This window comes from Coprococcus sp. AM11-30B (assembly GCF_027674365.1).
GTDB lineage: Bacteria > Bacillota > Clostridia > Lachnospirales > Lachnospiraceae > Allocoprococcus > Allocoprococcus comes.
Map to the genome: position 1 here is coordinate 1 of NZ_JAQDVB010000026.1, position 50,140 is coordinate 50,140.

General features: G+C 43.8%; 43 protein-coding genes and 1 tRNA gene. 38 read left to right on the forward strand and 6 right to left on the reverse strand.

Translation table 11 applies throughout. The annotated features are described in order from the left end of the window. Nucleotides 1–510, forward strand: a 510-nt coding sequence (locus PGU50_RS15095) for a hypothetical protein (protein ID WP_442872534.1), incomplete at its 5' end; no start/stop codon positions are given. Between the two features lie 163 nt (nt 511–673). After that, on the forward strand, nt 674–1,138 hold the full coding sequence (locus PGU50_RS15100; protein ID WP_270247324.1) for an SPFH domain-containing protein: 465 nt from the start codon (nt 674–676) through the stop codon (nt 1,136–1,138). 111 nt (nt 1,139–1,249) lie between these two features. Here the strand turns inward: PGU50_RS15100 and PGU50_RS15105 are convergent, their stop codons facing one another. The 3 genes from PGU50_RS15105 to PGU50_RS15115 form a co-directional block, all read right to left on the reverse strand. Then, nucleotides 1,250–1,867, reverse strand: coding sequence for a hypothetical protein (locus PGU50_RS15105; protein ID WP_270247325.1), 618 nt, complete (start codon nt 1,865–1,867; stop codon nt 1,250–1,252). Between the two features lie 300 nt (nt 1,868–2,167). Next, nucleotides 2,168–2,950, reverse strand: a complete 783-nt coding sequence (locus tag PGU50_RS15110; protein WP_270247326.1) for a hypothetical protein — start codon at nt 2,948–2,950, stop codon at nt 2,168–2,170. A gap of 47 nt (nt 2,951–2,997) precedes the next feature. Next, complete coding sequence (locus PGU50_RS15115) at nt 2,998–3,201, reverse strand: hypothetical protein (RefSeq protein ID WP_270247327.1); 204 nt, start codon at nt 3,199–3,201, stop codon at nt 2,998–3,000. 348 nt (nt 3,202–3,549) lie between these two features. On the opposite strand from PGU50_RS15115, the gene PGU50_RS15120 reads away from it, so the two are divergent. Further along, nucleotides 3,550–4,806: a tyrosine-type recombinase/integrase gene (locus PGU50_RS15120; protein WP_270247328.1), complete on the forward strand. Its 1,257-nt coding sequence runs from the start codon at nt 3,550–3,552 to the stop codon at nt 4,804–4,806. 91 nt (nt 4,807–4,897) lie between these two features. On the opposite strand, the gene PGU50_RS15125 is transcribed toward PGU50_RS15120, so the two are convergent. After that, nucleotides 4,898–4,980: transfer RNA gene (locus tag PGU50_RS15125), tRNA-Leu, on the reverse strand. A 231-nt stretch (nt 4,981–5,211) separates the two neighbouring features. On the opposite strand from PGU50_RS15125, the gene polA reads away from it, so the two are divergent. From polA to PGU50_RS15155, 6 genes are read left to right on the forward strand one after another with little or no spacing between them, the layout of a single operon-like run. Then, nucleotides 5,212–7,836, forward strand: a complete 2,625-nt coding sequence (gene polA / locus PGU50_RS15130) for a DNA polymerase I (protein ID WP_270247342.1) — start codon at nt 5,212–5,214, stop codon at nt 7,834–7,836. A 12-nt stretch (nt 7,837–7,848) separates the two neighbouring features. Beyond that, complete coding sequence (gene coaE, locus PGU50_RS15135) at nt 7,849–8,439, forward strand: dephospho-CoA kinase (RefSeq protein ID WP_270247329.1); 591 nt, start codon at nt 7,849–7,851, stop codon at nt 8,437–8,439. A gap of 20 nt (nt 8,440–8,459) precedes the next feature. After that, nucleotides 8,460–9,257: an MBL fold metallo-hydrolase gene (locus PGU50_RS15140; protein WP_117823896.1), complete on the forward strand. Its 798-nt coding sequence runs from the start codon at nt 8,460–8,462 to the stop codon at nt 9,255–9,257. A 42-nt stretch (nt 9,258–9,299) separates the two neighbouring features. Beyond that, complete coding sequence (locus tag PGU50_RS15145; protein ID WP_117556694.1) at nt 9,300–9,572, forward strand: ACT domain-containing protein; 273 nt, start codon at nt 9,300–9,302, stop codon at nt 9,570–9,572. 11 nt (nt 9,573–9,583) lie between these two features. Continuing rightward, nucleotides 9,584–10,948 (forward strand): PFL family protein, encoded by a 1,365-nt coding sequence (locus PGU50_RS15150; RefSeq protein WP_117556696.1) that lies wholly within the window; start codon nt 9,584–9,586, stop codon nt 10,946–10,948. A gap of 17 nt (nt 10,949–10,965) precedes the next feature. Then, nucleotides 10,966–11,838 carry a DegV family protein gene (locus PGU50_RS15155; RefSeq protein ID WP_117556699.1) on the forward strand — a complete coding sequence of 291 codons (873 nt, stop codon included), beginning with the start codon at nt 10,966–10,968 and terminating at the stop codon, nt 11,836–11,838. A gap of 76 nt (nt 11,839–11,914) precedes the next feature. Here PGU50_RS15155 and PGU50_RS15160 read toward each other — a convergent pair whose 3' ends face one another. Continuing rightward, nucleotides 11,915–13,213 (reverse strand): nucleotidyltransferase, encoded by a 1,299-nt coding sequence (locus PGU50_RS15160; protein ID WP_270247330.1) that lies wholly within the window; start codon nt 13,211–13,213, stop codon nt 11,915–11,917. Nucleotides 13,214–13,413: 200 nt separating this feature from the next. On the opposite strand from PGU50_RS15160, the gene PGU50_RS15165 reads away from it, so the two are divergent. The 12 genes from PGU50_RS15165 to PGU50_RS15220 all read left to right on the forward strand — a co-directional run bounded on the left by PGU50_RS15165 (nt 13,414) and on the right by PGU50_RS15220 (nt 27,093). After that, nucleotides 13,414–14,601: an acetate/propionate family kinase gene (locus PGU50_RS15165; RefSeq protein WP_117823893.1), complete on the forward strand. Its 1,188-nt coding sequence runs from the start codon at nt 13,414–13,416 to the stop codon at nt 14,599–14,601. Nucleotides 14,602–14,698: 97 nt separating this feature from the next. Next, complete coding sequence (locus PGU50_RS15170) at nt 14,699–15,226, forward strand: YceD family protein (protein ID WP_055156626.1); 528 nt, start codon at nt 14,699–14,701, stop codon at nt 15,224–15,226. Between the two features lie 3 nt (nt 15,227–15,229). Then, nucleotides 15,230–15,412 carry a 50S ribosomal protein L32 gene (gene rpmF / locus PGU50_RS15175; RefSeq protein WP_008372209.1) on the forward strand — a complete coding sequence of 61 codons (183 nt, stop codon included), beginning with the start codon at nt 15,230–15,232 and terminating at the stop codon, nt 15,410–15,412. 142 nt (nt 15,413–15,554) lie between these two features. Continuing rightward, the gene (gene plsX, locus PGU50_RS15180; RefSeq protein ID WP_022219879.1) at nt 15,555–16,580 is read left to right on the forward strand and encodes a phosphate acyltransferase PlsX; all 1,026 of its coding nucleotides are present in this window, start codon (nt 15,555–15,557) and stop codon (nt 16,578–16,580) included. Between the two features lie 21 nt (nt 16,581–16,601). Beyond that, on the forward strand, nt 16,602–16,832 hold the full coding sequence (acpP, locus tag PGU50_RS15185; protein ID WP_008372189.1) for an acyl carrier protein: 231 nt from the start codon (nt 16,602–16,604) through the stop codon (nt 16,830–16,832). Between the two features lie 67 nt (nt 16,833–16,899). Next, a complete protein-coding gene (gene rnc, locus PGU50_RS15190; RefSeq protein WP_022219880.1) occupies nt 16,900–17,595 on the forward strand; it encodes a ribonuclease III in 696 nt (231 codons plus the stop codon). Nucleotides 17,596–17,601: 6 nt separating this feature from the next. Then, on the forward strand, nt 17,602–21,162 hold the full coding sequence (gene smc / locus PGU50_RS15195) for a chromosome segregation protein SMC (RefSeq protein ID WP_270247331.1): 3,561 nt from the start codon (nt 17,602–17,604) through the stop codon (nt 21,160–21,162). 16 nt (nt 21,163–21,178) lie between these two features. Then, nucleotides 21,179–22,132 (forward strand): signal recognition particle-docking protein FtsY, encoded by a 954-nt coding sequence (gene ftsY / locus PGU50_RS15200; protein WP_118217799.1) that lies wholly within the window; start codon nt 21,179–21,181, stop codon nt 22,130–22,132. Nucleotides 22,133–22,136: 4 nt separating this feature from the next. Continuing rightward, nucleotides 22,137–23,351, forward strand: a complete 1,215-nt coding sequence (gene ilvA / locus PGU50_RS15205) for a threonine ammonia-lyase (RefSeq protein ID WP_270247332.1) — start codon at nt 22,137–22,139, stop codon at nt 23,349–23,351. Nucleotides 23,352–23,827: 476 nt separating this feature from the next. Then, nucleotides 23,828–25,216: a 2-isopropylmalate synthase gene (locus tag PGU50_RS15210; protein WP_055248879.1), complete on the forward strand. Its 1,389-nt coding sequence runs from the start codon at nt 23,828–23,830 to the stop codon at nt 25,214–25,216. 22 nt (nt 25,217–25,238) lie between these two features. Beyond that, nucleotides 25,239–25,877, forward strand: coding sequence for a GntR family transcriptional regulator (locus PGU50_RS15215; RefSeq protein ID WP_118199452.1), 639 nt, complete (start codon nt 25,239–25,241; stop codon nt 25,875–25,877). A 19-nt stretch (nt 25,878–25,896) separates the two neighbouring features. Next, on the forward strand, nt 25,897–27,093 hold the full coding sequence (locus PGU50_RS15220) for an NADP-dependent isocitrate dehydrogenase (RefSeq protein ID WP_022219885.1): 1,197 nt from the start codon (nt 25,897–25,899) through the stop codon (nt 27,091–27,093). Between the two features lie 57 nt (nt 27,094–27,150). Here PGU50_RS15220 and abc-f read toward each other — a convergent pair whose 3' ends face one another. Continuing rightward, nucleotides 27,151–29,058, reverse strand: coding sequence for a ribosomal protection-like ABC-F family protein (gene abc-f / locus PGU50_RS15225; RefSeq protein ID WP_270247333.1), 1,908 nt, complete (start codon nt 29,056–29,058; stop codon nt 27,151–27,153). A gap of 158 nt (nt 29,059–29,216) precedes the next feature. Here abc-f and PGU50_RS15230 point away from each other — a divergent pair, with 158 nt between their 5' ends. The 17 genes from PGU50_RS15230 (at nt 29,217) to rlmH (ending at nt 50,077) form a co-directional block, all read left to right on the forward strand. Continuing rightward, complete coding sequence (locus tag PGU50_RS15230; protein WP_022219887.1) at nt 29,217–29,864, forward strand: redox-sensing transcriptional repressor Rex; 648 nt, start codon at nt 29,217–29,219, stop codon at nt 29,862–29,864. An 80-nt stretch (nt 29,865–29,944) separates the two neighbouring features. Then, a complete protein-coding gene (locus tag PGU50_RS15235; RefSeq protein WP_270247334.1) occupies nt 29,945–31,468 on the forward strand; it encodes an NAD(P)H-hydrate dehydratase in 1,524 nt (507 codons plus the stop codon). Next, entirely contained in the window at nt 31,465–32,628 is a 1,164-nt protein-coding gene (alr, locus tag PGU50_RS15240; RefSeq protein ID WP_270247335.1) for an alanine racemase, read from the forward strand. Before PGU50_RS15235 ends, alr begins: the two co-directional genes overlap by 4 nt. A gap of 90 nt (nt 32,629–32,718) precedes the next feature. Then, the gene (locus PGU50_RS15245; RefSeq protein WP_022219890.1) at nt 32,719–33,066 is read left to right on the forward strand and encodes a type II toxin-antitoxin system PemK/MazF family toxin; all 348 of its coding nucleotides are present in this window, start codon (nt 32,719–32,721) and stop codon (nt 33,064–33,066) included. Nucleotides 33,067–33,088: 22 nt separating this feature from the next. Beyond that, nucleotides 33,089–33,931, forward strand: a complete 843-nt coding sequence (locus PGU50_RS15250; RefSeq protein WP_022219891.1) for a hemolysin family protein — start codon at nt 33,089–33,091, stop codon at nt 33,929–33,931. 51 nt (nt 33,932–33,982) lie between these two features. Further along, nucleotides 33,983–34,717, forward strand: coding sequence for a YebC/PmpR family DNA-binding transcriptional regulator (locus PGU50_RS15255; RefSeq protein ID WP_270247336.1), 735 nt, complete (start codon nt 33,983–33,985; stop codon nt 34,715–34,717). 23 nt (nt 34,718–34,740) lie between these two features. After that, the gene (locus PGU50_RS15260) at nt 34,741–35,502 is read left to right on the forward strand and encodes a CFI-box-CTERM domain-containing protein (protein WP_117556718.1); all 762 of its coding nucleotides are present in this window, start codon (nt 34,741–34,743) and stop codon (nt 35,500–35,502) included. Between the two features lie 248 nt (nt 35,503–35,750). Further along, complete coding sequence (locus tag PGU50_RS15265) at nt 35,751–36,482, forward strand: ClpP family protease (protein WP_055156738.1); 732 nt, start codon at nt 35,751–35,753, stop codon at nt 36,480–36,482. 143 nt (nt 36,483–36,625) lie between these two features. Continuing rightward, the gene (locus PGU50_RS15270; RefSeq protein WP_270247337.1) at nt 36,626–39,280 is read left to right on the forward strand and encodes an FtsK/SpoIIIE family DNA translocase; all 2,655 of its coding nucleotides are present in this window, start codon (nt 36,626–36,628) and stop codon (nt 39,278–39,280) included. A gap of 32 nt (nt 39,281–39,312) precedes the next feature. Next, a complete protein-coding gene (locus PGU50_RS15275; RefSeq protein ID WP_270247338.1) occupies nt 39,313–40,980 on the forward strand; it encodes a formate--tetrahydrofolate ligase in 1,668 nt (555 codons plus the stop codon). A 33-nt stretch (nt 40,981–41,013) separates the two neighbouring features. Next, nucleotides 41,014–42,387 (forward strand): chitobiase/beta-hexosaminidase C-terminal domain-containing protein, encoded by a 1,374-nt coding sequence (locus tag PGU50_RS15280; RefSeq protein ID WP_270247339.1) that lies wholly within the window; start codon nt 41,014–41,016, stop codon nt 42,385–42,387. A gap of 293 nt (nt 42,388–42,680) precedes the next feature. Beyond that, nucleotides 42,681–43,862 (forward strand): iron-containing alcohol dehydrogenase, encoded by a 1,182-nt coding sequence (locus tag PGU50_RS15285; RefSeq protein ID WP_022219898.1) that lies wholly within the window; start codon nt 42,681–42,683, stop codon nt 43,860–43,862. Between the two features lie 294 nt (nt 43,863–44,156). Next, a complete protein-coding gene (locus PGU50_RS15290; RefSeq protein WP_055156711.1) occupies nt 44,157–45,044 on the forward strand; it encodes a sulfide/dihydroorotate dehydrogenase-like FAD/NAD-binding protein in 888 nt (295 codons plus the stop codon). Continuing rightward, a complete protein-coding gene (gene gltA / locus PGU50_RS15295; RefSeq protein ID WP_117556726.1) occupies nt 45,044–46,429 on the forward strand; it encodes an NADPH-dependent glutamate synthase in 1,386 nt (461 codons plus the stop codon). Before PGU50_RS15290 ends, gltA begins: the two co-directional genes overlap by 1 nt. Before the next feature lie 409 nt (nt 46,430–46,838). Then, nucleotides 46,839–47,513 carry an HAD family hydrolase gene (locus PGU50_RS15300; RefSeq protein WP_117556730.1) on the forward strand — a complete coding sequence of 225 codons (675 nt, stop codon included), beginning with the start codon at nt 46,839–46,841 and terminating at the stop codon, nt 47,511–47,513. A 20-nt stretch (nt 47,514–47,533) separates the two neighbouring features. After that, entirely contained in the window at nt 47,534–49,558 is a 2,025-nt protein-coding gene (locus PGU50_RS15305) for a HelD family protein (RefSeq protein WP_442872535.1), read from the forward strand. A gap of 39 nt (nt 49,559–49,597) precedes the next feature. Then, on the forward strand, nt 49,598–50,077 hold the full coding sequence (rlmH, locus tag PGU50_RS15310) for a 23S rRNA (pseudouridine(1915)-N(3))-methyltransferase RlmH (protein ID WP_117556734.1): 480 nt from the start codon (nt 49,598–49,600) through the stop codon (nt 50,075–50,077). The last annotated feature ends 63 nt before the right edge of the window (nt 50,078–50,140 follow it).

Sequence of the window (50,140 nt, forward strand, 5' to 3'; positions counted from 1 at the left end):
CGGCTGTTGGGATTAGCCCCGTTGTTTGACCACAATCTGTCCTTGTTTGCGCAAGATGACGAGACAGACTATGCGAATTTCCTTGATCGTTCAAATCGATATTACCTACCTGCAACAGCGAATATCGCCTTTGATGATATGGCTGGAATTGTTATGGGAGCGGAGCAGCATGAGCTTTTGCGCAGGATGATCGGTTTTGAGTTCCAGAATCATCCAACATATCCGCTTCCACAGGATCGGCTTGAAGCGCTGAACCACTATATTACAGAGAAAGTAAGGGAATTGCTACGGATTCCTATTGTGGATGAGCATGCGCTTTGCAAAGCGATGGAAGAGAAATTCAACGAGATCCAAGCAACAACCAAAATACCGATGCTTCTTGATTCCGTTAAGATGATTCACAAGAAAGGTCTTCCACTTAGCGAGAAGGCAGAAGCAGTAAAAAGAGGATCCAAAGTATTTGAAAATACGCTGAACAAGATTATTCCGGAAGAAGACCGTTGTAGGTAAAAGGAAAGGAACGATAGCGGAAGAAAAGGAACACGCCATCAAGTCGTAATGCAGAAAGAACAACGAAAAGGTCATCCGTTTGGGCGACCTTTTTTCGGCGCCATATTCCGGTATTATGGTATAATGGCCCCGTTCACCAAAGCATCAACAGAAAGGGAAAAAGATGCTTTTTGACTTGTTTGGCCCTCTGCTCGGACCGCTTTTAATCGTGATCATGGTGATCGTCGTGTTCGAGTCCTGTTGGAGGAAGTGCCCACCGGACAAATTGATGATCGTATCTGGATTCGGGCAGACGCGTAGCGTGTCAGGAAAGGGCACGTTCGTTATCCCCGGTCTGCAGTGTGTGGACACGTTGGCTCTCGGTGCTGTGCAGGTTCAGTTGTCGACGGAGAATGAAATCCCGACACAAGATGCGATTCTTATCCATGCTTGCGCTGTCGCAAATTTCCAGATTGGACAGACTCCCGAATTGATCGAGATAGCATCGAAGAATTATCTCAATATGGATAAGACCGAGATGACCCGTCAGGTCACCGAGGTGATGCTCGGAAAGATGCGCGAGGTTATCGGTCAGATGGATCTGAAGGAACTCATGTGTGACCGTGAGTCCTTTAACCATAAACGGTAATCGATACTTGGGAAGCCGAACGCAAGCAGCCTCTTTTAAAGCAGTTTCTTTAACAAGAGTAAGCGATGCAAATAAAGGCATAGGGACTCCAAGAAAATAGGAAGATATACTTTAAAGTATATCTTCCTCCAAATTATCTAAGAAATCCCATGTGTCATCATCTTCGCATGGATAATATTGAATATTACCGTCGCGACAGCCATGGTCTTTGTCGTATTGTTCTCTTAAAAGATCAAGGGAACGTTTGGTTTTTTGTAAGTCTCGATATGTTTGAAGTTTATCAGCAAGTGGGACTCTTCCCATGGACGATCTATCGATGGTTCTTGGTTCCTCATCTGTTTTGTTGTAATGAACGAAATCGATGTTTCCGTAAGCTGTTTTATACCATTTGGACTTTCCTGTGGTCATATAGGTCACGACGGTAGGAATCTGCGAAATGAGGCTCCATGCTGAAGCAGAGGATTCAAGGCTTTCATAGAAAGAGTCATTTGGTCGGATCTTCTTACCGATCAAATCCATCGTACCAAGTCCCCAATATTGCGAAAAATAATAAACGTATATATTATGGTATGCACGATTCAAAATGTCTTCTTTTATAAGAGACTTCAATGTTCCATTCAGTTTGCTGCCGGTTTCGTTGAAAAGCTCAGACAGCTCTTTTTTAGTGTAAACATGAGTAAATCGCTCATCATTGCGGGCAAGTTTTTTCATAGCGTCGATAGTACGCATCTTATCACCTGCTTTCAAAGTATATTATATCATATACTTTGATTAAGTAAAACTCGTCTAATCGTAAAAGAAAGCAGGAAGCCGACTGAAATCAGTTTCCTGCTTCTCTTAATTGTAGATTGATGTTTCAATTAAAAATTTCTGTAATTCAGAATCATCCGCTGTCTCATAGAAGCGCTTGAGCTTTTCACTGAACAGCAAGAGGCAAAATCAGAAGCAAAAGAATAAAACCTCTATTACCGGACTGTCGGTATTGATATTGCTGAACGTTCTCAATGCTTTCCATGCTTTACCTCCTTGTTATTTTAACGAGCATTCATGTGTATCGAAATTGTATGCCATGGTAATAGTTGTTATCTGATCATCATTTGAGTCTTTTAAATCGAATGACAAGATATAAACCATGTCATTAAAGTCAGTTTGGATAGTATTATTCGATACAGCTTTCACTGTATTTGGATAGAAAAGAGCGCACTGCTCTCGAATATAATCTTCGATGTCATTCCAAGAGTCTTTAAGCATCGAAGACATTTCATCACTGACGCCGGTAATTTCAAAAGTTGTTGCAGCCTGTGTGCGAGAAAATTCCTCTGGTGATCCGCTTCCCGTCAAATCGATTGACATTTTGAAATAAGATCCGTCCTCGTTTTTATCTACAGTTAAAACATGGCTTTTTTCACCCGTTGTTTCATAAGCGCATGTATACCTAGTTAAATTGGTCATTTCGCCAACATTAACTGTATCTGTTGACAGGGCTTTAATTACAAATGGCTTTTCTGTTTTCTGTGGCTCAGCGCTTGGGTCTGTAATAATAATTGAAGAATCAGTGAAATAAATGTTACGCCCTGAACCGCTATAAGTAACCCAAACGTTTGCAGATAGTAGTGCTTCAAATTGAGCCGTTTTTTTGTCATAGCTCTGAATAGTTTTCTTTTGTTTTTTTGTAAGCGACACTTTGCTTTCCTTGACTGGTTTTGACTTCTTCTTTTTCTCTTCGATTTTGATGTCTTCTTGTGGGAGCAAAGAGACATATGTAGAAATTCCAACAGAACAAAGAACAAAAATTACGGCAAGAATTGCCACAATTTTTAAAATTCCTTTATGTTCTGTTAGGTAGAACACAATATCTTTTATTTTGAGAGATCGATTCCGCCGATCCAGCCCCACTTGACGCCAGAACCGGTGCCGTAGAAGTTGATGAAATCTTGGAGCGACTTCGTAGTGATAGAGCCTTCATTACTCATTACTTTGTTGTTGCCGACATAGATACCAACATGCCCATATTGCAAACCGGGTGTGCCTGTACCAGAGTGGGAGCTGTCTGCGACGATCATTCCTACCTTGAGTGTGTTACGATCGGACGAATGGCAGTACGCGTTGAACATGTCGCACGCGTTGCCGCCAAAGTAGTCTACGCCAGCGTTTTTGAAGACGTTCGTGACCCATGCGGCGCACCAGTTGAGGCCGGGCGAGGGAGTGGAGTAGCATGCGTTGACAACAGCTTGTTCTGTTATTGGATTTCGCAAGCGCTTGCGAAAATTAAACCTGATGATCACTGAGACAGGGAGTAAAGTTATGCTGAGGTAACACTGATACCATAGTACTAAGACAGTGATTTGCATTTTTCGAATACGCCACGTAAATGTTTGCGTTAAGAGAAAATTGCAAAAGGGGAATATACTATGAACGACGTCAATGGATATGATAGTACTATCAAATATGCTATTATGGATATCGTAGGTGCGATCAACAAAATAGAATCAATGAAACAAGATAGATACTTAGCGATGCATCCATATTCCATTACGCATAGCGCAGATGGCTATTACCGAACATATCTTCCAGCCGATGATGGCAAACGTAAACAAATAAAAAAGAAATCGAAAAGCGATCTTGAAAAGGTTGTCATCGATTATTGGACGAAGCGATCGCCTACATCTTTTAAGGAGAGATATGCCGTATGGGTAGACCGTCAAAAGCTAAAAGGCGTTTCTGATAACACGATATACAGATATCAGACCGACTACGCACGTTTTTTGAAAGGTAAAAAAATCGAAAAGAGAGATGTCCGAACGATCGATGAAGAATATTTAGAACTATTTTTTAACGAACTGCTTTCAGAAAAGGAAGTGCCCTATCGGGCATTGAAAGCACTGTTCGGTTATCTTAAGGGCGTATTTGATAAGTCGATTAGGGATGGATTGATTGAAAGCAATCCGTGCCTAAAAATTGATTTGCCGCTTTACAAAAGGAGATGCAAGCAAGCGATTGTTAAGATGCCGGAAGAACGGACGTTTTCACAAAGCGAAAAAAATAGACTAGTAAATTCTCTTAACAAAAAACGAAAAGAGCGTCCTGATGATGTTCTTCCATATGCCGTTGAACTTGCCCTTTATACCGGAATGCGTGTAGGCGAACTTTCAGGATTGATGTGGAACGACATCGACGAAGTCAACAAGCGCATCCTTATCCGGCACAGTGAAAAATTAAATCGACTGACAAACACTTTTTACATCTCGACGCCTAAAAACGGAAAGACGCGGATCTTCCCATTGACGATCGAAATCGCCGAGCTTCTTAAAAAGATTAAAAATGTCGAGGAAAAATACGGCTATTTGACTGAGCTCGTTTTCTCTAATGCGGATGGACGTATTCATGCAAGAGTCATCTCGGGATATATGAAACGGCGGACATCGAATGAGGGGTTCACTAATCCCAAAAGCATACATACTGCAAGAAGGACTTTGAATTCAGAGCTGCTTGCTTCTGGTGCACCAAGAACCATGTGCTGCGCAATGATAGGTAATACTGAGCGTGTAAATGAGGAATACTATACGTACGATGTTTCCTCCACGAGTGAAAAGATGGAAATAGTCACAAGGATAAACAGTCGGGTTACTTCAAATGTTAACGGTAACCGCAACGATGGTAGTCCTTAAGCTATCGAGTAATCAAAGGTAATCAAACATTTTTGAATGTAAAAATCCCTGAAACCCTTGATTTATAAGGGTTTCAGGGACATTAGGTGAGTGCCGGCAGCGGGACTTGAACCCGCACGCGGTCACCCGCAACAGATTTTGAGTCTGCCTCGTCTGCCATTCCGACATGCCGGCTTAACTAAAGATTCAATAAGAACCGAAAATAATGATAGCATATTTGCTATTGGTTCGCAAGTATTTTTTGAAAATATATTTCTTAAGATTCTGTTCATATAATATTTGTAAATGGATTTATTTAGGAATATTGAAAATATATCAAAAAAATGTCATAATGAGATGTTGTATATTTGAACGAATAGATAGAAAAGATAGAAGTAAGTGATGAGACTTACAGAGAGGCAGTTGATTATGAGCAAAATCGTATTGATAGACGGACACAGTATTCTGAACAGGGCGTTTTTCGGACTTCCGGATCTGACAAATGCGGAAGGACTCCATACGAATGCAATATATGGATTCTTAAATATTATGTTCAAGATCCTGGAGGAGGAAAAGCCGGAGTATCTGACCGTTGCATTTGATGTGCATGCGCCGACTTTCCGTCATAAGATGTTTGAGGCGTATAAGGGGACGAGAAAGCCGATGGCAGAAGAACTCAGACAGCAGGTACCGTTGATGAAGGAAGTTCTGCATGCTATGGGAATCCGGACGATCGAGCAGGAAGGGCTGGAGGCAGATGACCTTCTTGGAACGCTGTCCAAAAGATGCGAGCGAATGGGGATGGAAGTGGTCATTATTTCCGGAGACAGAGATCTTCTCCAGCTTGCTACAGACCATGTTGAGATCCGGATTCCGAAGACAAAACGGACCGGAACTGAGATCGAGAATTATTATGCAGTGGACGTAAAAGAAAAATACCAGGTGACACCGACAGAATTTATCGATGTGAAAGCATTGATGGGAGATACTTCAGATAATATCCCAGGGGTGCCGGGAGTCGGAGAAAAGACGGCGACCAAGATTATTGTAGAATACGGATCTATTGAAAATGCCTACAAGCATGCATCCGAACTGAAGCCGCCGAGAGCATCGAAAAATCTGGTGGAATACTGGGATCAGGCACAAATGAGTAAGGTGCTGGCGACAATTGATGTAGACGCGGATTTTGCTTATGAACTGGAAGAGGCGAAGCTTGGAAATCTTTATACAGAGGAAGCTTATGTCTATTTCCAGAGACTGCAGTTCAAGAATCTGCTGAATCGTTTTGATGTGCAGAGTGAGAATTCGATTGAAGATGCATTTGTGATCGCTGTGGGAAAAGAAGAAATTCAGAAAATCTTTGAGGAGGCAGAAAAAGCGCAGACAGTGGGAGCCGTTCTTTACAAAGACACCAGAAATGTACTTCCGCTGTTTGCAGGAAATGCTGAGATAGGTGGAATTGGAATTTCGTTTGGAAAAGAGAAGATCTACTGTATTCCGGCAGGAAATGGATACAGCATGGAGGAACTTCTGGAGGCACTTGTACATGTGGCAAAGCATGCCGGACGGTTTGTGGTGTTTGATCTGAAGTCATCCCTGCCTTATCTGAAAGGATTAGAAGGAGCAGCAGAGGAGAAGTGCTTTGACAGTATTGTAGCAGCTTACCTCCTGAATCCGTTGAAAAATGATTATGGATTTGAAGATGTGGCACAGGAGCATCTTGGATTGATGATCGATCCGAAGACAGAACTGGAAAAAATGGTCTGTTATGAAGCCTATGCTGCATTTGCGTCATCGGAAGTTTTGGAAGAAAAGCTGAAAAAAGAGGAAATGTGGAAGCTTTTTACAGAAATAGAGATGCCGCTTGTATTTACTCTGTTCCACATGGAGCAGAATGGGGTGCGTGTAGAAGCAGAAGAACTGAAAAGCTATGGAGAACAGCTTGGCGGAAAAATCGTACAGCTGGAAAAGGAAATTTATGAGCTTGCCGGGGAAGAATTTAATATCAATTCACCAAAGCAGCTGGGCGTGGTCCTTTTTGAACATCTGTCCCTTCCAAATGGAAAGAAGACGAAAACAGGATATTCGACGGCAGCAGACGTACTGGATAAGCTGGCACCGGATTATCCAATCGTGGCAAAAATCCTGGAATATCGTCAGCTTGCCAAGCTGAAATCGACTTATGCAGATGGGCTTGCCGTATTTATTCATGAAGATGATCACCGGATCCATGGAAAATTCAACCAGACAGTCACAGCGACCGGACGTATCAGCAGTACAGAGCCAAACCTGCAGAATATCCCGGCGAGGGTAGAACTTGGTCGGCTGATCCGTAAAGTATTTGTGCCGGAAGCGGGATATGTGTTTGTAGATGCTGATTATTCGCAGATAGAACTGCGTGTGCTGGCACATTGCTCCGGAGATGCAGCACTGATCGAAGCATACCGGGAGGCAAAGGACATTCACCGGATCACAGCTTCTCAGGTGTTTCATACTCCGTTTGATGAAGTGACCGATCTGCAGAGGCGAAATGCAAAAGCAGTCAACTTTGGTATTGTCTATGGGATCAGTTCTTTTGGACTGAGCCAGGATTTAAGTATTACGAGAAAAGAAGCGACCGAATATATTGACCGTTATTTTGAAACCTATCCGGGCATCAAGAAATTTCTGGATGATGCAGTTGCTCATGCAAAAGAACAGGGATATGTTGTGACCTTATTTGGCAGAAGAAGACCGGTTCCGGAGCTGTCTTCCAGCAATTTTATGCAGAGACAATTCGGGGAACGTGTAGCAATGAATTCTCCGATCCAGGGAACGGCTGCAGATATCATGAAAATCGCAATGATCGCTGTGGACAAAGAGCTTCGCATGAGAAACATGAAATCCAGGCTGGTTCTGCAGGTGCACGATGAACTTCTGATCGAGACATGGAAGGAAGAGGAAGAAGAAGTGCGGGAGATCCTGAAAGAAGGCATGATGCATGCGGCAGATCTTTCTGTTCCGCTTGAGATTGACATGCATAGTGGAAAAAACTGGTATGAGGCAAAATAGAAGGAAACAGATATGAAAAAAATAGGAATAACAGGAGGCATCGGTTCCGGGAAGAGCAAAGTACTTGGCTTTTTAAGTGAAGTGTGCGGTGCGGTGATCTGCCAGTCAGATCTGGTGGCACATCAGGTACAGCTTCCGGGAGAAAAATGTTATCAGAAGGTCGTGGAGACGTTTGGGAAAGAAATTTTAAATCCGGACGGAACGATTGACCGGAAAATTCTTGGCAGAATTGTGTTTGACCAGACGGAGAAACTGAAAAAGCTGAATGCGATCGTGCATCCGGCGGTCAATGAAAAGATCCGGGAGGAAATGCAGAAGGCGCAGGAAGAGGAGAAAGAGCTTTTTGTTTTAGAAGCCGCACTCCTTACGGAACCGGTATATCGTGAGATGCTGGATGAAATCTGGTATATTCATGTGCCACAGGAGATCCGGATGGAGAGACTGAGAAGCTCACGCGGATATTCAGATGAAAAAATGTATGCGGTGTTTGCAAATCAGCCGTCGGAAGAGACATTTACAGCGGTTTCGGATCTTGTGATCGAAAATGGTGGAACCTTTGAAGAGACGGAAAAACAGATAGATTTGGCGCTGGGAAGAGGCTAAGAACAGGGAGAAGAAACAAGATGAGATTATGCAGTATTGCCAGTGGCAGCAGCGGAAACTGTATTTATGTGGGGAGCGATCACACGCATCTGCTTGTAGATACAGGAATCAGCAAAAAACGAATTGAGGAAGGCTTAAAGGAACTTGAAATAAAAGGGGAAGAGCTGGATGGAATCCTGATCACCCATGAACATGCAGATCATATTCAGGGACTTGGTGTATTCAGCAGAAAATATGAGATCCCGATCTATGGAACACCGGGAACGATTCGGGGAATCCGTGATTATAAAAATCTCGGGAAAATGCCGGAAGGACTTTACCATGAAATCCAGGTAGATAAAGAATTTAAGCTGGGAGATATTGATGTGCATCCATTTGCTATTTCCCATGATGCAAATGAACCGAGCGGCTACCGCTTTGAGCAGGATGGAAAGAAGATCGCGGTAGCAACGGATCTTGGAAAATATGATGAATATACGGTAGAGAACCTGAAGGATTTAAACGCGGTCCTGTTGGAATCTAACCATGATATACATATGCTGGAAGTCGGTCCTTATCCGTACTACCTGAAGCAGAGAGTTCTTGGGGACAGAGGACATTTATCAAATGAATTGTCAGGACGGCTTCTTTGTGATATACTACACAATAACTTGCAGAGTGTATTGCTGGGGCATTTGAGCAAGGAGAATAATTACGAAGAACTTGCGTATGAGACTGTCAGGCTGGAGGTCACTTTGGGGCAGAACCCGTATAAGGGGGATGAGATACCAATCGCAGTTGCAAAAAGGGATCAGGTGTCTGCAGTGATCGAGGTTTAGAAAAAGAAAGTATGCAGGATTGGATTCAGGAGGACAGGCAGAATGAAGAAATGCATTATTACAGTAGTCGGTAAAGATTCGGTAGGAATTATTGCAAAAGTATGTACATACCTGGCAGAGACCAATATCAATATTTTAAATATTTCCCAGGCGATCGTGGATGGATATTTTAATATGATGGCGGTTGCAGATGTGGAAAATTCAAAAAAAGAACTGGATATCGTAGCGGTAGAACTTCGTGATATCGGCTTACAGATCGGTGTCAATATTCATTGCCAGAGAGAAGAGATTTTTGAAAAAATGCACAGAGTGTAAGGAGAACCGCTATGATTAATTTTTACGAAGTAGTAGAAACAAACCAGATGATCGAAGAAGAAAATCTGGATGTAAGAACAATCACATTGGGTATCAGTCTGATGGACTGTATTGACTCAGATCTGGACAGACTGAATGAAAAGATATATAAAAAAATCACAACACTTGCAAAGGATCTTGTATCGACAGGAGAGAAGATCGAAAGTGAATTTGGAATTCCGATCGTTAATAAGCGGATTTCCATTACACCGGTTGCACTTGTTGGCGGTTCAGCCTGCAAAAAAACAGAGGATTTTGTGACGATCGCAGAGACACTGGATAAAGCAGCAAAGGAAGTCGGTGTAAACTTTATCGGAGGATACTCTGCAATCGTATCCAAGGGAATGACAAAGAGCGATGAACTCCTGATCCGTTCCATTCCGATGGCAATGGCAAAGACAGAGCGTGTGTGCAGTTCGGTCAATGTAGGTTCGACAAAGACTGGTATTGATATGGATGCAGTCCGTCTTTGCGGCGAGATTGTAAAAGAGACAGCAGAGGCGACAAAGGACAAGGATTCGATTGGCTGTGCAAAATTTGTAGTTTTATGTAATGCACCGGATGATAACCCGTTTATGGCAGGGGCTTTTTTAGGTGTTACCGAAGGAGATGCCGTGATCAATGTCGGTGTCAGCGGACCTGGTGTTGTAAAAAGAGCGATTGAAAAATGTCGTGGCGAGGGCTTTCAGGAACTTTGTGATACGATCAAGAAGACCGCATTTAAGGTGACAAGGGTTGGTCAGCTTGTAGCCGGAGAAGCTTCCAAAAGGCTTGGTATTCCGTTCGGAATCATTGACCTGTCACTTGCACCGACACCGGCTGTTGGCGATTCAGTAGCGGAGATTCTGGAAGAAATCGGACTTGAGAGAGTTGGCGCACCAGGAACAACAGCGGCACTTGCTATGCTGAACGATCAGGTGAAAAAAGGTGGCGTTATGGCGTCTTCCTATGTAGGAGGTTTAAGCGGAGCTTTTATTCCGGTCAGTGAGGATAAAGGAATGATCGATGCAGTCAATGCCGGATCTCTTTGTATAGAAAAGCTGGAGGCGATGACTTGTGTCTGCTCGGTAGGACTTGATATGATCGCTATTCCGGGTAAGACGAAAGCTACTACGATTTCCGGGATCATTGCGGATGAGATGGCGATCGGAATGGTCAATCAGAAGACAACGGCGGTTCGTGTGATACCTGTAGTTGGAAAGGATGTTGGAGATATGGCAGAGTTTGGTGGCCTTTTGGGATATGCGCCGATCATGCCGGTCAATGAATTTGACTGCAGTGCATTTGTGAATCGAAAGGGAAGAATTCCTGCACCGATACATAGTTTTAAAAATTAGAAAGAGGTAAAGAGAGCATGGGGAAAGTTGCGATTGTAACAGATAGTAACAGTGGAATTACACAGGCAGAAGGAAAGAAGATGGGAATTTACGTACTTCCGATGCCATTCTATATCAATGAGGAGTTGTTTTACGAGGATATCACACTCACGCAGGAGGAGTTTTATGAAAAACTGGCAGGAGATGCAGATATTAAGACTTCCCAACCGGCTCCCGGAGATGTAATGGATATGTGGGACAAGGCGCTGGAGGAATATGATGAGGTTGTGCATATTCCGATGTCAGCCGGTCTTAGCAGTTCATGTGAGACTGCAATCATGCTTTCCCAGGACTATGATGGAAAAGTACAGGTCGTAAATAATCACCGGATTTCTGTTACGCAGCGAAGATCGGTGGAAGAGGCGAAAAAGCTTGCAGATGCTGGAAAGAGCGCGGCAGAAATTAAAGAACTGTTAGAAGCGATCCAGTGGGACAGTGATATCTATATTACAGTAGATACTTTAAAATACCTGAAGAAAGGCGGCAGACTTACACCGGCAGCTGCAGCGATTGGAACGGTTCTGAACCTGAAGCCAGTTCTCCGTGTTAAAGGAGAAAAGCTGGATGCGTTTGCGAAGTCAAGAGGATGGAAGAGTGCAAAGAAGACGATGATCAAGACAATTAATGAGATTCGTACTTCAGAATTCGGAGATTGTGATGGAAAAAAAGATCTGTATCTGGATGCAGCTTACACAGGAGACCGCAAGGAGGCACAGGAATGGCTGGATGAGCTTCATGAAGCATTTCCGGAGTTTGAAATCCGGATGGATCCACTGTCGTTGAGTGTGGCATGCCATATCGGACCTGGAGCCAGGGCGGTGACTCTTACCAAAATTCTTCATGTGAACTAAATGAGAAAGAGACTTTTTGCACAAACATGCGTAGTAGTGGTGTGCAAAAAGTCTCTTTTTTGACAAAGGGGAAGGGTTAAATAATTTGCAACTGCTTCTGGTATTCATTTGTAAAAGGTGTGTTAAATTTCTCGGTAATTATGGATTCATACAGGTCTGATGCGAAAATGTCCAGGTTCAGGAGAACCTGGGTGGCGGATGTGAGATCTCTGGCATCTGCGAGCTTTGTGATCAGAGGGATGGTGGCATACTCTTTGATCTCTTTAAGAATTTGAGTATCTTTTTTTTGAAAACCGAGTACGCGGGCATAAAGGGCGGATGTGGATGATCGCTCTTTTTTTGCTTTGCCGGAAATGTTGCCGGAATCTTCTACAAAACAGAAAGGAGGCTCATGTCGGAAGGTGTCCTTTTCTATGCCGAGCAGGATGTGCAGCAGGGCGCGGCTGATCCGGGTGTAGGTAAGCTCTCTGGTTTTCAGAAGATCGCAGAAGGAACTCCAGGTAGCAAAATTATTTCTCTGATTGATGATCCGGTTGGCGAGGTCTTTGCTGACATCAAGGTAATCGGTCAGAGAGGAAGCACTCTCACAGAGCAGTCGATACTTTAGCAGGAGCGAAAAATCATCCTGGGTAACCGGAAGTGAGGACTGGTAATTCTTTCGCAGCAGATCTGAAGAAGCGGGCGGAAGTTGTCCTGCGACGGATGAAAAAGCATCTTCTGGTAAAGATGGATTCAGAATTCGGTTGCGGATCGCAGTTGCGGAACTGAAGGTTTCGCAGAGGTCAGTATCGTTGTAGCCGGATCCCTCACGGGGAATCGCGAAAGGCTGGATCGGACTTTTGAAATACCGGAGCGCTTTTAAGTATTCAATCCCAAGAGTATTGTTTGGTGAGGACAGGATTTCGGCAAGGGACGGATCCTTTGTATAGACACTTAGGGCAGTCTGGCGTGCCTGCGGAAACGGTCGGCCTTTTCGCAGCTCATCCTGCAGGAGCTGCCGGTAGACTTCTGGCTCTTCGGAAAGAATCCGGGCAAGCCGATTGAGTTTTTTGATATCGCCACACTCACTGCCAAAGCAGAGATAGGAAATACAGCCAAGACTGTTAAAAATAGAAACAGCACCTCTTGCAAACAACTCTGCACTGCCACAGGAAAAAAGGACCGGGAGCTCCAGAATGAGTGATGCACCGCCAAGAAGGGCAGCTTTTGCCCGCAAATGCTTTGGTGCGATAGCAGGGGCGCCACGCTGGACGAAGTCACCACTCATAAGGACAACTGCCGCATCTGCCCCCGTTTTTTGAAGTGCCTGGTCTATATGATACTGATGCCCGTTGTGGAACGGATTATATTCTGCGATGATACCGACGATTTTCATACTTTTAACTAAAATCTCCTTTGTGTTGTTTGTGAAAAGATTATACTATAAAAAGAGTTTTTGTGCAAAAAACATTGTAATGGAAAATATTACGTGAAAAAAATAACATTGCTTGTATACAATGTGTGCAAGGAGTATAATTAAGAATAGAGTGTGAGTTCTAATAAAGAAAATTCTAGTACCAGAAGGGAGAAACATCAATGAATGTATTAGTAATCAATTGCGGAAGTTCATCACTGAAGTTCCAGCTCATCAACTCAGAATCGGAGGCGGTTCTCGCAAAAGGTCTTTGCGAAAGAATCGGTATTGACGGAAGACTTACCTATCAGCCGGCAGGTGGAGAGAAGAATGTATCTGAAAAGGCTATGCCTACACATACAGAAGCAATCCAGTTCGTAATTGACGCGCTGACAGATGCAGATACAGGTGTTGTTAAGAGCCTTGACGAAATCGGAGCAGTCGGACATCGTGTTGTTCACGGCGGAGAAAAGTTTGCAAAATCTGTAGTTGTAACACCGGAAGTAAAAGCTGCGATTGCAGAGTGCAATGACCTTGCACCACTTCACAACCCGGCAAACTTAATCGGAATCGAAGCTTGTGAAAGTCTGATGCCGAGCACACCACAGGTTGTTGTATTTGATACTGCTTTTCATCAGACAATGCCTGAGAAAGCTTATATGTATGGACTTCCATACGAATATTATGAAAAATACAAAGTAAGACGTTACGGATTCCACGGAACAAGCCACAGCTTCGTATCTAAGAGAGTAGCTGAGATTGTTGGAAAACCATACAACGCAACAAAGACGATCGTATGCCATCTTGGTAATGGAGCATCTATTTCCGCAGTTCTCAACGGAGAATCTGTAGATACCTCTATGGGACTTACTCCACTGGAAGGTCTTGTAATGGGAACACGTTCAGGAGATATCGACCCGGCTATCATGGAATTCGTTGCTAAGAAAGAAAACCTTGATATCGCAGGTATCATGAACGTTCTGAACAAGAAATCTGGTGTAGAAGGTATTTCCGGAGTATCAAGTGACTTCCGTGACCTTGAAGAAGCAGCAGATAACGGAAATGCACGTGCAGCACTTGCAATTGATGTGTTTGCTTACAGAGTAGCAAAATATGTTGGTGCATACACAGCAGCTATGAACGGTGTAGACAATATCGTATTCACAGCCGGTATCGGTGAAAATGCCGGACTTGTAAGAACAAAAGTCTGCAGCTATCTTGGATATCTTGGAATTACAATCGATGAAGAAGCAAATGGAAAACGTGGAGAAGAGATCGTAATCTCTACACCAGATTCCAAAGTGAAAGTTCTTGTAGTTCCGACAAACGAAGAACTTGCAATTGCAAGAGAGACAGTTGCACTTGTATAACAGAAGAAATTAGAAAAAACCTTAAAATCTGTAAATCATCCTTGACAAAAAGAATTTACATGGTATAATAGTTTAGGTGTGAACAGGAGAAAGAATTATGTTAATTGACCTGTCCGAAGTCTTATCTGAACCGCATAAGTCCATTGACGAAGTGGTCGGCACTGAGATGAAAGAAGTGAAGGTGAACGGAAGTAGATTTCCGGTAAGCCGGACACAGCCTGTGCATATTCATGTCGAGTATGCCGGCGAAAAAAAACTTCATATCAGTTGTGAGACAAGTCTTACGGTAATCATTCCGTGTGACAGATGTCTTACAGATGTACCGACAGATTTCACGCTTTCCTTTGAAAAGCAGGTGAATACAGCTCTGGCAGACGGAGAAGATGATGGCGAATCCGATGAAGCGAATTACATTGACGGATATCATCTTGATGTGGAGCAGCTGCTCTATAACGAGATTTTAGTAGGGTGGCCGATGAAAGTTCTATGTAGCGAAGACTGTAAAGGGATTTGCAGTGTATGTGGTCAGAACTTGAATGAGGGAAGCTGCGACTGCGAAGACACCAGTCTTGACCCTAGAATGTCAGTTATCCGCGATCTTTACAAGAATTTTAAGGAGGTGTAACCTATGTCAATTTGTCCAAAGAATAAATCTTCTAAAGCAAGAAGAGACAAGAGAAGAGCAAACTGGAAAATGAGCGCACCGAATCTGGTGAAATGCAGCAAATGTGGAGAACTTATGATGCCACACAGAGTTTGCAAAGCTTGTGGATCTTACAACAAGAGAGAAATCGTTACTGTAGAAAACTAATTAAAAAAGGCTATAGTACAGGAGTTAGGCGTATTGCTTAACTCCTTTTCTTTTTGCCTAATTTTCCTAAATCTGCTAAATATTATTGATTTTTACGGTCATGTCTAGTAGAATTGGTTTAGTAATGCTGGGAGGTAACAGTATGAAAGAAATAACAAAAGTTGTTGTCGATGCAATGGGCGGAGACAACGCACCGCATGAGATTATCAAAGGTGCGGTCGAGGCGGTCGGGAAGTCAGATGCGATCCATGTGATCCTGGTCGGAAAAGAAGATGTCATCAATCAGGAACTTTCCGGGTACACATATAATAAAGAACAGATTTCGGTTGTTCATACATCGGAAGTAATTGAGACAGCAGAACCGCCGGTTATGGCGATCCGCAGAAAGAAAGACTCATCCATTGTGGTAGGTCTTAAGATGGTGAAGGATAAAGAAGCTGACGCTTTTGTTTCAGCAGGAAGTTCCGGTGCGGTTCTTGCCGGGGGACAGCTTCTGGTTGGACGTATCAAAGGGGTGGAAAGACCACCGCTTGCACCGCTGATCCCGACAGAAAAAGGATTCTCCATTTTGATCGACTGTGGGGCGAATGTAGATGCAAGACCTTCACATCTGGTGCAGTTTGCCAAGATGGGTTCGATCTATATGGAACATATTATGGGAGTCAAGAATCCGAAGGTTGCGATCGTCAATATCGGAGCTGAGGAAGAAAAGGGTAATGCCCTGGTCAAGGAGACTTTTCCTATGCTGAAAGAATGTAAGGATATTAACTTTATCGGAAGCATCGAAGCGAGAGAAATCCCTCACGGACAGGCAGATGTTATCGTCTGTGAAGCATTTACCGGCAACGTGATCCTGAAACTCTATGAAGGAGTAGCATCGGTTCTTGTAAGCAAGATCAAAGGCGGTATGAAGCAGAATCTCCGCGGCATGATCGGTGGACTTCTGGTTAAGCCGGTGCTGAAAAAGACTATGAAGGATTTTGACGCAAGTGAGTACGGTGGAGCACCACTGCTTGGACTCACCGGTCTGGTAGTAAAGACACACGGCAGTTCTAAGGCAAAAGAAGTCTGCAATTCAATTTTGCAGTGCGTAACCTTCAAAGAAGAAGGAATCAATGAAAAGATCAAAGAATGTATTCAGGCGGAAGAAAAATCCGCACAGGAATAAGCTCAGAAAGGATTAAGAATTATGGAATTTGAAAAACTGAAAGACATTATTGTTGATGTGATGGGATGTAACCCGGATGAAATTACGATGGACACTACATTTGTAGATGATCTGGGAGCTGATTCGCTTGATATTTTCCAGATTATTATGGGAATTGAAGATGCATTTGATATCGAAATTGAAAATGAAGATGCAGAAAAGATCGCAACAGTAGGTGATGCTGTAGAACAGATCAAGAACGCTGTTAACTAGGGAAAATGATTACAGGGGACATCCCCATTTTTGGGGAGTGTCCTTTTTTAAAATTGGAGGAGCAATCATGAGCAGAAATGTAAAGGAACTGGAAGAAAAAATCGGCTACAATTTCAAGGACAGCCATTTGCTCAGACATGCTGTGACGCACAGCTCTTATGTGAATGAAAAGCATATGAAGAAGGCAGACTGTAATGAACGTCTGGAATTCCTTGGAGATGCTGTTCTGGAACTGATTTCAAGCGAATATCTTTTTTTCGAGAACCAGACAATGCCGGAAGGAGAACTGACTAAGTTAAGAGCAAGCATGGTATGCGAGAAGGCACTTGCATTTTGTGCGCGGGATCTGGAACTTGGAAGTTATCTGCTGCTTGGGAAAGGTGAGGACGCGACCGGTGGAAGATTCAGAGAGTCTATTACCTCGGATGCATTGGAAGCACTGATTGGTGCGATTTATCTGGATGGTGGTTTTGCTAATGCGAAAGAGTTTATTTTAAAATATATTTTAAACGACCTGGAAGGGAAACGGCTCTTTTATGATAGCAAGACTATCCTGCAGGAAATGGTACAGGGCGGTCAGGAAAAAGGAATTGTCTACCAGCTGGTAGGAGAAGAGGGACCGGACCACAATAAATCCTTCCGTGTAGAGGTTGTGATCGGCGGAGAAGCCTTTGGATGTGGTATCGGAAGGACCAAAAAGGCTGCCGAACAGGAAGCGGCTTATCAGGCAATCCTGAAGCTGAAAGAAGGAAAGGTACAGTAGTGAGGCATGTATTTAAAAAGTATTGAAGTACAGGGATTCAAGTCTTTTGCAAATAAGATTGTCTTTGAATTTCATAACGGGATCACCGGAATCGTCGGACCGAACGGAAGTGGGAAAAGTAACGTGGCGGATGCCGTCCGCTGGGTACTCGGAGAGCAGAAGGTGAAGCAGCTCCGTGGAGGTACGATGCAGGATGTTATTTTTTCCGGTACGGAAAACCGGAAACCCCTCAGCTACGCATCGGTTGCGATTACACTGGATAATTCAGATCACAAACTCCCGGTGGAGTTTGAAGAGGTTAAAGTCACAAGAAAGTTGTACCGTTCGGGGGAAAGTGAATACCTGATCAACGGCAGTGTCTGCAGGCTCAAAGATATCAATGAGATGTTTTATGATACAGGTATCGGAAAAGAAGGATATTCGATCATCGGACAGGGACAGATTGACAAGATCCTGAGCGGTAAGCCGGAAGAGAGACGAGAGCTTTTTGATGAGGCGGCCGGGATTGTCAAATTTAAGCGCCGCAAGGCGTTATCTCTTCGCAAACTGGAAGAAGAGCAGAGCAATCTGGTCCGTGTTAATGATATTTTGGGAGAGTTGGAAAAGCAGTTTGGTCCGCTTCAGAAACAGTCGGAGACAGCGAAGGAATATCTGAAAAAGAGAGAAGAACTGAAGCATTATGACATCAATATGTTCCTGGTGGAGATGAAACGTCTGAAGGGGCAGATCCGGGAAAACGATGAGAAGCTGAAGATTGCGCAGGATGAACTCACTGAAGCCGGCAAAAAGCATGAAGATATGAAGGCGCAGTATGAGAAGATCGAGCAGGAAGTAGATGAGATCGACGCCGGAATCGAGCATGCAAAAAGCCAGAGAAATGAGACAACACTTCTGAAGCAGCAGTTGGAAAACCAGATCGAGCTTTTAAAAGAGCAGATCAACAGTGTCCGTATGAATGATGAACACTATGAAAAACGCGCAAACGATATTCAGGCAGAGCTTGCAAACCGTGAAAGGCAGAAATCCGAACTGGAAGAAGAAAAAGCAGAGATCGACAGACATCTTGCAGCAGCATCTGAGAGACAAAAGCAGGCAGGAGAGGAGCTGACTGCCCTGCAGAGCCGGATTGCAGAGATGACAGTGGAGATTGAAAAGAATCAGAACGATATCCGTGAGCTTCTGAATAACCGTGCATCCACGAAGGCAAAGCTGCAGCATTATGAAACGACGCTTGAACAGATCAAGGTACGCCGGGCACTGCTTTACAAACGTCTGGTAGAAGCGGAGAGTGATGTACAGAGGCAACAGGAACTTGCCGCGCAGTATACGGAAGAACTGAAGGCAGTATCAGGGAAGATCACGGATTCTGTAGAACAGATCAAAAACTATGAAACAGAGATTACCGGACTGCAAAAAGAGATCGGACAGGCAAATGAAAACCTGCGAAACAGGCAGAATGCTTATCACAGGGAGTACTCTCGTCTGGAGTCTCTGAGGAACCTTACGGAGCGTTACGATGGTTATGGGAACAGTATCCGTCGTGTGATGGAGCAGAAAAGCCGTGAGCCGAAAATCCTGGGGGTTGTGGCTGATCTGATCAAAGTAGATAAAAAATATGAGACTGCGGTGGAGATCGCACTTGGAGGCAGTATCCAGAATATTGTTACTGCAGACGAAGAGACTGCAAAAAAAATGATTGGTTATCTGAAGCAGAACCGGTATGGCCGTGCAACTTTCCTTCCATTGACAGCGATTCATGGGGGACAGGGATTTGCCAGGGCAGAAGCCCTTCGCGAGCCGGGTGTGATCGGCACGGCGGACAAGCTGGTAACGGTAGAAGATAAATTTACATCTCTTGCAGAGCATCTTCTTGGAAGAACTCTTGTGGCAGACAACATTGATACTGGGATCCGTCTGGCAAGAAAGTATCGTCAGTCTCTGCGTATCGTTACGCTGGAAGGAGATCTGATCAATCCTGGCGGAGCAATGAGTGGTGGAGCATTTAAGAATTCCAGTAATCTGCTCAGCAGAAGACGTGAGATTGAAGAACTGGAAAAGACGGTTGCGCGTCTGAAAACAGAACTCCAGAAATCGGAAGCAGAAGTTGCGGCCGCAAAGGAGAAGCGGACGGCGCTGTATGCAAAGGTGGAAGAGATCCAGCAGGAATTGCAGAATGACTATGTGGTTCAAAATACTGCGAAGATGAATCTGGATCAGGTAAAAAGCCGTCAAAATGCGACCAGAGAAAATTCAGAAGGAATTTATGCGGAGCGCAAGAAACTGGAAGAACAGGTTCATGAGATCGAGGAAAACGAAGAATCAATCAAAATGGAACTGGAGACCAGCCAGCAACTGGAGGACGAGCTGACACGCCAGATGGAAAGTTCACAGAAGTGGCTGGAAAAAGAGCGTGAGACAGAAGCTGCAGAAGTGCGCAAAAATGAAAATATTCACCTCAGTTTTGCTGCATTGGAGCAGAAAAAAGATTTTATTGAGGAGAATTTTGTCCGTATCCGGGAAGAGATGGGAAAATTCCAGGAAGAGCTTGCCACTTTAAATGCAAGCAAAGGAGAGAATCACGGTGAAATAGAGCAAAAGGAAGCACAGATTACCGAGATCCGGCAGACAATAGAGAATTCAAAGGAATTATTTGAGGAAATTAACAAAGAGATCGAAGAATCGCAGAAAAAGCGGGAAGAACTGAATCAGAAGCATAAGGCATTCCTGAAAAAGCGAGAAGATCTGGCAGCTCATATGGCAGAGCTTGATAAAGAATCCTTCCGGCTTACCAGCAAGAAAGAAGGCTACGAGGAAGCTTTGGAAAAGCAGATCAATTATATGTGGGAAGAGTACGAACTGACGTATAATCATGCACTGGAAATCCGGGATGAGAGTCTGACAGATCCTGCCGAGATGCGAAGGCGGATCCAGGAATTAAAGACGGAGATCCGGAAACTCGGATCGGTGAACGTCAATGCGATCGAAGATTTTAAAAATCTTTCCGAGCGGTATGAATTTATGAAAACGCAGCATGATGATCTGGTAGAGGCAGAAGCAACGCTCAAGAAGATCATTGAAGAGCTGGACGAGGCGATGCGCAAGCAGTTTACTGAGCAGTTTGCGAAGATCAGCCAGGAGTTTAATCAGGTGTTTAAACAACTGTTCGGTGGTGGAAAAGGAACTCTGGAACTGATGGATGATGAGGATGTGCTGGAAGCCGGAATCCGGATCATTGCGCAGCCGCCGGGTAAAAAACTTCAGAATATGATGCAGCTTTCCGGTGGAGAAAAGGCGTTGACGGCGATTTCGCTGCTGTTTGCAATCCAGAATCTGAAACCTTCCCCGTTTTGTCTGCTGGATGAAATCGAGGCGGCACTGGATGATTCTAATGTCACGCGATTTGCACAGTATTTGCACAAGCTGACGAAAAATACACAGTTTATCGTCATTACACACCGTCGCGGTACGATGACAGCGGCAGACCGGCTGTATGGGATCACTATGCAGGAAAAAGGGGTATCAACGCTGGTATCTGTGGATCTTTTGGAAGATGAGCTTACAAAGTAGTGGATAGGAGGATATGATGGCAGAAGAAAAATTGGGATTTTTTAAACGTCTGGTAGCAGGACTTAACAAGACGCGCGATAATATCGTGTCTGGAATGGACAGTATTTTTCATGGATTTTCAAAGATAGATGAGGACTTTTATGAGGAACTGGAAGAGGTTCTGATCATGGGAGATCTGGGGGTAAAAGCAACTTACGCGATTCTTGATGATCTTCGTAAAAAAGTAAAAGAACAGCATATCAAAGAGCCGATTGAGTGCAGACAGCTCCTGATCGACAGTATCAAAGAGCAGATGGATGTAGGCGAGACAGCTTATGAATTTGAAAACCAGACTTCTGTTGTTCTGGTGATCGGAGTAAATGGAGTCGGAAAGACGACTACTATCGGAAAACTTGCCGGTAAGATGAGAGGTCAGGGCAAGAAAGTTGTGCTTGCTGCAGCAGATACTTTCCGTGCAGCTGCGGGCGATCAATTAAAGGAATGGGCACATCGTTCGGATGCAGATCTGATCGGCGGACAGGAAGGTGCAGATCCGGCAGCCATCGTTTATGATGCGGTAGCGGCTGCAAAAGCGAGAAAGGCAGATATCCTTCTGGTGGATACAGCCGGAAGACTTCACAATAAAAAGAACCTGATGGAGGAACTGAAGAAGATTAACCGTGTGCTGGAAAGAGAATATCCGGAAGCATACAGGGAAACTTTGGTCGTTCTGGATGCAACGACCGGACAGAATGCACTTTCACAGGCAAAGGAATTCAGTGATGTTGCGGATATTACAGGAATTATCCTGACTAAGATGGATGGAACGGCCAAAGGTGGAATTGCAGTTGCAATTCAGGCAGAGCTTGGAATTCCTGTTAAATATATAGGTGTCGGTGAGACAATCGATGATCTGCAGAAATTCGATTCCGACGAATTTGTACAGGCATTATTTACAACAGAAGAAAAGAAGGAAGAAGGAGAAGAATAATAATATGCTGACATTGGAAAAATTTGAAGAAGCAAGCGAGATCGTAAAACGTGTGACACGTCCGACAAAGCTTATCTACAGTGAGTATCTCAGTAGCCAGACCGGGGGAAAGGTCTATTTGAAACCGGAAAATATGCAGTACACAGGTGCATACAAATTAAGAGGAGCTTATTACAAGATCAGCACACTTTCTGAAGAAGATCGTGCAAAAGGTCTGATCACAGCTTCAGCAGGAAACCATGCGCAGGGTGTGGCATATGCGGCAAAAGCGTTTGGATGTAAGGCGACGATTGTTATGCCAACTGTCACTCCGCTGATCAAGGTAAACCGTACCAAGAGCTATGGCGCCGAGGTTGTTTTACACGGAGATGTCTATGACGATGCCTGTGCAAAGGCCTATGAGCTTGCAGAAGAGTACGGATATACTTTTGTACATCCGTTTGATGATCTGGATGTAGCTACCGGACAGGGAACGATTGCAATGGAAATTGTCCAGGAACTCCCAACCGTTGATTATATCCTTACACCGATCGGGGGCGGCGGACTGATCACAGGTGTATCTACACTTGCGAAAATGCTGAATCCAAAGATCAAAGTGATCGGTGTGGAACCGGCAGAAGCAGCAAGTATGACTGCTGCAATCGAAGCAGGACATACCGTAACACTTCCAAGTGCCAACACGATCGCAGATGGTACAGCAGTAAAAAAAGTCGGGGAACAGAATCTCCCATACGTCATGGAAAATGTAGACCAGATCGTAACTGTAGAAGACGATGAACTGGTCGGAGCATTCCTTGATATGGTGGAAAACCATAAAATGGTAGTAGAAAACTCCGGTCTTCTTTCCGTTGCAGCTTTAAAACAGCTGGATCTGAAAGGTAAGAAAGTAGTATCTATCTTAAGCGGCGGAAACATGGATGTTATTACCATGTCTTCAGTTGTACAGCACGGACTGATCCAGAGAGACCGTATCTTCTCTGTATCGGTACTTCTTCCGGATAAACCGGGTGAACTGGTAAAAGTGGCACAGACGATTGCAGAAGAGCAGGGAAATGTGATCAAACTTGAACATAATCAGTTTGTAAGTATTAACCGGAATGCGGCTGTGGAGCTTCGTGTGACACTGGAAGCATTTGGAACCGATCATAAGAACCGGATCATTGCGGCATTGGAGGCAGCCGGGTTCAGACCGAAGCTGATCAGTGCGAAGTTATATTAGAATGTTTGAGAGGACAGTCTTATCCCCTGGTGAGGGATGAGGCTGTCTTTTTTTGAAAATAAGGTTGTTAGGTCGGGCGAGAAAAAGAATCTCTTCCAATCCAGGTTGTGCAAACCATTCCGATGAACCTCTGAAGGTGAAAATTATGTCAGCAGAGGCTTCCATAATTTCTGAGTTTCATCTCCATTGCACAAAATAGGATTGGAAGAGATTCTTTTTCTCGCCCGGCCAATGAACGGAATTGGTTAAAAGGGAAGGACTGCTTCATAGTGAGGGAGAGGGGATAGAGACTGCAAATGTGATTGGGTGCTTGTTAAAGACGGGAGATATAGATGGAAAAATATGGAAATTTAACCAATTAGCACTTTAATTGAATGAAATACTAGGTTAAAGTCACGAAATGAGGAAAATTGGGTTGACATAGAAGGTATAGTTGTATACAATAATACAAAAATACAGGTCAGGGAGTGACGGTTATGGAAAATAGGAAGGTTTATCTGGATAAGCATACAAATTTATTGCAACTTGAGGAGCATATGTACCCGCTGGTAGACGTGGACACACCGAATGTGTTCCGGAACCTGTTTCATTATGATGAGATTCCGAAGATTGCGTTTAATGATCGTATTGTACCGCACAGTATGCCGGATGAGATCTGGATCACGGATACGACATTCAGGGACGGACAGCAGTCGAGAGCACCCTATTCAACGGATCAGATTGTAACCATTTTCGATTATATGCACAGACTTGGAGGTTCGCAGGGGAAGATTCGTCAGAGTGAATTTTTCTTATACAGCAAAAAAGACCGTGATGCCGTATATAAATGTATGGAAAGAGGTTATAAGTTCCCGGAGATCACAAGCTGGATCCGTGCAAATAAAAAGGATTTTGAGCTGGTAAAAGATCTGGGAATGAAGGAAACCGGAATCCTGGTAAGCTGTTCGGATTATCATATTTTTTATAAACTGAAGATGACAAGACGAGAGGCGATGGAACATTATCTGTCAGTTATACGTGAATGTCTGGAGACCGGTGTCAGTCCAAGATGCCATCTGGAAGATATTACCAGATCGGATATTTATGGATTTGTAATTCCATTCTGTCTGGAACTTATGCATCTGATGGAAGAGTATCAGATTCCGGTGAAGATCCGTGTCTGTGATACAATGGGATACGGAGTCAACTATCCGGGGGCTGTGATTCCTCGTTCCATTCCTGGTATCATTTACGGACTCAGAGTACATGCAGGTGTACCGAGTGAACTGATCGAATTCCATGGACACAATGATTTTTACAAGGCAGTCAACAATTCTACAACGGCCTGGCTTTATGGAGCATGTGGTGTGAACTGTTCCTTGTTTGGAATCGGTGAACGTACCGGCAATACGCCGCTGGAAGCGATGATTTTTGAATATGCGCAGCTTCGTGGAACGCTGGATGGTATGGATACAACGGTGATTACTGAACTGGCAGAATATTATGAAAAAGAGATTGGATATCAGATTCCGCCGCGTACCCCGTTTGTCGGAAAGAATTTCAATGTAACCCGTGCGGGGATCCATGCAGACGGACTGTTAAAGAACGAAGAAATCTACAATGTGTTTGATACCGGCAAGTTTCTGAACCGTCCACCGCTGGTTGCTGTGTCAAATACTTCCGGCCTTGCAGGTATTGCACACTGGATAAATACATATTATCACCTGAAAAATGAGAAACAGGTAGACAAGAATTCCATTTTAGTTGTAGAATTGAAGAAGTGGGTTGACGCGGAATATGAATCCGGCCGTGTGACCGTACTCACAGATCAGGAACTAATACGGGAGATTGAGAGAATCTGTGACGAAAAGGGGATTACAATCTAACGAAATTCAGGAGAGAGATAAAATGGAAGAGTATTCATTGAGAAGTCAGGTTTTTCAAACTATCAGAGATGACATTCTGAAAGGTAAGTATGAAGAAAATGACGAACTCAGGGAAGCAACATTGGGGAAGGAACTTGGAGTTAGCCGTACACCGGTAAGAGAGGCACTTAGACAGCTGGAACTGGAGGGACTGGTGAACATCATCCCAAATAAAGGAGCTTATGTTACCGGTATTTCCGATAAGGATGTACATGATATTTATATGATTCGTTCCATGCTGGAAGGATTATGTGTCCGTTGGGCAACAGAACATATTACACAGGAGCAGCTGGAAGAACTGGATGAGATCATTCTTTTATCCGAGTATCATATGGATAAAGGACATTCCGATCAGCTGACAGAGCTGGATGGAAGATTCCATCAGATTCTGTATGAGGCATCACAGAGCAGGATTCTGGATCATGTGCTTTCAGATTTTCACAAATATGTACAGCTTGCAAGAAGGACTTCCGTTAAGACAGAAGAGCGTGCGATCAAGTCGATTGGTGAGCATAACGAGATCCTGAATGCCATCAAGGCGAAGGATGCGGAAAAAGCCGGCAATCTGGCAACGATCCATATTATGCATGTTATGGAGAACCTGCATATCGAAGAAGAATAGCCAAAAAGGAGACGAAGTTATGAGTAAAATTCAGATGACGACACCGATTGTTGAGATGGACGGAGATGAGATGACCAGAATTCTCTGGAAGATGATAAAAGATGATCTTCTTCTGCCGTATATCGATCTTAAGACAGATTATTATGATCTTGGATTGGAACACCGCAATGAGACAGATGACCAGGTTACAGTTGATTCGGCTAATGCAACAAAGAAGTACAAAGTAGCAGTCAAATGTGCGACCATTACACCGAATGCGGCAAGAGTAAAAGAATATGAACTCAAAGAGATGTGGAAGAGTCCGAACGGAACAATCCGTGCGATTCTGGATGGAACGGTATTTCGTGCTCCGATCGTGGTAAAAGGAATTGAACCATGTGTAAAGAACTGGAAGAAGCCGATCACGATTGCCCGTCATGCTTATGGGGATGTATATAAAGGAACCGAGATGAAGATTCCGGGACCTGGAAAGGCAGAGCTGGTCTACACGGCACCTGACGGAACAGAGACAAGAGAGCTGATCCATAATTTCGATGGAGCAGGTATTATCCAGGGAATGCACAATATCAATGCATCGATTGAAAGTTTTGCAAGAAGCTGTTTTAGTTATGCACTGGATACAAAGCAGGATCTTTGGTTTGCAACAAAAGATACCATTTCCAAAAAATATGACCATACTTTCAAAGATATCTTCCAGGAGATCTTTGATGCGGAGTATAAGAACCTTTTTGATGAAGCGGGAATTGAATATTTCTACACACTGATCGATGATGCGGTAGCCCGTGTAATGAAGTCAGAGGGTGGTTATATCTGGGCATGTAAGAATTATGACGGGGATGTGATGAGTGATATGGTTTCCTCAGCATTTGGTTCACTTGCCATGATGACATCTGTACTGGTATCACCGGAAGGCTTTTATGAATATGAAGCTGCACATGGAACAGTACAGCGTCATTATTATAAACACCTGAAAGGGGAAGAGACTTCAACAAACTCTGTTGCAACAATTTTTGCATGGACAGGAGCTTTGCGCAAGAGAGGAGAACTGGATGGGAACCAGGAACTGATGGATTTTGCAGACCGTTTGGAAAAAGCAACGATTGATACGATTGAAGAGGGTTATATGACAAAGGATCTGGCAATGATCACAACTCTTCCGGAGGTACATGTACTGAACAGTGAAGGGTTTATTAAAGCGATTGCAGAAAGATTATAAAAAGAGCAGGGAATGCATGAAGGGCGTATCTCTGACAGGAAAATGGGAAGAACTGGCTTATTCAGCCAGTTCTTCCCATTTTTCATAGAGTTCTTCGAGTTCTGCTTCGTTTGCTGCTTTTTCTTTTGCCAGTTCCTGGCATTTAACAGAATTCGTATAGACTTCTTCCTGCATCATCAGTTCATCGATTTTGCCATTACGTGTTTCCAGAACACCGATACGTTCTTCTGTTTTCTTCAGGTCGTTCTGCCTTTTACGGAGACGTGCCTGTTCTTCTTTCTGCTCCTGCCAGCTTAGTTTGGATTCGGAAACCTGCGCCGGTGCGTCTTCGGAAGCAGCTGTGGAAACAGCCGGGGTCAGAAGATCTTTTTTCTCCAGATAATAATCATAGTTGCCGATATAATTTACAAAGGTATTGCCGGTCAGTTCCAGAATACGGGTGGCAGTCTGGTTGATGAAATAACGGTCGTGGGATACATAAAGTATCGTACCGGTATAATCGTTCAGGGCCCGCTCGAGAATTTCCTTGGAAGTAATGTCCAAATGGTTGGTCGGCTCATCGAGGATCAGGAAATTCGCATTGGAGAGCATCAGCTTTGCCAGAGATACACGTCCCCTTTCACCACCACTTAAATCACCGATCAACTTGAAAACATCATCTCCGGTAAAAAGAAAAGCAGCAAGCATGTTCCGGATTTGTGTGTTGGTAAGTGTCGGATAATCATCGGAAATTTCTTCAAAGATCGTCTTATCCATATGAAGGACGTGGTGTTCCTGATCGTAGTAACCGATCTCCACATTGGCACCCAGTGTAAAGGAACCGCTGTCTGCCTGGATCACATTGTTCAGAATCTTGAGAAGCGTAGTTTTTCCGGTTCCGTTGTCGCCAATGATGGCTACATGTTCCCCACGCTTGATCTCGAAACTGATATCTGTGAAAAGTGTCTGTGGCGGAAATGCTTTGCTTAATCCTTTGACAGAAAGGACATCATTGCCACTAATACGCGAAGGCTCCAGCTTCAGATGGATGTCGGTGTTGATCTCCATCGGTTTGTCAACAAGCGTCATCTTATCCAGCATTTTTTCCCGGCTTTCGGCACGCTTGATGGATTTCTCACGGTTAAATGAACGGAGCTTTTCGATCACGGCTTCCTGATGTTTGATCTCACGCTGCTGATTCAAGTATTCTTTTAATTTGGCTTCTCTGAGCTGTTCTTTTTTGACAGCAAAATCAGAATAATTGCCCATATAAGTATGAAGCTGTCCCTGCTCGACTTCAATCACCTTTGTAACCACACGGTTCAGGAAATAGCGGTCGTGGGATACGATAAGAACAGCACCCGGATAATTCAGAAGATAGGTTTCCAGCCATGCGATGGAGTTCATATCCAGGTGGTTGGTTGGCTCATCCAGAAGCAGGACGTCAGGCTTGGTAAGAAGGAGCTTGCCAAGAGATACACGGGTCTTCTGACCACCGGATAAAGAATCTACGGGTTTGGTAAATTCTTCTTCTGTAAATCCGAGACCTTTTAGAACGCCGGTAAGCTCACTTTTATAAGCGTAACCGTCTGCGTGTTCAAACGCAGAAGTCAGTCTCTGATAAGTGGCAAGACGTGCTTCAAGAGCATCTCCGGAAAGAGACGGAAGTTCCATTTCGATCGTACGGATCTGCTTTTCCATCTCAATAACTTCAGCTTTTGCCGTGCGGACTTCTTCGTAAATAGTATTGCCGCTTTCCATCTCCTGATGCTGTGCAAGGTAGCCGAGAGTTTTGCCTTTAGTAAGAACAACCGTCCCTGCATCGGGAGAAAGCTGTCCTACGATCATCTTGAGGATCGTGGATTTGCCGGCTCCGTTAAGACCTACAAGGGCGGCTTTTTCATGGTTTTCTATATGAAAGGATCCGTCTTTTACGATGACCTGATCCCCAAAACTTTTTGACAGATTATGACATGCCAGTATCATTTTTATATCCTCCTGTTAAAGTGGCAATTATGTTACTGCTCACAGTAACATAATTATAGCTGAAATACGACAAAAAACAACTATAAAATTTGACTTTTTCACTGGATTCTTATATAATTAAAAATAATGAGTCAGAAAATAGGAAGGTGGAAGTGAAAGTGGCATCAAGAGAAATATCTCAGGCAGTAATAAGGAGGCTTCCGCGGTATTATCGTTATTTAGGGGAACTACTGGAGAGCGGAGTCGAACGGATATCATCCAATGAATTAAGTAAAAGAATGAAAGTAACTGCTTCACAGATCCGTCAGGATCTGAATAATTTTGGTGGATTTGGACAGCAGGGATATGGCTATAATGTAAAGTATCTTTATACAGAGATAGGTAAGATCCTTGGACTGAACGAGAAACATAAATTCGTTATCATTGGAGCAGGAAATCTTGGACAGGCACTGGCGAACTATGCAGCATTTGAAAATCGGGGATTTGTTTTAAAAGGGCTGTTTGACGTAAACCCAAGGCTTGCCGGATTGACGATCCGTGGAGTTGAGATCCGTATGATGGATGAATTGAAGGATTTTGTGAAAGAAAACGATATTGAGATCGGGGTTCTTACGATTCCGAAGACAAAAGCAGTAGAGGTTGCCAATCTCCTGGTAGATAATGGAGTTAAGGCTATCTGGAATTTTGCGCATACAGATCTGAATCTGCCGGATAATATTATTGTGGAGAATGTTCATTTGTCTGAAAGTCTGATGAGATTATCTTATAATATCACCAGATACAATGAAGAACATGAAGGAAAGTAGGCAAAGCAGACCAGAAGGCAGAGGTGCAGGAAAGTTTTTTCCTGCACCTTTTTGAAAATTAAATGTATGGGAGACCGGATATGAAAGAAATACTGACAGCAGATCAGATGAGAAGATCGGATCAGAGAATGATACAGAAGATGCAGGTCCCGTCCCTTGTCCTGATGGAACGGGCGGCACTTCAGTGTGTGGCTGCGATGAAAGCAGAAGACATAGATTTGTCGAAAGCACTGGTCGTGTGTGGAAGTGGCAATAACGGTGGTGACGGATTCGCAATTGCAAGGATGCTCGTAGAAGAAGGAAATCATCCAGATGTAGTATTGGTCGGAAATTATGACCATCGTAGTGAAGAAACAAAAATCCAGATGAAAATTCTGGAAAATCTGGGAATATCTGTAGGAAACAGTTTGCCACAGAAAGAATATAGTGTTATTATAGATGCCGTATTCGGTATTGGCCTATCCCGTGAAATAAAAGGCAGATACGCAGAGGTGATTGATCAGATGAATCGGATGACTGCCTGTAAGGTGGCAGTCGACACTCCTTCAGGGATCCGTTCGGATGATGGAAAAGTGCTTGGAACGGCATTTAAAGCAGATCTTACAGTGACCTTTGCGTTTCAGAAGATGGGACAGATCCTATATCCGGGATGTGAGTATACAGGAAAGCTTGTTACAGCGCCGATCGGAATTACCAGACCGGAGTTTTTTGCGGAAGAAGAAATCTGCATGGCACTTGAAAAATCCGATGTGCCGGCAATGCTTCCGCAAAGGAAACCGGATTCTAATAAAGGGACTTATGGAAAGGTTCTGATGATTACCGGAAGCAAAGGAATGTCCGGTGCAGCATATTTAAGTGCCAGGGCAGCATATCTTTCGGGAGCAGGTCTTGTCCGGATTTATACGGAGGAAAGTAACCGGGCAATCTTACAGGAACTTTTACCGGAGGCGGTAATGACGACCTATTCTCTGGATGAGACAGAATCATTTGAAGAACTTCCGGATTTGCTGGAATGGGCGGATGTGCTCTGTGTTGGATGCGGACTCGGTATGGGACCGCATTCGGAGGAATTACTGAAAAAGGTGCTTGAGAATAATAAAAACCCGGCTGTTATTGATGCGGACGGACTGAACCTTCTGGCAAAGACCGATGAGTGGGGGATCGAACAGATTCGGATGAATCCTTCCGGATATGTACTTACTCCACATATGAAAGAAATGTCCAGACTGACCGGATACAGCGTACAGGAATTAAAAGACAACAGAAGAGAGCTATTAAGGAAATATACAGAAAAAGTCCATGCTGTCTGTGTACTGAAAGACAGCAGGACACTTGTGAAAGCGCCAGAGGGAAGACTTATAATCAATACCACCGGTAATGCGGCAATGGCAAAGGCCGGATCGGGAGATGTGCTTGCAGGAATGATCACCGGACTTATGGCACAGCATATGAGACCGGATGATGCCGCTGTGCTTGGCGTTTATCTGCATGGTCTGTGCGGAGATCATGCCAGAAAAGAACTTGGCTCTTACAGTGTGCTTGCGGGTGATCTCTTGAAAATGCTCGGCAGAACACTTAAGGAATTGGAGGATATGACAGAATGAAGAAATACAGCAGACTGCGTGCGGTGATCGATCTGGATGCGGTGATGTATAACATGGAAATGATGCATGCAAATATAGAAAAAGAGACCAAGATGGTCGTGGTCATCAAGACAGATGGTTATGGTCATGGAGCGGTGCCGATTTCAAGAATGCTGGAAGATGTGGACTATGTCTGGGGCTATGCGGTCGCAACTCTGGATGAAGGTGTTGTACTCAGAAAAGCCGGCATTCAGAAGCCGATTCTTTGCCTGGGATGTATTTTCCCGGACCAGCTGGAAGAGATGATCCGTCATGAGATCCGCATGACAACCTACAGCTATGAGCTTGCGAAGCTTGCGGATGAGACCGCATACCGTATGGGGAAGAAGGCATATTTGCACATTAAGATCGATACAGGAATGTCAAGACTTGGCTTTCCGGTAGCGAAAGAAAGTGTAGAGGAGATCCTTAAGATCGGCAGACTTGTTTATACGGATTGTGAAGGAATGTTTACCCATTTTTCAAAGGCAGATGAGACGGATAAGACCACGACACTGGAACAGATCCGTGCTTTTCTGTGGATGAAAGAACATCTTGCAGCAGAAGGTATGGAATTTACTTATTATCACTGTGCAAACAGTGCAAGTATCATTGATATGCCAAAGCTTGGAATGAATCTGGAGAGAGCCGGGATTTCTACCTATGGACTGTATCCGTCAGATGAAGTCAATAAGGAGGCAGTTCCGCTCCGGCCGGCAATGGAGCTGATCGCGCATGTGACTTATGTGAAATGGATTGAAAAGGGTACGGAAGTCAGCTACGGAGGCACCTTTGTTGCCCAGAAAAGGATGCAGATCGCCACGATCCCGACGGGATATGGAGACGGATACCCACGAAGTCTTTCCAACAAAGGATATGTTCTGATCCATGGTCAGAAGGCACCGATCCTTGGCAGAGTCTGTATGGATCAGTTTATGGTAGATGTGACCGGAATTCCGGATGTGAAATTTGGTGACAGGGCAACACTGGTCGGCCACGATGGGGATGCTTATCTTTCAATAGATGAGCTTGCCGGTCTGAGCGGTAGATTTAACTATGAATTTATCTGTGATATCAATAAACGTGTTCCGAGGGAATATCTGCGTGACGGAAAAGTTGTAGAGCAGGTCGATTATTTCTAAAATGCGGGGATGCACTTCGAAAGAGATATGAATACAGCAGGAGAAAGCTGGCAATAATGAAAGTATCTTGATAAGCGGAGTGTGAAAGAAGTGCAGATCAGGCGTGGAGATATTTATTATGCGGATTTAAGTCCGGTAGTCGGTTCGGAGCAGGGCGGTGTGCGTCCGGTTCTTGTCATCCAGAATGATGTCGGGAACCGGCACAGTCCGACCGTTATCTGTGCCGCGATCACTTCAAGGATGAATAAAGCGAAGCTGCCGACACATGTGGAAATCGATGCAAAAAGGTACAGAATCGTCAAGGATTCTGTTGTCCTTCTGGAGCAGATTCGGACTATCGATAAACAGAGACTGAAGGATTACGTGTGCCGGGTAGACAAAGAGCTTATGAGAAAAGTCGATGAAGCGCTGTGCGTCAGCCTGATGCTTCATACATAAAAGAGGAGAAGTATGGAAAGCAATGGAAACGGAAGGTAATTTACTTCAGAAAATGAAAAATGTATTTTCTGACAATGAAGATAAAGAGAAAATTGCAGAAGAAATCATTGAAAAAGTACTGGAAGGCTATGAAAAAGGTGTTCTGACAAGACGTGAGATGAAGATGATCACCAACATTTTTGAATATATGGATTCGGATGCAAAAGATATCATGACGCACCGAAAAAATATCGTAGCACTGGATGGAGAGGAATCTCTGGAAAAGGCACTTACCTTTATGCTGGAGGAGAACAAATCCAGATTCCCGGTTTATGAAGAAGATATTGACAACATTGTGGGGATTCTTCATATCCGGGATGCGATGCAGAGCTATCTGGACGGTCCGGCAAGGAAAAAACCAGTGCATGATCTGAAGGATGCCATCCGTCCGGCAGGATTTATCCCGGAAACAAAGGCGATTGACAAACTGTTTCAACAGATGCAGCAGGACAAGAGCCATATGGTGATCGTGCTGGATGAGTATGGACAGACATCAGGGATCGTAACGATGGAAGATATTGTAGAAGAAATCGTTGGAAATATCCAGGATGAGTATGATGAGGAAGAAGAGCTGATCATCAAACAGGCAGATGGTACATATATCGTGGATGGTATGACACAGCTGGAGGATCTGGAAGAGCTTCTGGGAATCAGTTTCAACGAAGAAGATTATGATACGATCAATGGTTATCTGATCGACTGCCTGGACAGAATTCCTTCGGAAGATGAAGAATGTCAGGTGGAATTCGGAGGCTATCTGTTCCATGTATTGTCAGTTGATAATAATACAATACGCAAAGTCCTTGTCAGTAGGACAAAAAAGTGATAAAATAGTACAATTGAGAATAGTAAAAATACTGAAGAGAGGTAAAAAGTAATGTCAGGACATTCAAAATTTGCGAATATCAAGCATAAAAAAGAAAAAAACGACGCAGCAAAAGGAAAAGTATTCACGAAGATCGGTCGTGAAATCGCTGTAGCAGTCAAAGAAGGAGGCGGAGCTGATCCGGCTAACAACAGCAGACTCCGTGATGCGATTGCAAAGGCAAAAGCAAATAATATGCCAAATGACAATATTGACAGAAGTATCAAAAAAGCAGCCGGAGACGGAGATGCTAACAACTACGAACACATCGTATACGAAGGATACGGACCGAACGGAACTGCAATCATCGTTGATGCACTTACTGATAACCGTAACCGTACTGCTTCTAATGTAAGAAGCGCTTTCACAAAGGGAAAAGGAAATATCGGAACCAGTGGATGTGTTTCTTTCATGTTTGATCAGAAAGGACAGATCATTGTCGATAAAGAAGAATGTGAACTGGATGCAGATGATCTGATGATGCAGGCACTGGATGCAGGAGCAGAAGATTTTTCGGAAGAAGAGGACAGCTTTGAAATTCTTACAGATCCGAATGATTTCAGTGAGGTTCGTCTTGCTCTGGAAGAAGTGGGTATTCCGATGGCAAGCGCAGAAGTTACAATGATTCCACAGACATGGGTAACTTTGGACAACGAAGAAGATATCAAGAACATTCAGAAGACGCTTGATCTTCTTGAAGATGATGATGATGTACAGGAAGTATATCATAACTGGGAAGAAGCATAGGATCGATTCCGGGAGGAACCTGAATGAATCAGAGTATACAGAATGGACTGAATGACCTGTTTGACCAGATTATTCCGATTTCCAGAGATTTCAATAAAAAGACTTATGCGGATTCGTTTAAAAATGCATACGAGAAGTATAAGCCGCTTTTTGCTGAGATTGCACAGGAATGCGAGAATTCGGAAGACAGACAGGAAGAGATTGAAGAGATTGCTGCTGTTCTGCCGGATAGAATGCGGGAAGTACTGGATCAGGAAAGTTCAAAAAGAAAAAAAGAAAATGTACTTATGAAATATAATCTGGGCATGGTTACGTATGTGATCCCGATGTTCCGTTATGGCAGAATGGATGCTTGTGAAGAGATTGTAGACTGCATGATCGAACGCTGGAATGATCATGATCTGGAACTAAAGATCAGTAAATCGGAATTCGAGCAGATCCAGGGAGGCTTCAAATCACGTCTCTGCTATATTACTACAGCCGTATGTGCAAGCCTTGGCAAACCGGATGACTGTTACGAACTGAATCTGATGAGAAGATACAGAGATGAATATCTGGTGAATCAGAAAGGCGGCGAAGAAATTGTTGCCGAGTATTACGATATTGCTCCGACAATCGTAAACCGGATCAACCGGATGGAAAATTCAGAAGATGTATATGCAGATATCTGGAGTCGTTATCTTCACCCATGTGTTTCCATGATCGAATCCGATAATCTGGAGGCATGCCGCAAGATTTATACGGATATGGTATATAGCCTGCGCAGGAAATATTTATTTTCATAATGTTTAAATCAAAGAGAATGTGCCGAGTCGCATTCTCTTTTGCATATACAGTGAATCAGGTACAGATTTGTGTCGCTACAAGAATCTGCGATTCATTTCTGTGGCGAAAATCCTGCATATTTTCATAAGCATTGTCCATACTAAGCTAAAAAGAACGGAGGAATGCGGCAATGAAAATACAGGAAGAAACGGATGTAAAAGAATACCAGATACGCAAGAAAAAGAGCAGGGAACAGACTGTAGAAAATATGGAAAATAAAGAAAAGGAAGTCAGAGAGACGGAGCCGGAAACCACAAAGGAAGAAGATGAACATGTTAAAGAAATGGGAATGCTTTCGCTTGACCGACGTCGGAATCATCAGATCGAGCTACTCACGATCATCGGCGAAGTAGAAGGGCATGAGACGGTTTCCGGCAGTACAAAGGCAACCAAGTATGAGCACCTGCTTCCAAAGCTGGCACAGATTGAGAACAGTGTTCAGACTGATGGTGTGCTGATTCTCTTAAATACACTGGGCGGAGATGTGGAGGCGGGACTTGCGATTGCGGAAATGATCGCGTCTTTAAGCAAACCGACAGTATCTCTGGTACTTGGAGGGTGTCATTCTATCGGTGGCCCTCTTGCTGTGTCGGCAGATTATTCTTTTATTGTTCCAAGTGGGACGATGATCATTCACCCGGTGCGGACAAGCGGAATGTTCATCGGTGTGGCACAAAGCCTGCGGAATATTGAAAAGACGCAAGACCGGATCACCGGATTCCTTGCAGAGCATTCCGGAATGTCACAGGAGCGGATTGAAGAACTGATGCTGGATTCCACACAGCTTGTCAAAGATGTGGGGACAATGCTGGAAGGAAAACGTGCAGTGGAGGAAGGACTCATTGATGAAGTTGGCGGAATAAGAGATGCATTAAATAAATTGCATGAAATGATTGATGAAAAAATGGAAAATACTGATAAAAATTATGAGATGACATAAGGCGAAGAGGATGCTATAATAAAATAGTATGTACAAGTATACACTTTTGATGACTGATTCCGGATACTATATCTGGGGAGAGAGGAGAAGGAATCGGTCATTTGATTACAAGATAAAGAGTATAAATACAAGGGGGAAGTTTGATGGCTTCAAAGACAACCGGAACAAAGAAAAATGCAAAGCAGAGCACGGCGAAAAAGCGGCAGCCTACGAAGAAGACAAGTGCAAAGTCTGCAAAATCTGCGAAGACAACCAGAAAGAATACCACATCAAAAGCTGTGCCGCAGGAAGAATCATTTCTTGCAACGGAGATTCTGATCTGGGTGACACTTGCGGTAGGGATTCTGCTCACAATCAGCAATTTCGGGCTTGCAGGTGCATTTGGAAGAAAGATTGCAGCACTGCAGCAGGGAATGATGGGTTGGATGGCGTATGTATTTCCACTGCTTTTATTTTGTGGAGTCGCGTTTGTGGTTTCCAATAAAGGAAACAGGATCGCATATATTAAGACTGTTGCAGGCGTTGTATTACTGGTTCAGTGCTGTGTGCTCTTTGAACTGATCGATGAAAAAGGCGGATCTGTTGGAAAGGCAATTGCGGTCAGACTGGTGCCGGCAATCGGTAAAGTTGGTACATATGTTGTCGTGATCATTTTAATGGTGATCTGTGTAGTCCTTATCACAGAAAAGTCTATTTTAAAAGGAATGAAGATCGGCGGGGAAAAAGCGTATGACCGTGCCAGAGAGGACATGCAGAAGCGTAAAGAAGAGGCTGAGGAACGCAGGGCAAGACGGGAAGCTATGCGTGTTGATTATCAGGTAAGCGGCGTTTCCTTTAATTCGACAGTTGGAGGAAAAGAGAACGAGGCAGAAAAAGCAGAAGAAAAAGCCGGAAAAGAAGCAAAGGAAAGCACAGAAAAGAAAGCTACCAGACGCAGCCGGAAGGATATGAGCAGCGTGCTTGCCGGTGCAGAAGAAGCGGCTGCAAAGCACATTATGGAACAGACTGGGAAAATTGCACTGGATGATGTAGTGATCAATCGTGCGATGCCCCTTTCCGCTACAGAGCTGATCCCGGATCCGGAACCGGTTCCCCTTGAGCCGGTGAAAGAAAAACTCCCGAAGTTCTTAAAAGGAGCGATGCAGGAAGCAGAAAAAAAGACGGAGTCCGGTAAAGATATACAGACAGATGTGGCTGAAGAAAATTTATCAGCGGGGAAGACAGAAGACGGAATAAAAAGACAGGTCTCCGGAAATTCAAAAGTTAAGGCAGATATCCCAAAAGAGGTGGCTGCTGTTGCAGATACGATTGCAAAAAGTGAGAAACCGGTCAGGGAATACCGCTTTCCACCTCTTAGTCTGTTGAAGCATGGAAGTAAAAACTCCGGAGATTCGGATGCGCATCTGCGGGAGACAGCAGCAAAGCTCCAGAAGACACTTCAAACCTTCGGTGTGAATGTTACAATCACTAATATCAGCTGCGGACCTTCTGTCACACGCTATGAGTTACAGCCTGAGATGGGGGTGAAAGTCAGCAAGATCGTAGGACTTGCGGATGACATCAAGCTGAACTTGGCGGCGGCTGATATCCGTATTGAGGCACCGATCCCGGGAAAAGCAGCGGTCGGCATTGAAGTTCCGAATAAGGAAAATACTGCAGTTATGCTGCGTGATCTTCTGGAATCAGATGAATTTAAGAAAAGTAGATCACGGATCGCATTTGCGACAGGTCGTGACATTTCAGGTAAAGTGGTGGTATCAGATATCGCAAAGATGCCGCATCTGCTTGTCGCAGGAGCTACCGGATCCGGTAAATCTGTCTGTATCAATACGATCATTATGAGTATTATCTACAAAGCAAAACCGGAGGATGTGAAGCTGATCATGGTAGATCCAAAGGTGGTGGAATTAAGTGTATATAATGGAATTCCACATCTGATGATCCCGGTTGTAACGGATCCGAAGAAGGCAGCAGGAGCTTTGAACTGGGCGGTTGCGGAAATGAACAGACGTTATCAGCTTTTTGCCGAGTATAATGTCCGTGATCTGAAAGGTTACAATGATAAAGTCGAGAACATTAAAGATATTGATGATCCGAATAAAGCACAGAAACTTCCACAGATTGTAATCATCGTAGACGAACTTGCAGACCTGATGATGGTTGCACCTGGAGAAGTGGAAGAGGCGATCTGCCGTCTGGCACAGCTTGCGCGTGCGGCAGGACTTCATCTGGTTCTTGCAACGCAGAGACCATCGGTTAATGTCATTACCGGTCTGATTAAGGCGAATATGCCATCAAGAATAGCATTTTCTGTATCATCCGGTGTGGATTCCCGTACCATCATTGATATGAATGGCGCGGAGAAGCTGCTGGGAAAAGGCGATATGTTGTTCTATCCGGCTGGCTATCAGAAGCCGGTACGTGTTCAGGGGGCTTTTGTTTCTGATAAAGAAGTCCAGGCAGTGGTTGATTTCCTGAAAGAGAACAGCGGAGGCGCAGCCTACAGTGAAGAAATCCAGAAGCAGGTGAATAGTAATCAGAATGTATCTGCGGGAGGAGCAACTTCCGAGGACGACAAAGATGTCTACTTTGTAGATGCAGGAAAGTTTATCATTGAAAAAGACAAAGCATCGATCGGAATGCTCCAACGGGTGTTTAAGATCGGGTTTAACCGTGCGGCGCGGATTATGGATCAGCTTGCCGAGGCGGGAGTCGTAGGAGAAGAAGAAGGTACCAAACCAAGAAAAGTACTGATGTCTATGGAACAGTTTGAGCAATACATAGAAGAATCAGTTTAAGAAACGCAGAAGAAAAAAGGGAGGATATAATTATGAAAACAGACATTCAGATCGCACAGGAGGCAGAGATGCTCCATATTCGCGAGGTTGCAGCAAAGGTTGGAATTGAAGAGGAAGACCTTGAGTTTTACGGCAAGTATAAGGCAAAATTATCGGATGAACTGATGGAAAGAGTAAAAGACAGACCAGATGGAAAGCTGGTACTTGTTACTGCAATCAATCCGACTCCGGCGGGAGAGGGGAAGACGACGATTACCGTTGGACTTGGAGAGGCAATGGCAAAGCTAGGTAAAAAAGCTCTGATCGCTCTGCGCGAGCCATCGCTCGGACCTTGCTTTGGAATTAAAGGCGGTGCTGCCGGTGGCGGTTATGCACAGGTTGTACCGATGGAAGATCTGAATCTTCATTTTACCGGAGATTTTCATGCGATCACATCGGCAAATAACCTACTTGCAGCTCTTCTTGACAACCATATCCAGCAAGGAAATGCTCTTGGAATCGATCCGAGACAGGTTGTGTGGAAACGGTGTGTAGATATGAATGACCGTGTACTGCGTAATGTAGTAGTTGGTCTTGGAAATAAAATGGACGGAATGGTAAGAGAGGATCATTTTGTGATCACGGTTGCGTCCGAAATTATGGCAATTTTATGTTTGGCAGACGATCTGGAAGATCTGAAAAAACGTCTTGGCAGAATCATTGTTGCCTATACATTTTCCGGAGAACCGGTTACAGCTGACCAGCTTCATGCAACCGGTGCAATGACAGCACTGTTAAAGGATGCGATCAAGCCGAATATTATTCAGACTCTGGAACATACACCGGCACTGGTACACGGTGGCCCGTTCGCAAATATTGCACATGGCTGCAACAGTGTACGTGCAACCAAGATGGCACTTAAGCTGAGTGATATCACGATCACAGAAGCGGGATTCGGTGCGGATCTGGGTGCAGAGAAGTTTATGGATATCAAGTGCCGTATGGCGGGACTGAAACCGGACGCTGTAGTTCTGGTTGCAACGGTACGTGCATTAAAATACAATGGTGGCGTGCCAAAAGACGAACTGAACGAAGAAAATCTGGATGCTCTTGCAAAAGGAATTGTAAATCTTGAAAAGCATATTGAGAACCTGCAGAAATTCGGCGTTCCGGTTGTGGTTACCTTGAATTCATTTGTCAGTGATACTGAAGCAGAATACGAATTTATCCGTAAGTTCTGCGAAGACAGAGGCTGCGAATTTGCTCTTGCAGAAGTATGGGGTAAAGGCGGAGACGGCGGAAAAGAGCTGGCAGAGAAAGTATTACAGACTCTGGAGAAAAAAGAAAGCCATTATCATCCGATTTACAGTGATGAGTTATCAATTGCAGAGAAGATCGAGACAATCTGCAAAGAGATTTACGGAGCAAAGAGTGTTGTATATGAACCTGCTGCAAAGAAACAGCTTGCACGAATTGAATCAATGGGCTTTGGCAAGTTCCCGGTATGTATGGCAAAGAACCAGTATTCTCTGTCCGATGATGCGAAGCTTCTTGGACGTCCGGAGAACTTTGATATCCATATCCGTGAAGTCTATGTAAATGCAGGAGCAGGATTTGTTGTTGCTCTTACCGGAGCAATCATGACCATGCCGGGTCTTCCGAAAGTACCTGCAGCAAATGGAATTGATGTAGAAGACGGTAAAATTACCGGATTGTTCTAAAAGAAGTATGATACCAGAAGGAGACGAAAGACAATGAAATGTATGCACTGTGGAGCAGATTTGCCTGAAGATCAGTTGATCTGTCCTAGATGCGGCAGGGAAATACAGATCGTGCCTGATTATAACCCACTTGATGATATGCTGACTGCTCAGTTAAAAGGAGGCATTACACAGACAATGTCGCTTCATCTGGGTGAGCAGGAAAAGCAAGATGTCAGCTATTCTGGTTCGGCAAATCCGGTATATGAAAGACGGGAAATTGTTGGAGGAGAGACCAGGTGTGTGGAAAATTCAGGAAGTGTTGGTCGTCGCCAGCAGGGAACTGTGACCAGGCGTGGAAGAGATGCAGTGGTCAGACGCAGTGATGTCAGACCGGCTACCGGACGTGTGGGTCAAAGAGAAGATGCGCGGGAACAGACGAGAAGAGCGTATGAAGAAGAACGCAGATTGCGGCGTATGCGGGCAGAAAAGAGAAAAGAGCGCGCCAGAAAAAAACGCCGGAAAATGCTGCTTATGCTATTGGCGGGGTGTATTGTTCTGGCAGGACTTATTTTCTTGTTTTATCAAAATTCATATACCGGAAAAGTAAAGAAAGGATACCGGCTTCTGGCAGCTTCCGAATATGAGAACGCACTCACTGTATTTGAAAAAGCAGCTTCTGGAAGTCCGAAGAAAGCAGAAGCTTATACAGGGATTTCAAAGGTTTATATTGCCAAGGATGATCTGGATCAGGCAGAAGAAGTTTTTACAGACGAGATTGCAAAGCAGTCCGGAAATGCAGAAATTTATCGTGCAGCGGTAGAATTTTATATTGATACCAAACAGGAAGAAAAGGTATCACCGCTTCTGAATGCATGTACCAGTGATACGGTTCTTGAAGCACTGAAGGATTATGTGTCAGGTGAACCGGAGTTTAGTCTGGATGAGACAGAGACATATGATGAAGTGCAGGCACTGGAACTGACCGGAAAAGGAAAAGCGATCTACTATACGACAGACGGTTCAGAGCCGACAATTTCAAGTACGAAATATACGGAACCGATCAAGATCGGTGAAGGTGAGACAACGGTGAAAGCAATTTCTGTTAATAAGAAAGGAATTCCAAGCCTGACAGAAAGTAAAACTTATAAAGTTGAGTTCCCGATTGCAGATGCGCCGGCGGTGACTCCATCGACCGGGCAGTATAACCATGTCCAATCAATCAGTGTAGTTGTACCGGATAAGTATACGGCATATTACACGACGGATGGATCAGATCCGGATCCGGAGAATAATTCTGCGACGCAGGAGTATACCGGGCCGATCGTAATGCCGGCGGGAAGTACGATTTTCAGCTTTGTTCTGCAGGATCAAAAAGGCAGATTAAGTGATGTCACAAGAAGAAATTATGAACTGAATATAGAGTAAAACCCGATTTTAAGAAGAGAGTATGCCGAGTCGTCTGCTTGTCAGAGCAGACTGGTAAAGCGTACTCTTTTTCGATTACTTTCATTTGTGGATAACTTGCGTAAATATGTGAAATATATCACAAATCAAATATTTTATGAATAGAGTGGGGTTAATATGGCTTATTAAAAATGTATAATTGTATGGAAACAAATACAATTTATTTGTGGTAAAATATTGCAAAAAGGATAGAATTGAGATACAATGTGATTGTCAAAAAGATAACATACTTTAAGGGCGAAGGAGTGTTTGAAATGAGCAGATTTACATTACCAAGAGATATTTACCATGGAAAAGGATGTCTTGAAGAACTGAAGAACCTGAAAGGAAAAAAAGCAATCCTGGTTGTCGGAGGAGGTTCCATGAAGCGTCAGGGATTCCTCGACAGAGCTGAGAACTATCTGAAAGAAGCAGGAATGGAAGTAAAGCTTTTTGAAGGTGTTGAGCCAGATCCATCTGTTGAGACCGTTATGAAAGGTGCAGCAGTTATGCAGGAGTTCCAGCCGGACTGGATCGTAGCTATGGGTGGCGGATCACCGATTGATGCTGCAAAAGCAATGTGGGCATTCTATGAATATCCGGATGTTACATTTGAAGATCTCTGTATTCCGTTCAACTTCCCGGAATTAAGAACAAAAGCAAAATTTGCTGCAATTCCGTCAACATCAGGAACAGCAACAGAAGTAACAGCATTCTCCGTTATTACCAACTATCAGACCGGAGTAAAATACCCACTTGCCGATTTTAATATTACACCGGACGTTGCAATTGTAGACCCGGATCTTGTCATGGGTCTCCCGGTAAAGCAGGTTGCTTACACAGGTATGGATGCACTGACACATGCGATCGAAGCTTATGTATCTACCTTGAACTGTCCATTTACAGATCCGCTTGCACTGCAGGCAATCGAGATGGTTCTGGATTACCTTCCGGCATCTTACAAATGTGATATGGTAGCAAGAGAGCAGATGCATTATGCACAGTGTCTTGCAGGAATGGCATTCTCCAATGCACTTCTTGGAATCGTACATTCTATGGCACATAAGACAGGTGCGGCATTTTCAACCGGACACATTCCGCACGGATGCGCAAATGCAATTTATCTTCCATATGTAATTAAGTATAATGCAAAAGATCCGGTCGCTGCAAAACGTTATGCAGAAATCGCACGCAGAATGGGACTTCCGGGTACATCTGAGAAAGCGCTGATCAACAGCCTGTGTGCAAAGATCGATGCATTTAATGTAGAACTGAATATTCCGAAGACACTGAAAGATTTCGGTATTGACGAAGCAGAATTCAAAGAAAAAATTGCAAAGATTTCAGAACTTGCAGTTGGTGATGCATGTACAGGATCCAACCCACGTCCGATCGATCCGGCAGCTATGGAAAAACTTTTCAACTGTACATATTATGGAACAGAAGTAGATTTTTAAAAAAGAGAATACAGTTCTTACAGAGACAGACGGACTTAATATTGACCGTCTGTCTCATTTTTATATCCGGTCAGCAGGTAAAAATTCGTGTCGGCACAAGATTTTATGTAGTTGAAAATTTTGATAACCGGAAGAATTTTGGCAGATTTATAGAAGAAATATTGGTACTTATAGATAAAAAAGATAGTTATATTTATGACATAAATAATTTTTTAACAAATTAAAAAGAAATACTTGCTATTTACTTTGCAATAATTTATCATAAAGAGAGTAAATATTTTAGGAGGCAATGCAATGTACAAGATAAGAAAAGCTGAAAAACTGGCTGATAAGATTTATCTTATGGATGTAGAAGCACCACGTGTGGCAAAGCACTGTGAGCCAGGACAGTTCGTAATTGTCAAGATGGATGACAAGGGGGAAAGAATTCCGCTGACAATCTGCGATTATGACAGAGAAGAAGGAACAATTACCATCGTATTCCAGACAGTAGGAGCATCTACTGAGAAGATGGCACAATTAAAAGCAGGAGACTCTTTCAGAGATTTCACAGGACCGCTCGGATGCCCATCTGAATTGATTTCAGAGGATATTGAGAGTCTGAAGAATAAAAAGATCTTATTTGTAGCCGGTGGTGTTGGTGCAGCCCCTGTATACCCGCAGGTTAAATGGATGCACGCACATGGGATCGATGTAGATGTTATCGTTGGTTCTAAGACAAAAGATATGCTGATTCTCGAAAAAGAGATGGAAGCAGTTGCAGGAAATTATTACCCATGTACAGATGACGGTACATACGGACATGCAGGTATGGTAACAACAAAGATCGAAGCACTTGTTGCAGAAGGTAACAAGTATGATGTCTGTGTTGCAATCGGTCCGATGATCATGATGAAATTCGTATGTCTGCTCACAAAGAAACTCGAAATCCCGACTATCGTCAGCATGAACCCGATCATGGTAGACGGAACAGGTATGTGTGGTGCATGCCGTCTCCACGTAGGCGATGAAATCAAATTTGCATGTGTAGACGGACCGGAATTTGACGGACATCTCGTTAACTTTGATGAAGCAATGAAGAGACAGCAGATGTATAAGACTCAGGAAGGCAGAGCTATGCTGAAATTACAGGAAGGTGACACACATCACGGTGGATGCGGTCATTGCGGAGGTGACGAATAATGGCAGACGTATTAAAGAAAGTACCTGTAAGAGAACAGGATCCGAAGGTACGTGCAACAAATTTTGAAGAAGTATGTTACGGATATAATCAGGAAGAAGCAATGGAAGAAGCAAGCCGTTGTATCAACTGTAAGAATGCTAAATGTATTCAGGGATGTCCTGTAGGAATCAATATTCCTGCATTCGTTCATGAAGTAAAAGAAGGCAATATCGAAGAAGCATATAAGATTATCGGACAGTCTTCTGCACTTCCTGCTGTTTGTGGACGTGTATGTCCGCAGGAATCACAGTGCGAAGGAAAATGTATCCGTGGTATCAAAGGAGAATCTATTTCTATCGGTAAGCTGGAAAGATTCGTTGCTGATTACGCTCTGGAGCATGACATCAAACCGGTTGGAGCTGACAAGAAGAACGGACACAAAGTTGCCGTTATCGGTTCTGGTCCGGCAGGACTTACCTGTGCAGGCGACCTTGCAAAGCTTGGCTATGATGTAACTGTATTTGAAGCACTTCATGAACTCGGTGGAGTACTTGTATATGGTATTCCGGAATTCCGTCTTCCAAAACAGAAAGTCGTTGCAAAAGAGATCGCAAAAGTAAAAGAGCTTGGTGTTCACTTTGAGACAAACGTTGTAATCGGTAAATCTACTACAATCGATATGCTGATTGAAGACGAAGGATTTGAAGCAGTATTTATCGGATCAGGAGCAGGACTTCCAAAATTCATGGGAATCCCGGGGGAAAATGCCAACGGTGTATTTTCTGCAAATGAATACCTGACAAGAAGTAACCTTATGAAAGCATTTGATGATTCTTATGATACACCGATCGCAGCTGGTAAGAAAGTTGCAGTTGTTGGTGGTGGTAACGTAGCAATGGATGCTGCAAGAACAGCACTTCGTCTTGGAGCAGAAGTTCATATCGTATATCGTCGTAGCGAAGAAGAGCTTCCGGCCCGTGTAGAAGAAGTTCATCACGCAAAAGAAGAAGGTGTACAGTTCGACCTACTGACAAACCCGGTAGAAATCCTCGAAGAAGATGGATGGGTAAAAGGAATCAAATGTGTTCGTATGGAACTTGGTGAACCGGACGCATCAGGAAGAAGACGTCCTGTACCGGTTGAAGGTTCTGAATTCGTGATCGATGTTGATACAGTTATCATGTCACTCGGAACATCGCCGAACCCGCTGATTTCTTCTACAACAGAAGGACTGGAAGTTAACAAGTGGAAATGTATCGTTGCAGACGAAGAACACGGAAAGACTTCTAAAGAAGGCGTATACGCAGGTGGAGATGCCGTAACAGGTGCAGCTACAGTAATCCTTGCTATGGGAGCCGGAAAAGCTGGTGCAAGAGGTATCGACGAGTATCTTTCAAATAAATAAGGGTTATGACCGCAGTTTCCTTTGATGGGACTGCGGTTTTTTATAGGGGTTGTGTAGACCACCTGGGGAAAAATAATTGCTCCAATTCAAGTTGTGCAAACCATTCCGATGAACCTCTTAGGGCGAAAATTATGTCAGCAGAGGCTTCCATAATTTTTGAGTTTCATCTCCATTGCACAAAATAGAATTGGAGCAATTATTTTTCCCCAGGTGGTCGTTCTACGGTATTGGTAAAAAATGCAAAGAAGTTATACAAAGGGGAGAAAACTGGCGGTTATAGAGGGAAAATCGGACGCTGGTTTGTATGTTGTGGTTGATTTTAAAAGAGTTCTGTAGATTTACATTTCTGGACAGGACTGGTCAAAAATGGTACAATAAAAAAAGTATTATTTTGTGAAAGAGGGGTATTATGAAGTATAAATATATCTTATTTGATTTGGATGGGACGATTACGGAATCGGGACCAGGGATTATGAATTCGGTGGAGTATGCACTGAATAAAATGAACCGGGAAGTTGGTGATCGGGATACTTTAAAGAAATTTATCGGACCGCCGTTGACGGAATCAATGGAGAAATATTATGGGATGTCTGAGGAAGAGGCGCTGCTTGGAGTAAAGTATTACCGGGAATATTATGCGGTGAAAGGCATTTTTGAGAATTCGGTGTATGAAGGGCTTGCGGAGACGCTGGAATCTTTGAAAAATGAAGGATATATACTTGCAGTGGCGACTTCAAAACCGGAAGAGTATGCAAAAAGGATTGCGGACAAATTTGACTTTGCAAAATATTTTGCAGGGATTTACGGGGCTACGATGGATGGCTCTCTGATCCGGAAGGCGGATGTGATCCGGTATGCGTTGGATAACCTGGGCGTGGAAAGGGAGAATTACGATCAGGTCGTTATGGTCGGTGACAGAAATAATGATATCTACGGTGCAAAGGAGAATGGGATCCAGGTGATCGGTGTCCTGTATGGATACGGAGATCTTGCGGAGCTTCAAAGTGCCGGTGCAGATTACATTGCAAAGATGCCGGAAGAGATTGCACAAATCATCGGAAGATGTAATCATGAGAGGGTTTGAATATGAGTAATAACGACGCAATGAACAGTGAGATTCGGTTTCTGGAAGAGGTTGAAGAGAAACTGAAGACACGCATTACCGAGATCAACGCATTGTTTCTTGAAGGAGAAAAACAGATTGAGAGCATGCATGATTATTATTGGGAAAACTATACGGAGATGGATGAGTATGGTTATGAAAATTATGATAATCAGCAGGCACTTCTCGGAGAAGTTAATGCGAACAATGAACGTCTGATGAAAAAACAGCGCCTTAAGAAAATGATCGACTCCCCATATTTCGGAAGAGTGGATTTTCTCTTTGAGGGGGAAGAAGAAAGCGAAAGTTTTTACATCGGAATCGGCAATTTTGCGCCTAAGGCAGGAATGACGCCACTGATCTACGACTGGAGGGCGCCAGTGAGCGGTCTTTTTTATGATTATGACAGAGGACAGGCTTCTTATGAAGCACCGGGAGGAACCATTGAAGGGGAGATTACTTCCAAATGGCAGTATAAGATCAAGAAAGGGAAGATGGTTTATGCATTTGAAAGTGACACCAAGATTGATGATGAGATCCTGAAACAGGAGCTTGGAAGTAACGGGGATGTACAACTGAAGAATATTGTCCGTACTATCCAGAAAGAACAGAATGAGATCATTCGGAATGTAAAGGACAAAGTTCTGGTTATTCAGGGAGCCGCAGGAAGTGGGAAAACCTCCGTTGCACTGCACCGGATTGCATATCTTTTGTATCACGACAGGAAAAATTTAAAAGCATCGGATATCCTGATCCTTTCACCGAACAGCGTATTTGCGGATTATATTTCCCACATTCTGCCAGAGCTTGGAGAAGAAAATATCCAGGAAATGAGTTTTGATCTGTTTGCGTACAGAGAATTGAAAGGAATCGTATCGGACTGTGAGGACCGTTATGATTATCTGGAGAAGCTGATCCATTTTCCGGAGATGGGAATCCGGGAGAGCTATCTGAAGAAGCAGTCTGCCGGATTTGTCGGAGAGATGGAAGGCTTTCTGGCAGTTCTGGAAGATCAGCTGATGGATTTTAAGCCGGTTAAGATCCGTACTCTGGAAAAAACCGAAGAGGAGCTGATCCATCTGTTCTATTTCAAATTTCAGGATATTCCGATCCTTGCAAGGATGGATGCGGTGATGGAATATCTGGTGGATGAATACGAGACATTGTATAACCGGAATCTTCCGGAAGATGAGATAGAAGAGATCCGGGAGAAATTCAACCGGATGTATGTTACCCGTGATATTTACAAAATATATAACTGGTTTTTGGAGGACAGTGGGTATGAGACACTGGCAAAAATTCCGTATGAGAACAGAAAACTCCAGTATGAAGACGTATTTCCGGTACTTTATCTCAAATACCGGATGCTTGGAGGAACCAGACATAAGCATATCAAGCATCTGGTGATCGACGAGATGCAGGATTATTCATATTTGCAGTACGTGGTACTGTCCCGTCTGTTTTCCTGCCGGATGACGATCCTTGGCGACCGGGCGCAGACACTGGACAGTCAGATGCAGGATGTACTGACATTCCTGCCGAAGATTTTCGGACGTACGATCCGCAAGATCATCATGAATAAAAGTTACCGGAATACCATTGAAATCGCAGAGTATGCAGCGAAATTTACCGGGGAAAAGGATCTGGAATATCTGGAGCGTCATGGCAAACCAGTGATCGAAAAGACATTTGATTCGGATGAGGAACTGTTAAATGAACTTATCCGGGAGGCAGATGCCGGAATGGATAAATATGAGACCGCCGCAGTTCTGACGGAGACGATGGACGAGGCGTATACAATGACCAGGATGCTTTCAAACCGTGGACTTCCGGTAAACTGTATTGACCGGGACAGCAGTACCTTTGAAAAAGGCGTGACAGTAACGACTTTCTATATGGCAAAGGGACTGGAATTTGATCAGGTATTCGGCGTGTTCCCGAAGAAAGAAAATCCGATGACCGGGCAGGCAAAATACATCTGTGCAACAAGAGCACTGCATGAGCTTTATATGTATGAAAGGGCATAACTATACAGACTGATACAGCGAAAGAGAGGAAAGAATAGAATGAAGATAACCGTACTGACGGTTGGAAAAATAAAAGAAAAGTATCTGCGGGATGCGATCGCGGAATATACGAAGAGACTGAGCCGCTACTGCAAGCTGGAGATCATTGAGGTGGCGGATGAAAAGACACCGGACAATGCCAGCGAAAATGCAGAGGAAATGATCCGGCAAAAAGAGGCCGAACGTCTTTTGAAATATATCCGTGAGGATGCATATCTTATTACACTGGAGATAGGCGGAAAGCAGCTGACCTCCGAAGAATTTTCAGAGAAAATTGAAAAACTTGGCATTCAGGGAACCAGTCACATTATTTTTGTGATTGGCGGATCCATAGGGATCGGGAAGGCAATTCTGGAAAAATCGGATTATGCACTTAGTTTTTCAAAAATGACATTTCCGCACCAGCTGATGCGTGTAATCCTGCTAGAGCAAATTTACCGTGGATACCGGATCATGTCGGGAGAACCCTATCACAAATAGAAAAGAGGTCATTAACAGTTAAAGATAAATTATAAAATCATATAAGTAGATATTGAGTTTTAT

Bases quoted from the DNA above. Each gene is read 5' to 3' on its own strand.
- PGU50_RS15100 (WP_270247324.1), top strand. From the start codon at position 674: ATGCTTTTTGACTTGTTTGGCCCTCTGCTCGGACCGCTTTTAATCGTG.
- PGU50_RS15105 (WP_270247325.1), bottom strand. From the start codon at position 1,867: ATGCGTACTATCGACGCTATGAAAAAACTTGCCCGCAATGATGAGCGA.
- PGU50_RS15115 (WP_270247327.1), bottom strand. From the start codon at position 3,201: ATGATCGTCGCAGACAGCTCCCACTCTGGTACAGGCACACCCGGTTTG.
- PGU50_RS15120 (WP_270247328.1), top strand. From the start codon at position 3,550: ATGAACGACGTCAATGGATATGATAGTACTATCAAATATGCTATTATG.
- coaE (WP_270247329.1), top strand. From the start codon at position 7,849: ATGAAAAAAATAGGAATAACAGGAGGCATCGGTTCCGGGAAGAGCAAA.
- PGU50_RS15140 (WP_117823896.1), top strand. From the start codon at position 8,460: ATGAGATTATGCAGTATTGCCAGTGGCAGCAGCGGAAACTGTATTTAT.
- PGU50_RS15145 (WP_117556694.1), top strand. From the start codon at position 9,300: ATGAAGAAATGCATTATTACAGTAGTCGGTAAAGATTCGGTAGGAATT.
- PGU50_RS15150 (WP_117556696.1), top strand. From the start codon at position 9,584: ATGATTAATTTTTACGAAGTAGTAGAAACAAACCAGATGATCGAAGAA.
- PGU50_RS15155 (WP_117556699.1), top strand. From the start codon at position 10,966: ATGGGGAAAGTTGCGATTGTAACAGATAGTAACAGTGGAATTACACAG.
- PGU50_RS15160 (WP_270247330.1), bottom strand. From the start codon at position 13,213: ATGAAAATCGTCGGTATCATCGCAGAATATAATCCGTTCCACAACGGG.
- PGU50_RS15165 (WP_117823893.1), top strand. From the start codon at position 13,414: ATGAATGTATTAGTAATCAATTGCGGAAGTTCATCACTGAAGTTCCAG.
- PGU50_RS15170 (WP_055156626.1), top strand. From the start codon at position 14,699: ATGTTAATTGACCTGTCCGAAGTCTTATCTGAACCGCATAAGTCCATT.
- rpmF (WP_008372209.1), top strand. From the start codon at position 15,230: ATGTCAATTTGTCCAAAGAATAAATCTTCTAAAGCAAGAAGAGACAAG.
- plsX (WP_022219879.1), top strand. From the start codon at position 15,555: ATGAAAGAAATAACAAAAGTTGTTGTCGATGCAATGGGCGGAGACAAC.
- acpP (WP_008372189.1), top strand. From the start codon at position 16,602: ATGGAATTTGAAAAACTGAAAGACATTATTGTTGATGTGATGGGATGT.
- rnc (WP_022219880.1), top strand. From the start codon at position 16,900: ATGAGCAGAAATGTAAAGGAACTGGAAGAAAAAATCGGCTACAATTTC.
- smc (WP_270247331.1), top strand. From the start codon at position 17,602: ATGTATTTAAAAAGTATTGAAGTACAGGGATTCAAGTCTTTTGCAAAT.
- ftsY (WP_118217799.1), top strand. From the start codon at position 21,179: ATGGCAGAAGAAAAATTGGGATTTTTTAAACGTCTGGTAGCAGGACTT.
- ilvA (WP_270247332.1), top strand. From the start codon at position 22,137: ATGCTGACATTGGAAAAATTTGAAGAAGCAAGCGAGATCGTAAAACGT.
- PGU50_RS15210 (WP_055248879.1), top strand. From the start codon at position 23,828: ATGGAAAATAGGAAGGTTTATCTGGATAAGCATACAAATTTATTGCAA.
- PGU50_RS15215 (WP_118199452.1), top strand. From the start codon at position 25,239: ATGGAAGAGTATTCATTGAGAAGTCAGGTTTTTCAAACTATCAGAGAT.
- PGU50_RS15220 (WP_022219885.1), top strand. From the start codon at position 25,897: ATGAGTAAAATTCAGATGACGACACCGATTGTTGAGATGGACGGAGAT.
- abc-f (WP_270247333.1), bottom strand. From the start codon at position 29,058: ATGATACTGGCATGTCATAATCTGTCAAAAAGTTTTGGGGATCAGGTC.
- PGU50_RS15235 (WP_270247334.1), top strand. From the start codon at position 29,945: ATGAAAGAAATACTGACAGCAGATCAGATGAGAAGATCGGATCAGAGA.
- alr (WP_270247335.1), top strand. From the start codon at position 31,465: ATGAAGAAATACAGCAGACTGCGTGCGGTGATCGATCTGGATGCGGTG.
- PGU50_RS15250 (WP_022219891.1), top strand. From the start codon at position 33,089: ATGGAAACGGAAGGTAATTTACTTCAGAAAATGAAAAATGTATTTTCT.
- PGU50_RS15255 (WP_270247336.1), top strand. From the start codon at position 33,983: ATGTCAGGACATTCAAAATTTGCGAATATCAAGCATAAAAAAGAAAAA.
- PGU50_RS15260 (WP_117556718.1), top strand. From the start codon at position 34,741: ATGAATCAGAGTATACAGAATGGACTGAATGACCTGTTTGACCAGATT.
- PGU50_RS15265 (WP_055156738.1), top strand. From the start codon at position 35,751: ATGGAAAATAAAGAAAAGGAAGTCAGAGAGACGGAGCCGGAAACCACA.
- PGU50_RS15270 (WP_270247337.1), top strand. From the start codon at position 36,626: ATGGCTTCAAAGACAACCGGAACAAAGAAAAATGCAAAGCAGAGCACG.
- PGU50_RS15275 (WP_270247338.1), top strand. From the start codon at position 39,313: ATGAAAACAGACATTCAGATCGCACAGGAGGCAGAGATGCTCCATATT.
- PGU50_RS15280 (WP_270247339.1), top strand. From the start codon at position 41,014: ATGAAATGTATGCACTGTGGAGCAGATTTGCCTGAAGATCAGTTGATC.
- PGU50_RS15285 (WP_022219898.1), top strand. From the start codon at position 42,681: ATGAGCAGATTTACATTACCAAGAGATATTTACCATGGAAAAGGATGT.
- PGU50_RS15290 (WP_055156711.1), top strand. From the start codon at position 44,157: ATGTACAAGATAAGAAAAGCTGAAAAACTGGCTGATAAGATTTATCTT.
- gltA (WP_117556726.1), top strand. From the start codon at position 45,044: ATGGCAGACGTATTAAAGAAAGTACCTGTAAGAGAACAGGATCCGAAG.
- PGU50_RS15300 (WP_117556730.1), top strand. From the start codon at position 46,839: ATGAAGTATAAATATATCTTATTTGATTTGGATGGGACGATTACGGAA.
- PGU50_RS15305 (WP_442872535.1), top strand. From the start codon at position 47,534: ATGAACAGTGAGATTCGGTTTCTGGAAGAGGTTGAAGAGAAACTGAAG.
- rlmH (WP_117556734.1), top strand. From the start codon at position 49,598: ATGAAGATAACCGTACTGACGGTTGGAAAAATAAAAGAAAAGTATCTG.